The sequence below is a fragment of the Sphingomonas brevis genome, from assembly GCF_023516505.1.
GTDB lineage: Bacteria > Pseudomonadota > Alphaproteobacteria > Sphingomonadales > Sphingomonadaceae > Sphingomicrobium > Sphingomicrobium breve.
This window is the reverse complement of sequence record NZ_JAMGBB010000001.1, coordinates 2,212,382-2,269,395: the sequence shown is the minus strand read 5'-3', so window position 1 is coordinate 2,269,395 and position 57,014 is coordinate 2,212,382. Positions and strand designations below refer to the sequence as shown.

Genomic DNA, 57,014 nt, shown 5'->3' with positions numbered 1-57,014 from the left:
GACGCGGGCTCGCGGATCGCTGCTCGCGGCCAATTGACGGGCGACATCGCCACCGGCCCTGGCAAGGATTGGGACCACTGCCTTGACTGGCAGGGGCGCCCGACTGGCCAGGGTAACCGTGATTGCCGAGCCCATCGACTGCGCAAGCGGGGCAGTCAGGCGGGTTGCGCTGTCGGCCATCGACTCCGAAAGTGACTCGTCGATCGCGGGTACGCTTGCCGGTGCGTTCAGCTCTTCTTCGCTATCCGACTCTTCTTCGCCTTCAAGCGTGCGGGCGAGGGTGCCGAGCTTGCCGCCGAGTGCCGCACCAGCCGGCCCCCCAAGCGCACCGCCAATGACCGCGCCGATCTGCGGCGCGAATTTCTTGGCAAGCGGGGCAACCGTGGTGGCGACCTTCTTGATGCCCCGCCACAATCCTCCAAGGGAGAATTGGTCGCCTTCTTCCTCGAAGCTGTATTGATCGAAGCCGTTGCCCTCCAGCGAAAACTGATCCTCGTTTTCGAAGAACATTGCGCCGCTTTCATCCGCAAATGGTTCGTACTGATCACCGGAGAATTCCTCGAACGCGCCGGTCTCGTACATTCCAAGTGGTGTTTCGCCCGAAAACTCGTCCATATGGTCAGCTTCGAATAGGTAATTGTCCATCGCCGCCTCCTGAAACAGCGCCCGGCGGGGCCTGTACTTCGGGGCAATAGTCCTCTTCACGGCTATCTCGCGCAAGGTGTTGCGCTATGCTGATGCAGACGAACTAACATGTTTAAATTAGTTCATTTTGGAGTCACCCAAATTGACCTGGAAAGCAGCATGACTACACATGCTGTAGTAACAGCTGGCTGATGACACGGCTGCAGACTGCGCAAAACGGTTTGCCTGGCGTTCTCATCTTGCAGTCGAATTCCGCTCGATAGACTTTTGATGGCTGGTACTTGGCGCCTTCATAGGCTCCGATCGGCGTTCCGACGGGAACGGGCCCGCCTTTCGTTTGAGTCGGGACCGGCGTGCCCGCCTTCACCAGGTCCGCCCACTTGATCTGGCTGCTTGCCGGCGATCCGCAAACATTGGGCTCGATCGGCGACATGGTCGACGCCTGGCCGCCGGCGTCATACTCGTCAGCCAGGCCAAAAAGCGTGTGCCCGAGCTCGTGCATTGCAATTTCGGTTGCCCAGGTAGGCTCGCACGAAAACACGGTCGCCGCGCCTCCGGAACCGCCATAGTCGGTGGTGTTGGCGACGATCAGGCAGACAGCACTCCCACGGAAGCATGCATCCAGCATTTCACTGGCGATCCGCTGATCGGCGAGGATGACCCTCACAATATCCTTCTGGAAATGCGCCTTGAATACGGTGTCGCGTGGCGCGGTGCCGCTAATTCCGCTTACGTTCGAGACCGTTTCTATTTCGGCGACTTTCATGCTCGCGAGGTGACTCTTGAATGGCTCGCTATGCTCGAAGGCGGCGACGCAACGGTCGACCAGCTGGTGGAATCTGGGCATGTCGGCCGCGGTAAAACCCTCCGCGAAGAAGGCCAGTGTGAGCGCTTTGGGATTGGTGGAACCCCAGATCGGGCGGACACTAGGCAAAGGGGCGGTGGCGGCCAGCGACGGTGGTAGCGGCCTCGGTTTTAACGGCAGCGCGGCAACAAGGCTTGTTTTCGGAGCGGCTCCAAACTGCGGCTTCCGGCTCTTGCGGGCATGAATCTTCACCTGCGCGCCTTCGCCAGGCCAAGGTAGCTCCAGGGAAATGAATTGCTCATCCGGAACGTCGTGGCGCGCAACGTCACCATCTTTGCCAAATGCCTCCTGACCCGCGAATGGATCGGGCAGCACCTGTCGGTGCACGGTCTTTCCGCCGGCGTCGACAACCTCGATCCACGCGCCGCTGGTGCGATTGGTGATGGTTACATCGGCGCTGCGTGGCACAGCCTGAATCGGAATGCAGCGAATGACCTCCGCGAAGTCGCGCCCATATCTGATTGTTGCTCTGACCGTCCGTGACATCATCCTGCCCCCGAAGTGATTTGGGCGTCCGTTCCCAGCCACACCTCATAGGTACCGGCCTTGACGCCTGGCTCATGCTCGTACCGGCCGCTCAAGTTTGAGATGTCGAGGTCCAATTGCGGGAAAAACTGCTTGATCATCGCTTCCAGCCGGGGTGCCTGCGCGCAGTCCGCCTGCTTCAGGCACCGCAAGCTGGACCGGGATCCTCCCGGCACCAGTTCAATGCCGGGAACGACGATTTTTCGTCCATTCAGCAGTTGCTGCTCGAGATTTCCTTCAAGCAGCTTTGCGGCAGGTCGCTGTGACTCTTTTGAAATATGCAGGAAGACCCGCACAGCCCCTGCGTTGGACCCTCCGGCTCCAGAAGCCGCGGCGGGTACTGCGAGACTCTGGTCGGGCGCAGCCGATGCGTCCGCGCGCTTCGCGCTGGCGGCCAGGCTTTCACGGGTGCTTTCTTCTGGCGAATAGGCATAGAGCCGTTCAATCGCCGTTCGCACACCGGACGGAACTTCAACACCACCCCTGCGACAACTCTCGGTCAACAGCTCGAGCGCTATTGCCTGCCGGTCGGTGATATCTGCCTTGATCGTTTGGCCGGCATTGTCGAGTAGCTGAAGCTTGTCGAGCGCCCCCGTTGCCTCATCATAGAATTTCAACGTCTTGTCGCGACAGGTTTCGGCCGCTGATTGGCGCTGCTGATTGATGTTTATGGCAACTGTAGCGAGTGCAATGCACAGCGGGATGGCCAAACTGCCATAGGCCGCGAATATCTTTGCTCGCTGCTCCCTTGCCGCCCAGTCGGTCATACGGCTGATCCGGGGAATGGCAGGCCATTGGGCGGCGGCAGGTGGCTGAAATCGGGACTGGACCGCAGTCGGTCGTCAGCCAGGATGTAGCCCCAATTGATCAGCCGTTTGATGTGATTGTCATCCATGCTGCGAAGCGCGGTCTTGGTCGCGGCCATCATGTCGGCGCCACCCGAATTATAGGGAAGCGCGCCCGCCGGGCGGTCCTTCTTCATCTGGGTCCCGATCGACGCCAGGAAACCGGTTCGCTTCAGCGGCGAACCCGCCGGCGCATTGTACCCGGCGATCATCTGGCGCGCGCGCAGCATCCCGATCTGATCCTGCATCATGATGGTAACCCGCAGCGCCTGAAGGCTCAGCAAGGACGACGGATTATCCTGATAATCGAACCCGGCGCCGCCATCGCTTACGAACAGCGTTCGCTTCCGCTTCCATAGGGTTTCAAGGCCGAGATTATCATAGACACCGCCGTCGGTCAGGCGGAACGCCGCCGGGCATTTGCGGCCCTTTCCGCCGGCGGGATCGAAGACGAGTCCGGCAACTCCGGTTGTCACAGGCGAAAGGACCGGCGGAAAGGCCGAGGAGGCCGCCACCGCTTCCGACAGCCTGTTGTTCGGATTCATCCAGCGGCCGAAACTCCATTCCGCGAGATATGGCTTCGAGAAGCGAAACAGTTTCCCGCTATGCAGGCTGGTCGCGTTGAATATGAACCGCGGCTCGTCGGGAAGGTCCTGCAGCGTGGCTCCGTGGAATAAATGCTTGTCATAGCTGGAGCGCACATAGGTCCCTGACATACCTGGAATACGACCGATCAGGGCTCCCGGAATGTCGATCGTGACATGGGCAAGGGCGATGATCGGATCGACCACCTGCCGCCGGAAAGAGGCGCCATCATCGTTCCAGGCGATATTGGGCCAGGCGAGCGCTAGCGCGCCGGCGGTGATCGAGCCGCCGGACACGCTGGAGATGCGGTCGGCATCCTTCAGCAGGCGCGCATCGCGAAGCCTCCACAGGAAGCCCAGGTGGAACAGCATTGCACGATAGCCCCCACCTGACAGGGCAATGCCAATGCCATCGGTGAGCTCCTCATCGCCGTCATTCTCAACCGGGGCGACTGCAAATCCGGGATCTTCGGTGTCGCTCACCTTCGGTCCCCTCTATTCAAACGCCAACGGCAGCTCGGTCAGGAATTTGTTTCGATGTGCCTGGATCATAATCTTTAGCTGGTCCCGGAGACCTTCGAGAGCGTCCGCACCGATCGAGACCTTGGCCAGGCTTCGGCGCATCCTCGCTTCCGCGGAATGAAGCTTGAAGAACAATATTTGAGTGACGTTCTTTTTTGCCTTGATCCCGAAGCTCATGCCGTCGGCCAGGAAAGAGCTGCCCTCCTGGCGTACCAGCGTGAATTGGAACCGACCGACATTCGCCTTCTCGCTCTGCTTGTTGAAGAGCGTGATCAACGGCGAGTCATCCATCTTCGCCAGGCTGCCAAGCGCGATCTTGACCAGCTTCGCAGCGCCCGGGATCGGCCCAAGGAAGGCTTCGACCACCTCAAGCACGGCTTCATGGACTTCCAGTCCATCCTTCTTAAATTGATATTCGGCCGTTTCGCGCGATTGGGTGACCCATCCCATGCCGCCCAGGATGCTGTAATAATGGTCGAACCAGGCGATGGGATCCTGCTCGACCTTATATTTGGCGTTGGCGCCGAATTGAGCGACCAACGCTGAATCCGAAATAATCTCCCTGAACTCGGCTTCCACCGATTCAGTGAAAGAAACCACTTCCGATCCGGCTACCACCGCCTGGTCTTTCGCGCCGTCAAATACGACCTGTGGAAAGTCAGGAGCGTCGAGCCCGAACAGCCCGGCCTGCGGCTGAGCAAGTCGAAGGGAGCGAAGATATTCGGTGCCTGTGCTTGCAGTTTCGATCATTGCAATCCTCCTTCAAAATGGAGTGAAGTCGAACTCGGTTGTCAGGGATTCTGATGGCTGTAATCAGCCGGCCAATCGCCATAGGCGAGCACATCGACGTAGAGCTCGCCTTTGCCTTCCCTAACAATTGCAGCCAGCCGCTTTTGATCAGGCTTGGTCACCAAGTCGCCGCGAACCACCCGGCCGGGTGCATGCTTGTCGAGGGCTTTGCTGACGTTGGGGTTGGGCATCAGCCAGCCCTTTCCCTGCTTCAGGGCGAACTTCGCATCGGTGGAAATTAGCGCGACCAGATCGTCGCGGATCATCAGTTCCAGGCCGTCCTTCTTTAACGTGGCGTTGTGGCTGCCGTGGTGGCCAACCTTGTAAAGGCGCGCTCGTCCGACCAGGTCATGCCCCTTCGTCAGTCGTTCGTCGCCATTCGCGTCTTTCTCGCTGAAGCTGACGTTCTTCCATGACAGCCAATTGCCCACTTGCGCGTCGGCGGCGAAAATCATGGTCGACGCATCGGGCAGTTCGACCGCAAGCACCAAACTGCTGTTGTTGGTGTTGCTGTCCATCCGTATGGCCAGCCTGTTGAATTCAAGATCGTAACGATCGTCGATGCGGCGATCGAGCTCGCCATCGCCAGTCCCAAAATAGCGATCCCGGACCCATTTTTCGGAAGTGCCCGTGCGTTTGGCCTTGTTGATTTGCTTGACGGATCGCCACCGGTATCGCGGCGAAAACGGCGATTGGGCCTGTGCCTCTTTCAGTTCCTCATCGTCGGGTCTGGCGCCCAGATAGGTCTCCTTGTCACTGTTCGAGGGCAGCGCCTTGAACAGCAGCTTGGTGTCTCTCGGCGGCGCAAGCACATAGGTTTTCAAGTTGCCCGGGAGGGAGTCGATCATTCCGGGCGACAGATATTTGGGTTCTCCCTTGCTCCAATTCCGGAGGTTCTCGTAGATCGCCTTGCTGCCGCGAAGAGCGCCATTTCTCTTGGCCGCGGCCAGGGGACCGGCAAAGCCCATCAGCCCAACGGACTGTCCGTCGCTTTCGGCGCGCAATGGCCGCCCGGTGACTGCCGCCAACGCAGATAATTTCGAATGGCCCTTGGAGAATCTGGCCTGAAGGGCGAGGCCGTCAGGATCTTTGGGATCCTCCGTCCACGCCATCCACAAATTGCCGAACTTCTTCCTGCCGAACATGCCGGCGGCATGTTGGAAGCCGGAAATATGATCCCAATGTTCATGGGTCACGACCACGAGATCGAGGTTTTTTCCGAAACTACCATAGACGTTGCCGACGACGTCGCACATGCGCTGGTCGTCGCCGGGCGTGCCCTGCAATATGCCGCAATCGACTAAGGTCTTGGAATATTTCCCATCATTTTCGACAATGATCAGGAAGCAGTCGCCGAGCAGATGCCGGTACATGCGGACAATGACGGAAGTGACGCTCATGCTTCATCTCCGTGCATGAACGCGAACGGCTCCTGGGCGGCGCCGCAATCGTCAGTGACCATTGCCAGGGCAAGGTCGTCTCCCAGCAGGTACGCGCGTTGTTCGGCGAGCCGGTCGTCGTCGTCGATCCGTTTGCGGATGACCCTTTGAACCTGCGCGTTTCGCAGGTCGACGATGATGGTCGCGCCGCCGCGGAACCAGAAATCAGGGTCTTCCGTGCTTCCGTTCTGATCGACGCGCTTCTGCTCTTCTTCGTCGAAATAGCCGCGCCGGCGTTGTGTGATTTGGGCAATGAGCTGGTGCAGCTCGGTCCCGCTGGGCCCCGTACGTCGGGCTATTCTGGCCGAATGAACGTCGAATATCGGGATCGTATAAGAGGCGGCATTCCCAAACTCGGCCTTGTCCGCCCATCCCGGCGGGACGTCCCAATGACCAGGCTTGCTGTTGATCGACAAGGGCGCCGGCCTGGAATCCACGATCGGCAACATCCGGATTCCGAGCATCCTTTCCCACTTGGCGTCTTCGCTCGAATCCTTTGCTTCCGTGGTCGGTGTCGCCAGCCAGTTATGAAGAGAAGCCTGGTTGTAGCTCACCACGCGCATCGCCTCTTCCCGAAGGTTCAGTCGAACGTCCTCCAGCGAACTCGCGGCCGCACGATATGGCGAATTCTCCAACTCCTGCTCGACGGTGTTCATCTCTTTTTTTTGGGTTGCACTGTCGCTGCCAATGGATTTGGAACGAGACTCGATCGGCCTGAAGTCGATGCCTAGCTGCAATCTCGCCAGCGCATCGGCGAACAATCCGCGCCGGCCATTGTCTCCGACCGCCAATTCATCATCCTTCCCATCCGGGCCGTAGGTTGGATGTTCCCAGCACAGTGCTTCGGGTGCGTAGCTGATCACGCCGGGTACGGGGATGCCGCGTTTGCGGAACGCCTCTGCGAAAGCGACGCGATATTTCAGTGGATCGTCGGGAACGAGATCGGTGTCGGCAGTGATGATTGCGCGCAAATATTCCCCGAAAGTCGGGCCGACCGGCGGCAGATAGTCCAGTCCGCGGACGCACACTTGCAACACAGAGTCTGCTGTATGAGCGGCTTCCGCAGCCAATCTTTTTATCAAAAGGGGCGACAAGGGGCCGCGGCCCGGGGTCGCATCCGCAATCTGGAAAAGGTCGCGGGTCCTCCGCTCGAAAATGGTGACAAATGCGTCGAATACGGCCGCGACGAGCACGCTCCCGCGTTCATGGGCCTCGCTGGTCTCCGACAGCAATTTGATGGGAGCCTCGGCGTTGCCGGCTTCCTCGCTAAGCGTGTCCAGCGCCAATCGAAGGGCGCCATTGCGGCCCGTGGCCCGTCCGAACTGACTAGCCAGTCCGGTCAGCAAGTTGACCGAACGGAGCTTGCCGGAATTGCGGGCGAGCTCATGCTCCACAACTCCTCCAAGCGTGAAATGCTGGAGCAGCGCAATGATGTCGGCGAACCCCTCGTGAAGAGCCAGGGAGTCGGCATTGACTGGGTCGACCGAACGTTTGCGCAGGCCGTGCAGTATGGCGTGAGTTGTTTCGTGGGCGACGATGTCTTGCGACAGGCAGGTGAAGACCCATTGCCCATCGGGTATTCCGTCGTCGGGAGGGCTCTTGAAATAGCCGAACAGCAAAGCCGCCTTGTCGGGGCTATAGAAGGCATTCGCCTCACGCATTGCATGGGGATAGATGCGCAGTCGCTTTTCGTGGGCCGCATAGCCGCGCTGGCCCTTGGCCGTTTGTTCCAATTGTTTGGGGGCGGGCTTGGACCAGAAGACGTAACGGCCGAGCGCGCGCTCGAAATTGCGGATCGTGTACATGGCAACCGCAAACACCATCTGTTGGTGGAATTGCGGGCAGCCTTCGCTCGGCGGAAGACCGTCCTGGGCAAGCAGCAAAGGGTCGTTGAGGTCCAGCGGTTCGTAGAATGTGCGAGCTGGAAAGTCGTAATCGACTACTTCGAGATATTCGTTCGTCGGACCCAGAATGAGGGGATCCTCCCACGGCGGGTTCCAGGGCAGCGAAAGCACCGCGTCATTGATGACCGCCGTGTCGAGTGCGACGGATGCCGAGGGGTCGAACGCATAAACCCTCAACCTGCGCGTCGTTGGCGTCGGATAACTGCCGTTGGACATCAACCGCCTCCGTCACGGAAGCTTCATGACCTTCGTCACGAATTCTCGGCAGGCACACTGGTGGGCGCCAGCCTGGTTGATTCGGCAAGCCACAATATTGCGGCGATTAACTTATGTTATCAATAGCTGGTTGAATCAAAATATAACCACGCCTTCGCGTTTCAATACATATGTGTTACAAAGATTGCCGCTCGGTCCACATCCAGCCTTGAAGAGGAGGCATGTGATGTTGCGCAGCACGAGCTTTACTTCGTCATCGACTAAAACCGGCGTTCGCGCAGCAGCGATTTTTCTCGCTCTGGTTGCATTCACTTCTCCGGCAATTGGCGAGGAAGTCTCGGGAAGGGTCTACCTCGACAACCAGCCATTTAGCGGAAGGCTCAAGCTTCCGGACGGCAGTCAGGTCGATATCAAGGACGGCATCTACCGGATCTTCTTCCCGGCTGGCGATTATGCCGTGACATTCGAACATTCGCCCGACGGTCGATCGTATGCGGCGACAATTCAGAGCTCCACGGTGCCGGTCGCCCGGGACATTTATCTGTCGAGCAAGTGAGTCCGGATCGAATTTAGCTCCAATTTTTCAAGGGGAGGGCACCGATGACCACTGACGCGCCCGACACGGGCTCAAGCCCTGAAGGCCAGACGCGGAGCTCGCATGATGTTCGGGAATGGCTGGATGTTGCCGCCAAGCTGATTGGGGCGGTTGCGATCGCATGTGTCACCTACGTTGGGTATAATTATCAGTCCAAGGCTTCGCTCACGTCGGTCATGAACCAGCGGGAACAGGCCGAAAGCGAATTGCGCGCATCCATGCTGGGCGATCTTGTCCAGCCGATCATCGGTCAGAATGGGGCAACGAACCCAAATTCCGACATTCGTCGCCAGCTACTTCTGGCGGAGATGGTGACTCTGAATTTCCACGATCACTTTGAATTTAAACCGCTCCTGCTGGAAGTGGACTCCAGGCTCCTGCAAGCCAACGATCAGGAAGGCCATGACAAGATCGCATCGGATGCGCGCCGGGTCATCGATCGGCAGATCAACATGCTGACAAGCATCGATGGCACATCGCGGAGCGGAAACGGCTATGAAGCGAAAGTGACCAGGATAGATTTGTTGGATCTGGAAGGTAATAAAGCAACCATAAAAACCTATCCGAATTGTGTCGAAAACGGAAATATCAGTATTAAAAAACCGACGCTGGCTGAGGATTCCACGATCTGCTTGACGTCACCGGATAACAAAATTTGTTTGTTGCTCAGATTTCTGGCGCCAGATTATGACAAGAGGATAATGAGTATAGGATCAAGGGTAGTATTTTTAGAAAGGAACAAGGCACGAGAACGGATTTGGCCGTGGATAGTCGATACTGACAAGACCAGTAACGAAGAATGTCGGCCCAATATGGATTGGGCAAAGCAACCAATAGGCACTGTTCAACAGCTGGATGAGGCCCACATTTCCATCTTTGATTTTCCGCTTACCGACAATGCAAAAATAATGCGTGATAATAATCAGTATAGATATTCCATCTCCATTTACGACATGGGAGACAGGAAAAGCCCGATTTCCTTGAAGCTCGTCTGGTTCCCGGAGGGCTACATCACCGAACGGGAACGGCCGCCTCAGATCGCGAAGATTCTCAAATAGAAATCGCTCCAGTTGGGCTTCACCGCCCAAATGCGCCGCCAGCCACGATTCATGTCCGAGCCCACCCCGCGAAAGCGGCCATGGCCGGCGTCGAGACACCGGCCATGGGGCTTGATGATCGGCAACTTGATACCGGGTTGATTTAGGGGCTGGTCACGCGCCGGGCTTTGCAGCCAGCTGTTTGCGATGATCTGTGACAGGCATGCCGCCCCAGCCCCAATTCTCCAACTCAACTTCCTCGAAAACGACCCAGGTCCATTCGGGCGGCTTGCCAAGGACGTCATAGAGTAGCTGGCTGATGCCCTTGTAGATCGCGGCTTTCTCTTCGGCCGTGACATGGTCGACCCCGGGCTTGGTGCCTTCGCGAGTCACCTGGACGGTTACCATCGGCATGACCCGGCTCCTTCCTGGCTATGCGCTTAGTGGCCGGCGACCTGACCGCCATCAACATGTAGGATCTCGCCAGTCACGAAATTGGCGGAGTCGAGATACAGGACGGCATCGACGATGTCGCCGACCTCGCCCAATTTGCCGACCGGGTGCAGCGCCGCGAGGAAATCATAGGTTTCCGGCGCATGCATCGGCGTTTTGATGATCCCCGGCGAAATGGCATTCACGCGGATTCCGCGGGATGCATACTCGACAGCCAGGCTCCTGGTCGCCGCGGCAATCCCGCCCTTGGACAAGGATGCGAGAACCGAAGGCACCTTGGACGTCGGTTGATCCACCAAAGTCGTGGTTATGCTCACGACGTGACCGCTCCCCTGTTTTTCCATAGCGTCGATTGCGGCCTGGGTGATGTAGAAGAAGCCGTTGAGATTTGTTGCAACGACTGCGTCATACTGCTCGGCGGAATAGCCCGTGAAGGGACTGGCAAGGAAGATGCCGGCGTTGTTGACCAAAGTGTCGACGCGGCCAAAGGCCTTCAGCGCCTCGGCGATGACGCGGGGACCGGTGGAAGGATCGCCAATGTCGCCGGCCACCGTCAGCACGCCGGGCTTGTTCGACGGCTTGATCGAGCGGGACGTGGCGACCACACGGTAACCGCGCTCTAGAAAGGCCTCGGCGATACCGGCGCCGATCCCTTGCGATGCGCCGGTAACGACGGCGACTTTGCGTGTATCACTCATGATTGCACCTCAGGATTGGATAAATCCGGCGCTCGATTGCGCCGCTGACAACCATTTAGATTGCGCCTCAACACGAGCGAATAGATGCTATTCGATTGACACTGTTGCGTGAAACGAACGAATACCGCCACGCGAGTTGGAGGTGATCATGGACCGGATCGACGCGATGAAGGTGTTTATTGCGACCCTCGACGAAGGCAGCCTTGCAGGCGCAAGTCGGCGCCTTCTAAGGTCGCCAGCAGCCATCAGCCGAGCCATTGCTTTCCTTGAAGCGCATGTGGGCGTCGAACTTCTGCACCGCACCACCAGGACCATCAGGCTCAGCGAGCCAGGAGAACGCTATGCCGTCGCCTGCCGCCGCATCCTGACCGAGCTGGAGGAAGCCGACATTCTGGCTGTCGGCGAAAAGTCGGCTCCGCGCGGCGTGCTCACAATTTCCGCGCCGCCGATAAGTGGAGAGGATATCCTCCGGCCGATCATTGACGATTTTCTTGATGCATATCCGAGCGTGTCGATCAGGCTGTTGTTGCTCGATCGAACCGTCAATCTGGTCGAAGAAGGCGTCGACGTTACCCTGCGGGTCGCCCAGCTTCCCGATTCATCGCTCATCGCGACAAAGGTCGGCAGTGAAGTGCGGCGCGTGGTTGCAGCGTCGCCCGAATATCTAAGGAGCCGCGGCAAGATTGAGCAACCGTCGGATCTTGCCGCGCATGACATTGTGGCTTTCACCAATTTCGGCCTGGATAGCTGGGTCTTCGCGCCCGCGCCGGGATCGTCAATTTCTCGAACGGTTCATTTCACTCCGCGGCTGACGGTTAACTCCGTCCGCGCAGCGAAGGGGTCGGCAATCCGGGGTCGCGGCCTGACGCGACTTTATTCATACCACGTCGCGGAAGAGGTTCGCGACGGCAAGTTGAAGGTAGTGCTGGCCGATGCGGAGTATCCTGCCCTGCCTGTCCACCTGCTTACTCCGCCCGGACGTGTGTCGATGCCAAAGGTGCGTGCGTTCCTTGACTTCGCCGCGCCGCGACTAAGAGCGGAATTCGGGCGCTTGGCCAATGAGGCCCGAGGCTTAAGCTCATTCGAATATTCGGAGCAATGATTGCGCAGACCGATCAGGCTTGGCCCGTTGCCCGCAGTGACGTTCCGCCGGCCAGCTGCTACTGCGCTGGCCTGGTAATTGGGGGAGCATATGACCCGTCCGAACCGTTGGCTTGCGTTTCTCGCCGTTCTGCTTTTCGCTCCTGCCCCGGCATTGGCCGAGATTGAGACCTTCCCTCCAAGCTTCAGCGCACGCGATATCCCCGTCAACGGGGCGACGATCCACACCCGGATCGGCGGGCATGGACCGGTTGTCCTGTTGCTGCACGGGTTTGGCGATACCGGGGATATGTGGGCGCCGCTCGCGGGTCGCCTGGCCGCCGATCATACGGTCGTCGTACCCGACCTTCGGGGCATGGGCCTCTCGTCGCATCCAGAGACCGGCTATGACAAGAAGAGCGAAGCAGGTGACATTGCGGCCGTGCTTCATGCACTCGGGCTCGACGGATCGCTGGCTCTGGTCACGCACGACATCGGCAACATGGTCGGCTATGCCTTCGCCGCCCAGAATCGCGACCGGGTTACCCGCTGGGTGGTGATGGACGCGCCGCTGCCGGGGCTCGGCAATTGGGACAGCGTGGTCAAGGACCAGCGAACCTGGCACTTCGATTTCTTCGGGCCCGACGAGGAACGGCTCGTTGCAGGTCGTGAGCGGATCTATCTCGATCGCTTTTACAACGAGCTATCCGCCGACCCGAAGCACATCGGCGAAGAAACGCGCGCCCATTACGCCGCGCTTTATGCCCGTCCTCAGGCGATCCATGACGCGTTCGCCCAGTTTGCGGCCTTCCGCCAGGATGCCGTGGACAACCAGAAATTCCTGGCCGAGGGCAAACTTGCCATGCCGGTCCTGGCCATCGGCGGGGAGAAATCGTTCGGACTGGGATTTGCAAACGAAATCGCCTTCGCCGCAACCGATGTGCGCGCCCTTAGCATAGCAGATTCCGGTCACTGGTTGATGGAAGAGCAGCCCAAGGTGACGATGGATGCGATCATGGCTTTCATCGCGGAACCGGCCACGCGATAGCAACGTGATGCCGCCGGCTTTCGTCCAATCGCTGGAATGGGTGGGAAGCGAACGTCAGCCCATCCGTCAGTCGGTTGGCGGTTTCGGGTCCAGAAACTTGGCCACCCCAATATCGTACCTGCTGTCGACCCTGAATGTGGCGCGACGATAGGCTTGAATTCGTTCATCCGGGGTTCGTGGCGTCAGTTCCGCCCACGCGTGTCGCAGATGCAGGTCAAATGCCGCGGCTCGTTCTTTGCCACAGCTTTGCCGATAGCTCCTATATTTTTCCAACCAACTTGAGGTCGAAGGCCGCAGGCTTTCCGCCGTCCCCATCAAGCATTCGTCTAACTGCTTCGTTGCGCGCATGGCCTCTTCCAACAACGCGGTCGCCGGATCCTGGGGAGGCGATTGAACCATCGCGATAAGCGTCAATACCGTCAGCATTTGGCAAGCGTCGCAAACTCTGGCGGTGTCCGCAATGGGTCGACAGCGGACATTAAAGAGCGTCGAGCGCGGCAGCGCTTGCCGTATCCTGTCGAAAAGTGGATGTACCTGCCGCTATCCGGAGGGGGTACATTCGATGAATCATAGCCGTTCGCTCACGGCGCTTGCGCTGATGCTGTTCGCCACTTCGCTTCCCGCGCCCGCGCTATCTGCGCCAGCCGAGAGTGCAAATCCCCTGTTTTCTGGCCGAGACCTGTTCAACTTGAGCGCGGCGTCTGACGCGCAAATCAGCCCGGATGGACGGACAGTCGCTTATGTGCGGCGGTCCGCGGACATCATGACCGACAAGATTCGCTCGTCGATATGGCTGATAAATATCGGATCCGGTGAACAGCGGCCGATCGCAGCCGGCACGGGCGATCATTTCAGTCCGCGCTGGTCCCCCGACGGAGGGAGGCTTGCCTATGTTTCAACGGGAGAAGGCGGTTCGCCGCAGCTTTTCGTCCATTGGATGGACAGCGGGCAGTCGGTCCGTGTTACCGGCCTGCCTGACAGCCCTCAGGGCATCTCCTGGTCTCCGGACGGGCGTCGCATCGCCTATTTGATGAGCGTTCCGGATGAAGGATCCAAACTTGGCGCCGCTCCCGAAAAGCCGGAGGGCGCCCAATGGGCCAAGCCACTCGAGATATTGGACAAGGTAACCTATCGCACCGACGATGCAGGCTATTTGAAGCCCGGCTTCGATAAGATCTTCATGGTTGACGCTAACGGCGGGGCGCCTCGCCAGCTCACTTTTGGTGCCTACCATGACGGCGTCCCGGAATGGATGCCGGACGGACGGGCAATCCTCTTCAGTGCGATCCGCAAACCCGACTGGGAGATGACGGTCCTCGATAGCGAAATTTACCGGCTGGACCTCGATACGGGCGACGTGGCCGCGCTGACGAGCCGGAATGGCCCTGATGCCGCTCCAGTTGCTTCGCCGGATGGCAGGAGCATCGCCTATCTAGGTTACAACGACCACAAGAAAGGCTTCGAGCAGGCCGACCTCTATGTGATGGATGCGAATGGCGCCAACCCGAGGCTGGTTGCTCCGAACCTGGATCGTGGAATCAACCAAATCAGTTGGTCAGCCGATGGGCGGGCGATCATCGCCGGCTACGAGGAAGATGGCTCGGTCACGGTTTCTCGCATCGGGTTGGATGGAAGCGTGCGCTCCCTCACCCATGAAGCCGCCGATCCCGGATATGACCGCCCTTACGGAGGCGGCTCGTTCAGCGTGGCAAAAAATGGCACCATTGCCTTCACGACCAGCCCATTTAACCGCCCGACCGACGTTGCGATTTCGACCGGCGGGACAAAGCGCCAGCTGACACAGCTTAACGACCTCAGTCTCGGTGCCAAGAATCTGGGCAGCCTAAGGTCGTTCGTGGCGACCGCGCCCGATGGCGGACGAGTTCCGTCCTGGCTGTTGCTTCCCCCCACCTACAAGGAAGGTCAGCGAGTCCCCGTCATCCTGGAAATCCATGGTGGACCTTACGCCGCCTACGGCCCTCACTTCTCGACTGATTATCAGCAATATGCAGCGGCCGGTTATGCGGTGCTTTATACCAATCCGCGCGGGTCGACCGGCTATGGCCAGGGCTTCGCGGACGGCATCGAGAAGACCTATCCGGCCAGCAATTTCGATGATCTGATGGCGGCCGTGGATGCTGCGATCGCAAGCGGTGTGGCCGACCCCGATAATCTTTTCGTCACCGGAGGATCGGGCGGCGGAATTCTTACCGCCTGGATTGTCGGGAAGACCAATCGTTTCAAGGCGGCCGCATCGCAAAAGCCGGTGACGAACTGGGCCAGCATGTCCCTCACCTCCGACGGAGCGCCCTTCTACGGTCCTTATTGGATGGGATCGCTGCCATGGGAAAATTATCAGGCTTATTGGTCGCGTTCGCCGCTCAGCCTGATGGCAAATGTCAAAACGCCCACATTAGTGGTTGTCGGCGGCTCGGATTACCGCACCCCGGTCAGCGAAGCCGAACAGCTATACTCGGCGCTCAAGCTCCAGCGCGTTCCGACCGCACTTGTTAAAGTGCCGGATGCCAGCCACGGTGGAATTGCGTCGCGGCCAAGTCAGTCCGCCGCGAAGGCGAGCGCAATAATCGCCTGGTTCGATCGCTACCGAAAGAAGTAACCTCGCTTGGCAGCGAAATCGGCTAACGGCTCCCGGCACGTCCCAATGGCCGCAATGGGTCGAACGCGGCCATTCGCCCCTTAAAGCTGGATTGGCAGGAGGGTTCGGCTTCGCCTAACGTGATGTGGGGGGAAGCACGGATGATCCTCAGACGGCTACGGGCGGAGGGGGCGCGCCAGAACTGGTTCGGGGTCGCCTTGGACCTCGTCATCCTCATTCTGGGCGTGTTCCTGGGTATTCAGGTCAATAACTGGAACCAGGCGAGGCTCGACCGGGCCGAAGGCCGGGAATATCGCGATCGGCTTTATTTTGATCTGGAATCGGATCAGCGCGACGTTTCATTCCGCATCCAATATTATGGTCAAGTCCTGGCGCATGCGCAGGCCGCGCTTGCCGCCCTGGACAGGCCCGTTAGCGAGCGTCCTGGCGAATTCATCATCGATGCGTACGAGGCCAGCAACCACATCCCTCAGGCGATCCGTCATTTCACCTATGACGAGGTCGTCGCCTCCGGGAAGGCGGAGTTCCTCGGCAGCCGCATGCTTCGGGAGCGCATTGCAAATTATTATGTCGGCCTGGCGACCATGCAGCGCCTGTTCGACAACGTTCCACCTTATCGGGAAACCATCCGGTCCGTGCTTCCGTTCGCCGCCCAGGCGCAGGTGCTCAAAGACTGTCCGGAGGTTCTTCAGGCAGACAAGTATGGCAGTGTTACGCCGAGGCTTTCCAATTTTTGCAAGTCGACCATGGAGCCGCGATCCGCCGAACGCGTCGCTGTAGAGGTACGTGCGATCCCCAACCTGAGGTGGGCCCTCAACCGTGTGATTGCCGACCTAGACCAAAAGATCTGGAATGCGCGCCAACTGGCGAAAGAGGCCGAGCGGCTAAAAGGTCAAATTCGCGAGGCTGGCTGAGACAAAACTGCCTAATGACCGCAATGGGTCGAAAGCGGCCATTAGGCCTGCAATGGCATATCTTCCGAAAATGATGGCGGAGCGGGAGTCCGTCTGACTATATGACTTAAGTATCTAATATATAATAGCTAATTGCGATACGTTGGTTGCGCTTCCCACATTTCTACCCACACGAGCCGCGCGTCATCGACGGAAAAATCACTCGAAGCCCGTCGAGCTGGGATCAAACTTTAGTTGGCGCGCATTGTCGCGCACAACGCCGACGTCAGCATCAGAAAAGCCGCTTGCGGACACGGCCTCCACATCCAGCGTCAGCGTCACCTTGGTGCCGGAGGTGTGCTGAAGCTGCGCGACCACGGCCTCCACAATCTGTTCGAGCGAGCGAATGGGACGGGTCGCATCAAGCTCCACCGTGCCATAGAACCTTTTCGGGGCGATCTGCCCATCTGGACTGGCCACAGGGCCGCCAGGCGTTGCGGCACCAGTCTGATCGGCTGCGTCCTCAGGGGGCGTCGGCTGCTCCGATGGTCCCTGCGCTTCCCGCGCAACGGCTTCGCGGACAAGCACTGCCGTGTCTGGAATGAACTCGGGTAACCCCTTTGAGATGCGTAAGCCGGTGTAAGTGCTGCCCTCAACTGCGTCGGCGTAGCCGAACGACGCGTCGAACTTCGCGACCGCGTCACGGATCGCAAGATCGAGCACGGTGCGATTTTTAATCCGCGGTAGATGAACGTAGGAAGCGAACCAACCCGCGATCTCGGCGATCGGCAAGTGATCTCGGTCTTCCGGCCACAGATCCTTCAACTTCAGCCAAAGCGTGTCTGCCCCAAGCTTCTCGCGGGCGATTCCATCTGCGACAACCTTTGTGAAAGTAGAGATAGGAACGCTCAGCTTATCTCCGCCGCCGATCGAAGCATGCTCCAGATCAAAGGGTTTGCCTGGGCTGACGGTCTCGACGGGATAGAGGATGTGGCTCCACGCGTTCCGGATGGCCTTGCTGGCGGACTCCTTGTTAGTGCTGGCCTTGTCTCTAGCATCGGCCGCTTGGGCTTGAGTCAACTGCCCCTGGAGCCGCTTATCATCGGCGATTGATTGCCAAGCTATAGCCTTCCGGACCACGTCTCGCGCAGTTGCAAGCTGTGCTTCATCAGCGGCGACAAAAATCAGCGTGTTGCGATGACGCCGCTGCGAATTACGACAGCGAAGCAGTGCATCCGAGACTGCCTCGGTTGCGGCGCTTTGCCCCGCGCTTCGTCCGCTGTGCGCCGTGGCGGGCGATAGGATCACCAGTGCCAGCGCCTCGGCCTCGTCTACTGTGGAGGCATCGTCAGGAACAGCATGGACCTTTGCAAACCCAGCCTTGTGCCCCCCGTCCTCGCGGAGATTCTTGCGGACATATTCGTCCACCTCATGTTCCGGCAACGAACGCCCGCGCTCGTCAGCAAGCCGGTTGAGGGTCGGTTGGGTTGAGAACCAGTAGCGGCCGGCCTCCTCGTAGAGATAGGTCGCCTGCTCGCTCAGTTCGCGGAGGGCCTCGCCAAAGATCGCGAGTTGATCGCCTGGCTCGGCGCAAGCGAGCCTCACGCCTGGTCCAGTCACGCCAGCGTTGGGTTGCCCGACGAGAGGCGCCGAACACAGGAACACTGATCGTGCAGTCCTGGTCGCAGCGCGGGCTTGCGAAATGCGACGTTGCGGATTGGCTTCCTTCTGCGCGGGAAGCGAACTCGGCCCGTCAACTTCCTTGTCGACAACGGCGCCAAAGGCGGGATCGAGCGGATAGAGGATGCTGGCGCGCACCTTTTCATGTGACACAGGGACACGAGCTGGTGTTATCAACGGATCGCCGGAGCGCTCCTGCCAAAGCACGCCGATCACGTTGGCCATAAACTGAAGCACGCCACGGGTTCGCTGAAACTTTTCGAGGCTCGCCCAGTCCTTAGAAAGCCGATCAAAAAGTTCCGGATGGATTGGGTAGGACAGCCTCAGTAGTTCCAGATAGCGCGTCTCACGGGCCTCCGGTGGAAACTCAGCAGCATTATCGCGGTAAAGCTTGTGGAATGCCTTGCAGGTCTCCTCGCGCGCCCTCTCGCCGTCACTATCGAGCGGCTGGAACAGGCGCCGCCGAATAATCTCATAGGTTTCGTCACCGGTAGCAGGCAGCCAAGGCGACTGGACGCGTCCGAACACGCGCTCCAATCGTAGCAATGCTGCCTTGCCTTTTTCCCCGCCAACCTCGGCATCACTCTCCGGTAATGATCCGATGACAAGCACATCGGGCACCATCTTTGCCGCCTCGGTCAGCGACTGAATGAAGGAGAGGAATGCTTCAAAGCGGTCGTCCGGCAACTGTCGGGCATAAGCAACAAGCTCGTCGAGCAGGATCAGGCTAGGCCCGGCAAGCTTGAAGACCTCAACCATCAGCTCAGAGCCGGGATTGGTTCGCGCGGCTTCGGCTTCCTTGACCAGTTCCAATCCGGCATCGCCCGCGAGCCTCCAAGCGATATACCCCCAGAGCGTGCGCACCTTGGGACCGCCATGCAGAACCAGCGAGTCGTCGGTTGCCTTTGACGTTCCGACGAAGACGGCGGTCTTCGGTCGTTTCCAGTCGGCGCTGTCGACCGCAAGATCCGCCAAGCCTTCCAATGGTGCCGGATCGTCCACCCCGCATAGGTGGTAGGCAGCGAGCATGGTGTGCGTCTTGCCGCCGCCAAAGGCGGTCTGAAGACCGATGACCGGATCGCCACCGGTCCCGCCCAGCCGTTGCAAGGCGGTGCTGAGGACGCGCTTCAGCCCTTCCGTAAGAAAGGTGATGCGGAAGAAGTCGCGAGGATCGGCATACTCGCCAGCGGCGTTGCCGGAATCCACCGCAAATAGGTCGGCTGCGAATTCGGATTGTCGGAAGCGATTTTCCAGCACGTCTGCATGAGGCAACGCAACTTCGATCCAAGGGCGCAGCGCTTTATCTGGCTTTCCCTCCTCGCGCGGAGTGAGCGGTAGCGACAGCGTGCCGCGCGGCTCGGCCGGCGGCTTCTCCGTGACCTTGTCGGCAAGTCCCGAGCGGCGCTGAGCCTCGTATAGCCCTTTAATCGCGGAGGTTTCGGTCTCGGGCGCCTTAACGACCCTCAGCAGCTCGTGGATGGCGTCGAGATAACGCAGCGCTTCGGTGTCCTGGAGCGGCAGGGTAAGATGCGAGGTCGCGTTGCGCGCCTCCAGAGAGGTTGAGACGAAGTTGCGCACGCGATGTCGCTCGCGTTGCTGAAACGCCTCCTCAAAAGTGAATCGCCAGTTGTCGAGAATAGTCTTCAGCAGCCCGTAGGCGTCCAGAGGTCCGCTTGAATCACTACCGTGCGCCCTGCTGGCTACCCTACCCCAGTCCGCACCGTGCTTCTTCTTCATCCAAGCTTCGACGAAGGGCGACAGACCGGGCCGCAGATGATCGAGCGCCTTGCGGACACGATCGGTCGCTGAATGGTCAGCAGTCACGCGGCGAACCACTGGGCCGGATTGCAGCCACACAAATGCTCGACTTGGATATGCTCTGCCGCCAGGGTCTCTGCGTGTTCGATCCAGTCGCTGTCGGTAGCATTATACACAGGCACTCCTTCACGCCGCGCCAGCGCGGCGAACTTGCGATCGCTAGGGTCGAATCCGGCATCAATTAGCGATTGCGGGAAATCGGCATATTCCCCGCTTGCCGCCTTGGGCAACTCCACACGCTCGACGCGTTCAGGTGCACTTTGCAACACGGCCTGGTAAAAGCGATCTCCCACGCCGGGTTGACCTCTCGGATTGAGATAGGTCCGATACTCCGTCTGAATAGCGCTATCGAGATCGAGAAGGATTTTGCCGTCGCTCAACAACTCCATCAGGAAAGTGACGGTGGCGAGCCTACATTCGATCGACGGAGGATTGGGATCATCGGGATCCGACCTTGCATTCGCGACGATAGCTACGTTCGTGTCCACCACACAGCGGCTCATTCAGCCGCTTTCATTCGCTCAAGGCGCGCCACCTCCGCTTTGGCAGTCTCATCGAATGCGTCGCCCATAAATTTATCTGGCCAATTGATGATGTTGCCATAGAGATCAATTTCTAATGGAGTTAGGGTGGAAACCCCCCGTGGGGCGTCGCAAAAATAGAGTTTCACGTCGTTTGCCGAGATTGCCTCTTCGGCAATGCGCCTTTGCAGGCGGAGCAAGAGATGTTCCGAGTGACTTTCGAGGATGACCTGGACGTTTCGATGCAATGCAGCTTGGATGATTACATCGGCGAGTGCTGCTTGAGCGAGAGGGTGAAGGTGTATTTCCGGCTGTTCGAGCACAACTGTTGACCCCTCCGGAACGTATTGAAGGAGCGTGATTACCGGGAGCACCTGCGAGACACCGAAGCCAACGTCGGTGAGCATGACCTCGCTGGCGCCCTTTCGTGTTCGAACGCGCGCGCGCCATAAGTTGGACCCGTCAGCAATTTCTTCCACGCTAAAGCTGTCGATCATGCCCATTGCGCGCAGCCAATAGGCAATCATCTCCTGAAACGGGACGTGGTGCGCCTTGGGCTTCAGATTGCGAGTTTCCCCCGCTTCGGTTGCTGCCAGGATCGCATCGATTGCCTTTTCTCCACTTGTTCCGACATCTGTCGGTCGCGATCGCGCCCAGAGGTAATCCCGCTCAGGTGGATTACGCAGAGGTCCAAGGTAGTAGATGCGATCGAGAGCCTCCTCATAGATGGACTCCAAATCTGCTAGAAAACCGGAGTTCTGGAAGAATGTCCTCGTTTGATCTGGGAAGGCATAGGATTTGACGGGACCGGGCAACTGCCATGGACGCCCCTGAGTTCGAACGAAGCGAAATGTCGATTTCTCGCCTCCGACTGCCTCTGCTCGAAGTTCAAAGGACGTTGATTCCTCTTCTCGCCGCGCGAGACTGAAAGTCACGTTCCCGAGGGTATAGGCAATCCATTCGGTGGCTGGGGCACGCTTGGACACACTGACGAAGGCGCCAAAATCGAGAACATTTCCGCGTGTGATTGCCGAAGTCCGCTTGCCCGAAGGGTCGACCAGCGAATAATCGCCATCTAGCTGAAACGATAAACCAAAATCGATCGAGCGCTCTTCGTCGTGCTTGTAAATTGCATCTCGGATCGTGCCGAGTTCGACAAATTCACCATTCAATTCCAGCGCGATTGCTCGATCGGTGGTGTCCTTCGTTTGTTTGAGAAGAAGAAGAAACTGGAGCAGGCTAGTCTTGCCCGAAGAGTTGGTGCCGAACACGCCCGTTATCCGAGCGCAATTAAGCTCGACCTTTTCCCAGGATTTGAAGTTGGTGAAGCGCAGAGATCTCAGCATCGCGCCGGCCTATAGCAGGGCTGCTTGCGCCGGGCCACGTGGCGCGGCGTCGGCAAGTTTTCCTGCCAATTCGCTTAGCTGCGGCCACTCCGCTGCAAGTTCATTGTAGACGAGCGCCTCAGCCGACCAGCCCTTGTCGGTGGCGACCCGGAAAAGCCGATATGCAAGCGCGCGGGCATCGGCTGCAATCTGCGGCGGCATTTCAGTGATCAGTCGCGCCGCGGCCTCCTCGCCGCCATCCTCGGCACGCAGGGTGCGTGCGGCGTGCTGAACGCATTCCCACACCGTGAGCGATTTGTCTCCAGCCGGCGTCCAATCGGAAGGCAAATGCTCGCGCGGCGTTAACTGGGCGCGACCCCTCAGGTCAGTGAACACACCCGAGGCGAACAGCGCCGCCTGGGGCACATTCTTGGCGTTGGCGAGCGTGATCAGCTCACCCGAGGGCTTAGCGTCGAAGCCGTAGGAGGCGAACCAGGCAAGCGCCACCTGCGTTTCGGCGTCTAGCGCGGCATCGGCCTCGTTCTCGATCTCGCCCCAAACACGGTTGATAATCGCCAACGCGGTTTTCACGCTCATCGCGCTGTCGTCATCCTCCAACACCCGCGCATGACGGGAGAATACACCCATGCCGGGACCGATCACCGATTGCTGCATGTCCACCGGACCCACGCCAGCCTTGCGGATGTCATCGATCGCCTCCGGTAACTCGCGCTTTAATAGGCGGATGAAGTCGGCTCGGGTAATGATGCCCGCGTCGCTGTGTCGCTTGCGGCAGACGAGCACGATAGAGGAAGCGAGGGCGTTCGTGCCGCTACCGATCATGCGGTTGCTCATCTCAGTTCGCATTGGCCATGTGCCATCAACGACCAGTCCTGAATCGACCACTGCTTGCAGGAATGACGACCAGCCTGCAGATGTTATTCCATCCTGTGCGGCTTCCGCCTGCTTAAAGGCGTAATAGATAGTCAGCGGTTCGCTGTCGGTCGCTGCGTTACGCATGGCCGTCAGGGCCTGCCCCATACCGTCCATAAAGAAAGCTTCGGCCTCGTTCTTGCCTCCATGTCGATAGGGCGTGGCAACCAGTTCTTCGGTTTTCGGGGTGGCGAGACGCCGGAACAGCTCGGGCCATACCTTAGCAAGCGTTCTGCGATGCCAAACATAGAAGTAGTCGGAGAGATCGGCGTAGCCGATGTTGTCGTAATAGGGCGGATCGGTTGAGACTACGATGGGCTTGATCGGAAATGAGTTGGCAGGTGCGCTGATATTACCGATTCCTCCCACCCCCACAGCGGGCACTCGCGACAAGGCACTGGCAGTCCATTCGACGTTGAAGAGAAAGTTACCACTCGACGAGGAAAAAGGGCTTCCTTCGGCATAGTCCCAATTCATCGGGATCGCTTGCCGCGCGAACGTGTTGCGAAGGGCCTCCATCTTGGGGCTGCTGTCCCAACTGCAAACCGTCGAACCCCGATCGGCACTGCGGGCAATCGCAAAGGCCAAATAAGTCGCCACAGCGTCAGCGTAGGCGGTGGCACCATGGCCGCCCTGGTGGACAGGTGTAGGGTCTGCGTCCATCCTGGCGGCGCGGGCATCGGCGAGCGCACGCTCGCGTGCTTCCGCCACCAGATCAGAAAACGTCGTCAGCGCCAGCAGTTGCCGCGGGGTGAAGAGCGACGCAAATGTCGAAAGACCATACTGCACCGTCCAAAAGTTGCGCGGATCATCGGGCAATTCGCCGTCGGGCACCCAGGGCGGGTTAGCCTCGGCAGCGATAGCCTCGTGATCCGCCGTGGGCGACAAGTAGGTGCGCGAACGGTCGCCCTCGGCGACGATGGCCATGAGTCGAGCGCCCATCCGTCCGGCGATGCCCTCGGCTTTCACATAATCGGGAGAGATCGCCGACCCGGTCAGAACGCATGTGAAGTTGGAACCGCGTCCGGTCTTGGTTCCATTCTTCAGCCGGGCCTCTTCTTCCTTCGCCAATTTGCCTCTGTGGACCTCGAACTTCCACCCGTCCGGTGCGCTTGCATCGATCACGGGCACAATCCACGTCTTCTTCCCTTCCTTGGTTGAAAGCATGAAGGAAGAAACCAGCGGAACCATTGCACCTTTTGCCGCAGGGTCTGGTGAGCGAACTGTGCGCGCCCAGAGCCAGGCGATCACCGTCGCTTCAGTGCCCTCCGGCAGCTTCGCTGCGGGATAGAGATGGCCGATGCGCTTCTCGGCCTCATCGCGCATCCACTGACCATAGAAACGCACATCTTCGGCAAGCCCCTGCGCGCCTTTACCGTTCCAACGGCCGCCATGCTTCGACTCCGCCTGTGCCTTTGGATTGACCGGCGGTAGGCCGGCGAACTTAGGTGGAACCTCCACCAGAGCCTTGCCAATCAGCACGGCCACCGGATTGAGATCAGATCCATAAGCGCGCAATCCCAGCCTCTGCGCTTCCAATGGAATCGACCCGCCACCTGAGAAGGGGTCATAGACGGGCGGCGCCTTGGTCTGGAGAAAGCCGAGAATCGCCTTGGCATCGCCTCGTGGCGGCGGCTCCTCGCCCAGACCCCAAGCGACCGACCGGGCTATCTCCCAGCGGGCGTTGTTGAGGATGCGTTCGTCGTTGGAAGCCTCCCACGGCACCATGTCCGCGATCACCTTATGCAGCCGCTCGCGCTCCGCGTCCTGCTCGGCTTCAGTGGGGAAGCGATCAGGCCAGGACGAGGGATCGTCTACAAGTTGCGCAAACAGCACTGCCCGACAGGCCGCCAACGGGCGCCTAGCCCACCAAAGATGTAGCGTCGAAGGATGCCCATGCCGGATCGACTTCTCACGCGCCGAAGCCTTGTTGATGGCTTCAAGCGGGATCGAGACCTCGATCAGCTTCTTACGGGGGGTGACTGACATTCTTTTCCTGAATTTTTTAGTTGGGTGCCGCGCCGAGGGTAAGCAGGTCGGCGATGCTGAAGACGACCGCCGTCTCCCCGAATCCCGGCTCGCGGTCGAAGAAATTTCGAACATAAACGGGTTCGCCCGCAAATCCACCGTCCACACGGACAATCGCCAGCGCGAACTGCTCGGGAGAGTTGAGCGCAGCAAGGATTTCATTCTTGGTGAGGATAAGGTCGCGCCCATCGGCGTGCCGACCCTTGACTTCGATGAAGCGCAAGTGGCCGGTCTTGCCGTCGCGGCTCTCGATGTCCCAGCCCTTCTTCTCCGCTGCCACATCACGCGGGACGTGGCCGAGCGCACGCTCGGCGGCAATGACCGATTCCATCGCCAGCCGTTCAGTTTCCGCGCGAATGAATGGGTCAGACTCGAACAGCCGTGGTGGTATTGCTTGCTCGTCTGCGCCTTTGCGCAGCATTCCGCCCGGAATGATCAAAGCCGCGCCCTTGAGGACGGGAGCCATCGCTGCGACCTGCCGCTCGGCATCTAGCTCGGCTTGGCGCTTGTGTAGTCGCTCAACCATCCTTGCGGCTGTGGCCTCAGCGTTCTGTGCGTTAATGCGCTGTTCCTTGCCCGCGCGTTCTTCCTCGCGCAGGCGCGCTGCTCGGGCATCCCAGTAGGTTATTTCGCGGGTCAGCCGCGCCCGGACCTCGCGCTCGACCTTGTCGACCTCGGCGAGACGACGCGTGCGGACTTCCTCCAGGTGCTGCGGCACCAGCTCGGAAATCGCATAGCCAAGCGCACGCCGCTCCACGTCATCCGATAGCCAGGGCGCCTGAATCGCATCAGCGACCTTTGCTCGCTCTTCCGGAATGATCGGACGGCAATCCAGATAGGGCGCCGGGCCGCCGTCCTCCGCCGAGCCATCTTCGCCGAGCAGTATGAACTGAAGCCGCTGCGAAATCGCGCGCGGCTCGCCGTGGCGCGACTGACGCCCATCTCGGATGGCATGTTCCAGGTAGACGAGCAGGCGAGGCTGATTGCTCTCGTCGGCATCGTCCACGAGAACTCCGCCTTGCGACAACAAGGGCTGGAAGCGTTCGAGAACGACGTCGACAAGGGCTTCGAGTAAAGGATGACCGGGCGCGAGCAGCTCGGCCTGTGGCTGCCCGACGATGAAGGCCTTGTCGAAGGTAACGCGGGCATAGCGATCGAGCACCGGGTCGGCGCGGCCGATCAATCGATCGCGCTCCTTGAGGATCGGCGGCACGCGGGTAATTTCGTAGCGCCCCTTTTCCCGCGCCGGGATGCGCCCTCCAAGCATTGTGAATGCTTCACGGAAGAACGCACCAATGAAATGCGGCTGAAGACGCCGGGCCTGTGCTCGCTCCATCTGCTCGCGGATTTCAGCAACCGAGGCAGCGCTCATGCCCTCAGTCGTCAGCTTGCGCTCAGCGACCAGCGTCTCAATTGCCGCTACGTCGACCGCGCCCTCGACCTTGCGGAACAACTCGGCCTTGGTCTCTGGGCGGTCGCCGTAGCGAATGGCGTCAACTAGCAAGTCGCGCAGAGCGTGGCCCTCGAACAGCTCGCCGAGCACGTCGTAGACCTTGCCGCCGAGCGCTGCGCGCGCCTCCTCCAGCTTTTCCAGGAGGCGGCGGTAAACTTCACCTTCGCGGGTGTTGGCTGCGCATAGGTTCCATAGGTGACAGACTTCAGTCTGACCGATGCGGTGGATGCGCCCGAAGCGTTGCTCTAACCGGTTCGGGTTCCAGGGCAGGTCATAGTTGACCATCAGATGCGCCCCGCGCTGCAGATTAACGCCTTCGCCCGCTGCATCGTTTGCGATCATCACGCGCACAGTGGGGTCCGAGTTGAAGGCGGCAATGGCCGCACGTCTCGCCTCACGCGCAATTCCGCCGTGGATGACCGTAACGGCGGCGGGATCTCCGATACGCGCAGCAATCTTGTCGCGCAGATACTCGAGCGTGTCCTTTGGCTCGGTAAAGATCAGCACTTTCCGCCGTGCGCCAGTCGCAGGGTCAAGCATCAGTGGTTCGTCAAGGATCGATTCGAGTTCGCGCCACTTTGCGTCTTCGCCCGACAGCTTGAGTGCGAGCGCCTGGCCGTCAAGGTGTCGCAGCGTGACGATCTCGGCTTCCAGTTCGGCGATTGAGGTCGCCGCAGTTGCGCGATCGACGATCTCTTCCTCTGCCTGCTCGGCCTCTTCGCCGGGCACCTCGTCGTAGTCGTCGGGATCGTAAACGGGTAGAGCCGGAGGGCGTCCGAGGCCGGCGCCGCCTCCCGACCGGAACACCAGTTCCTCGCGGAGGCGTTCTTCCAGCCGCTTGCGCCTCCGTTCGAGCGAACGGTGAATAGCGGCCGGCGAAGACGCCAAGCGGCGTTGCAGGATTTGCAGTGCGAAGCCAACGTTGGAGCGGCGCTTGTCATCGCCGCTGCGGTCGGCGCGGTTCATCTCCTCACGGACGTAGGTCGTAACCGCCTGATAGAGTTCAGCCTCGCGCGGCGAGAGATCGTAGCTGGCGGTGTAGGCGCAGCGCTCCGGGAACAGCTTGGTCCCGTCGAAGCGGTATAATTCCTCCTTGGTGAGGCGCCGCATCATGTCCGACACGTCGGCCTTGTGTACGCCCTCGCGGAAGCGGCCTTCGAAGCGGTCGGCATCGAGCAGGCCCATGAACAACTGGAAATCGGCTTCCTTGCCGTTGTGCGGCGTCGCCGACATGAGCAAGAAATTGCGCGTGCGACTGCCAAGCAGCTTGCCGAGCTTGTGGCGTTGCGTCTCCTTGACCTCGCCTCCCCAATAGGAGGCAGCCATGCGGTGCGCTTCGTCGCAGATAATCAGATCCCAGTCGGGCGCAGCTTCTAGCTTGGCTTTCAACTCATCCGAGCGCGACGCCATGTCGAGGCGCGCGATCAGCCGCGATTTCTCGATGAATGGATTGCCAGTGAGCGAGGCTTCGATCTGGTCGCGGGTGAGAATGTCGAAGGCGAGCGAGAACTTGTCGGCCAGTTCCTCCTGCCATTGCTCGACGAGGCTGCCGGGAGCGACAATGAGGCAGCGATCAAGGTCGCCACGGATCAGCAACTCCTTGATGAGCAGGCCCGCCATGATCGTCTTGCCCGCGCCGGGGTCGTCTGCGAGCAGAAAGCGAAGTGGTTGGCGCGGCAGCATTTCACCGTAGACTGCGGTAATCTGGTGCGGCAGCGCCTCGATCTGCGATGAGGTTACGGCGAGATAGGGGTCGAACAGGTGTGCCAGCCGGATGCGGTAAGCCTCAGATGCGAGCCGCAGGAGTCCGCCATCAGCGTCGAACAAGTAGCTGTGACCTGCCTCTTCAATCGAAAAACCTGCGTCTTCACCGCGGTAAACTAGCCGCTCGTGGACCCGGCCTTCGGCACGGAAAACAAGATTGACCGCATCGGCGCCAAACTTCGAAACCGATACGACCTCGGCGACTGCCGATGCGAATAGTCCGCGAATGCGTGCGCCAGGCTTGAGTTGGTCAAACAGGTTCATGTCACCCCGTTAAGAAGGAAAGCAGACACCGGTAGTGCCTCACTTTGGAATCAGGAAGACACGACTTTCTAACCGCCGGACCTACCAGTAAGAAACTCGCCGCTTCCTTCGCGATCGGTCAACCGGACCCATAGCCAGAACCGAGTGCCAACAGGATAGTTTTCGCTAAGCCCCTTTGGACACTGAACTGCTAGGGTCGTCGCGAAGCCCAAGCCAGCGACCGGGCGGATGTGGACCCTGCCGTGCTTTCCCCCGTGTGATCGGGAGCATAACTCTCGACCATAATTCGGCGCCCAGGCCCTTCTGGCTTCGCCATGACCCCCTCGTCCGTTAGCTTCGATCCGCCAAGACGATCGCAAGCCGCTGTTCGATAATCGAACGATCTTCCGACCGTCTGAGCAATCGCTTCGCACCATCGTGGCCAAACTCGCCATAACTTAGCACCATCAGAGCAATGCCGTTTCGGGGTAGGATGTCCTTCCTACGTTGGTCGTAAATCGCCCGTTGCTCTCCTCTCCCCACGCCAGAAACCGTCTCGCGCCGGTCAAAAAACGGCACTGACTCGCTATGCTGGCGCTCACAGTATTCGATTACGAGGCTTAGGGCTGGGTAGTATGCGTCAACAGGCAGCGACCTGGCGATCCCATTGCGATCCGCATCCCCACGCAAGAAGTCAAACTTGTGCCCTCGATGCGCGCGCTGGCCAAGAACCTCGTCACACAGATCGATGATGTAATGCTCATCGCTTCCGTCCCTGCTTCCAAGCCGCGCTGGGCGCGCTCCGCTCACTGCGGACCGGCGTAGACCGGCCCTAAGGCCATCCAGAACTTCGGCCAATTGCCGGTGCTCGGAGCTGCCTTGTTCAACAGACCACGGCTGATCTCGTCCGTGCCAAGGGAAATTCGCCGCTCGTAGGGCACTGCGGAACCGCTTCGGATCGATGCCCACCGCACGAGCCATCTCTGCTGCCGTGACGATCAAGTTTCGCTCCTCGCCAGGGAAGCCTCCGAACTTATCAGGCAGCTCGTTCCTTGTCAGTGGATCCGATGGCCGCCCTAGTGCCAACCTGAGGGGCTACTTAGCAAGCGCGGTAGCCAGGAAGACTATGACAACTGCATAAAAGAAGACCAGTAAGAGAGGTTCATCCTGCTTGAACACGACGGCGTTTCCGCGTCTGAAAACAGCAACCAGGTGGCAACCCACCACGATCGTGCTGATTACCAGACTCAATGCTCCTACCGAGACCAGCGCCTCCGGAGCAATGGCGGTATCTAACACCCTGGCTCCGGCGCAGTGAAATCGATAGCTTGATCGAGTGCAACCCGCGCCGCTTCGTTGCGCGCCTGATTGATTTCTGAGACCACTTCCTGATCTGACAGGTTCCGGCTTAGCTGCAACGCCCGCTCGCTCGCCGTCGACAGCGCAATCTCGAACGACTGCTGCGTCACTGCCGCCCTGCTTTCCAGCGCGTCGGCCAATTCGCCCTTCGCCTTCAAATGCTGATACATTTTTGGAGCGCGCTCTCGCATGGCCTGTTCGATCATGGCTTTCAGCCTGTTCGGTGGCGGCAAGCGTGGCATGCAAAGCAAACATATCGCGCCTGACTTGGGTCGTAAATACCGTGGCCTGATAGGCGCCAACTCGCGACCCTGTCTCGGTGGCTCGTGTTTCAGGAAAAACCGACGCAGACCGGCAGCTTCGGCAGCTCGGCGAGGAAATCCGGGTTCGTCGAAAGAGTGTTGGATTGTCGCAGGAAGCCCTCGCGGCCGATGCAGGCATCGACCGCTCGCATATGGGAAAGATTGAGCGAGGTGAGCGAAACGTAACCCTGCTCAATGTGATCAAAATTGCCGCCGCTCTTCAGTGCAAGGCGTCAGAGATACTGGCCGAAGCTGGAATGTGACTGACTGTCCTCAGGCTGCCTGCAAGCCGGCCACGGAAGCCTGGACTGATTGATCGGCACTTAGGCTTTGCAACTTCTCCGCCAACGCTTTGGCGATCTCGGCCATCTTTGCGGTCTGGTCGGCGGAAACCTGACCGAACCTCCGACCCTCAAAATTTGCAGCCGATTCTGCAGGTCCGCGTCCAACTTCCCTAGCGGCCTGCCGCAGGATCGACGCTGCCAGGACGTAGTTGCCATGCGCCATGGTGGCTTCGAGCATGCGCTGCAGCATGTTCAGGCGATACGCCTTGTGCGCGATGGGCACGGCTTCGATAGAGGACAAATACGCGGCTCGAGCTGCCTCGAAGATCGGCCGCCACTTGGTCCCTCCCTCATATCGAAGGTTCGTAGGATCATAGGCCCGGACCTGGAATCGGTCGATTTCAATGCCGAACTCGTTACGCATGTGAACCACCACATCGGCAGGCCGCGCGAATTGCGCCAAAAGCGTGACAATTGCGTGCTTCTCGCGGTCCGAAAGTGCTGCCATTGACCTTCCATTCGTGGGGGTCAGGTGGGGGAATGGCTGTCATAGCCCCCTTATGCCGCGCCGTCACGGCTCAGGACGCCTTAGCGCGATAACTTGTTATGGGTTCGAAGCTATTGGCGGCCAAAAGCTGCGCGATGTTGCATCATGGCGATCGAGGCTCCATCTCCCTCCCAGCAAGAACCACAAGTACACCAGATCGCGAACGATTTGACCGTCTACGTCACCGGAGGGGGCGGCACCCACCTAGAGCCGCGAGTTACCACCCACTACCTCGCCGCGATGATCGCGGAAGCGGGCGCGCGTGGCATGCTCGGAACGGTAACGGCGGTTAAGACCCAGCAGTCAGAACTCGGCGCGCCGCTTGATGACCTGGTCATTGACGGACGGCTGCCAGACGGCACCCCGACCCGGCTGGACCTTCAGATCACGACCTCCCTGTCGTTCACGGAGAGCGACGACAAATGGCAGGACATTATCCCCAGGGCCTGGGATACATTTCGGCGCACGGGGTTCAACGCGGCCACCGACCGCATTGGCGTGGCGGTCAGTCAAACGACCACCAAGCTTGAGCGCAGCATTCAGCCGCTTCTCGCCCGCGCACGGCACGCCGCGGACGCTTCCCAGTTTCGCCAGCGACTGGCTGCACCGACGGGATCAAACAACGACCAGCGCGAATTTCAGCGCGTCCTCGAAATTCTGGTGAAGGCCAAGGACCCCAACGCGACCGACGACGAAATCATCGCTTTCTTACGCTGCTTCACCATCGTGGCATTTGACCTCGACCAGGAAGAAGCATCGCGAGATCGCCTCGGATCCCTTGACCGATTAGCGCCCGTCGCAGGGGGGCCGGCCGAGGCGAAGCAGGTCCTGAGCAGCCTGACCGCGATGGCCAGCCGGATCATTCCGAGCGGCGGCGGCGTCGATCGTGCCACCGTGGTGCGCGAACTCCAAGCCGAGGGCCATACGATCGGCTCAGACCGCGCTCATGTCGAATTGATTAATGCGCTCGACATTGAGTCGCGTCTGGCCGTTGCCAGCATCCGCGACACCATCGGCGGCAAGAAGATTAGCCGTGATGCGCTACTCTCGACAGTGGCGGACGCACGCGTCGATGCCCGACTCCTGCGCATCGTGGGCCAACACGGAACCGGCAAGTCAGCTTTACTAAAGCTGCTCGCGCTCGACGAGCCTGCCGGGGCGCCAATCCTCGTCCTGCGCGATCTGCGCGTAACCGGCGGCGGCTGGCCAGCCCATGTCCAGAAGTTCGGGAAGGTTACTTCGCTCGAAACGGTCCTGCGCGAGTTCGGCCTTTGCGGTTCGCGGACGTTGTTCATCGACGGGGCCGATAAGATGGACCCGGCCGTTCAGATCACCATCAACGACCTGCTGAAGGCAATCGCCGACACCCCGGATCTCGACGACTGGCGGGTGGTCATGACGATGCGGGAGGAGAATGCGCAGCGGGTGGACGGCTGGCTTGATCCCGAAGCAAACTCGAAGTTGCTCTCGACGACGATCCGCGTCGAAGCTTTCGACGATGGGGAAGCAGGCGAGGCCGCGAAGGCGCTTCCCCTGCTGCGTCCGCTTCTCGCCGATCCACGCAACTATGACACTGTGCTTCGGCGCCCCTTCTTCCTCGACGCTCTATCGAAGTTGCCGGTGGCGGCGGGCAGGGAGGTGCGTTCGGAGGTCGATTTGGTCGAACTATGGTGGGAGCACGGAGGAGTCGATGACGTCGACTTCGCACCCGCCCAGGGCAGGCGCAACGTGCTGCTGGCGCTAGGTGAGCAACTGCTAGTCCGGGCCGGACAGCCGATGGCAATCCGCAGCCTCGATCCGGTGGCTGTAGACGAACTGCTTCAGGCGAACGTGTTGCGCAACGTTGACCTGGGCGTCACCGTCGCCTTCGCCCACGACATCTACGAGGAGTGGATTCTGGAGCGCTTGTTGCGGACGCGACAGGGCGAAATCGCCCAGGCGCTCCGGGACGGCGGCGAAGATCTCCAGTTGGCGCGCCCGCTTCAGCTCCTGGCGGCCGTCCTTCTCGAACGTTCGGACCGAGGTGACGACTGGGCGCACCTGCTCGGCGCCGTCGGCGTCAGCGACCTACGCGCGACTTGGAGTCGGGTCGTCCTTGCTGCACCTGTCCGGTCGGTCCACAGCCAAGCAATGCTCGACAAAATCGAGCCAGTGCTCCTCCGTGACGACGCTCAACTTCTTGGACGCCTAATCCTCTCGGTGCGCACGACCGAGACCGTCCGCGACCTGCGCTTCTTGGACGAAAAGCTTATTCCCGATCTGACCAGGGACGAGCGCGAGCAATACGCGTCTGAAGGCGCAGGTCCAGAGATCATTAGCTGGATGCGTCTGATCTCTTGGCTGGCGCCTCGCTTCCGATGCCTGCCGGCGGCCCTCAACGGCGAATTGCTTCCGCTGCTTGATGCTTGGGTGACTGCCATTCCAGCCGCGTTGGCAACCTATGCCCACGTGCCGGAAATCGCCGCATGGGCTTTGGAACTGCTTGGGGATGGGGATAGTTCGGACGAGCGCGACGCTGGTTCGGGAGGGGAGCAAGCCCGCGCGCTACTGCTCAAATGCACTTCAGGAGCACCGGCAGTCGTTCGCGATTATTTGTCCGGCATTTCCGACCGTGCCATCAAACGCGTGCGCAAGCAGATCGTCGGTGCAAGCGCCAGCGTCGCCGATGCGCTTGCACCCGAGATGACGGACTTTATCGAGCGCGCCTACTTCCTCGACCACGACCGCAGGCGCGATAACCGCTATTCCTCTATGCGAGAGCAGTCGGAGACGCTGGGCTTCGATGACACGCAGGACTTCTATCCCGCCTCCCCCTTACGACCCCCATTCCTCCAGTTGCTGCGCGCCGATCCCGAAATCGGTCTTGGGTTAATTCGCAGGGTCTGCAACCATGCTATGGAGGGCTGGCGGCGCTCGTGGCGGGAGACTGGCGAAACACCGATCCCTATCGCCATCGACCTTGGCGAGGGACCTTGGGAGTTCTGGGGCGACGACGGGACCTACCGCTGGTTCCGCGGTGGTTCGCACGTCCATATGCTAGATACAGCGCTCCTTGCACTCGATGCTTGGGCGCATGAGCGTGCAAGCGCAGGCGACGCTATCGAGCAACTATGCCTTCGGATCGCAAGCGGCAACGAGTGCAACGCCGTCCTGGGAATCTGTGCCGGCCTCTGCTTCGCGGGCAACGCGTCGGTGTCGAGTCATGTCTCACTTGCCATCGGGACACATCCCGCGCTTTGGCAGTGGGATCTCAGCCGGCAGGTCGGCGACACGCAATCTCCATCGAACGAGATCGGCTATTGGGGCGGCGCAACCGTGTTCGCCAGCGCGCTGCGTGCGCTTAACCGGCTCCCTCACCGCGAGCGCACGGTGCGAGATCTGGCAGTGATCTTTGCCGGGCTTGCGCCGGACGAAGTGAGGGCGAAATACGCGGCCGAAATTGCCGCCTTCCTCGACCGTATTCCTTATGCCACCGCTGAAGAGCGGGACGACCCATCGCGCGCACAGGCCCTTCGCGATGCCTACGAGCCACTACGTCAACAGGCGGATCCTGCGAATCTTGTGACCGAAGAGATCGACGGCAAGACCTACATCTCCATGAAGCCGCCATACACCTCGTCCGAAAAGCACCAGGCGATGCTGGCGGATCATGCGGCGCTCGGTCGCGTGCTCAGATTATACCTCTGGGCTGTCAAGGCCGTGGAGGATGGCAAGCCCGGAGCCGACATCGGGCTGGAGGAAGCGTATGACGAGATGGTCTCGCTGGATGCCGACGACCTCTTCGACGATGTGGCGCCGATCGCTGACATGAGATTGCACAACGCCCAATCCGCCGTGTCCGCCACGGCTGCCGTGCTCGCTCGCCACGCCAAAGACGACCTCTGGGCCAAGGCCGAGGCGAAGGTGGTCGACGTCACCCGGCGAGCCGCGACCATAGCCGAAAGTCGGGACGAGTTCTCATATCGCGGCTCGCATGTCAGCGGCCATCCGCCTGCCATGGCAGCTAACGCCTTTGCAGCGCTGCTCCAGCGCGACCCGTCCCGCACGGAGTGGCGGGCAGCGCTGCTGCAACTTGCTGTCGATCCCATCGATAAGGTCGTGGAAGCCGTCTACGACGCGGCACCGCTTTTCGCTGAGGTCGCGCCAGACATGGTCTGGAGACTGTTCTGCCTCGCTACACAGAGGGCAGCAAGAACCCAAGAAATCGAGCATGGGCTTCACTGGTCGCTGGCCGAGGCGAAGGAACAGTCAGGATTCTCCGATGAAGCTGAGTCCATTATGGCCGAAGGCGTCCTGCCAAGCCCTCATTCGACGCCTGCAACGGCCGGTGTTAGCAATCGGAGCGAAATCTACTACTGGAACTTCCACGCCAACGCGCTGAAATTGCAGATCGAGCCAATGCTCGATCCGACCACCCGAGACGCTCTGATCGAGCACGCCGCCGGCGCGCTCGAATGGGGCCTTGCCTCGTTAGGCAAGAGGGGCGAACGCGGTGACACGCCTTATGAGTGGCTACATGCCTTCGGCAGGTGGCTCGGTCGTCTCATCGCCCTGCTCCCCACCGCTGAGGTCCGAACACTGCTCATCGCGCGACTCAATGCAGCCGAAGGCTCAGCTCCCGTCGAAGTCATGGACATCGTAATGAGCAACTTCATGATCGACCGTATGCTCCGTCAGGATGTTCTCGACGCGGGGACGCTGGAAACATGGGAATTGCTCGTCGACTGGGCGATCGCTCGCCCGGGCTGGAGCGGTGCCCCCCTCGACGCCCGCCAGCACGACCGTGGCATGGCAATCTCTTCTTTTTACTGCGCGATTGCCAACGGGATGGTGTGCGGTATCGACAAGGAATGGCCGAACCTCGACGCCGCCATCCCGGCGCTGGACCGTGCGGCCACAGCCTTCTCGACCGAACAAACGGCCTTCACCGCCTTGCTGGCGCTGCTGCGCGCCCGCTCGGACCGGCTGCTGCCGCAGCCCGGGCTAGACTGGATCCAGCGCGTCGTGAGTGCGCGAAAGACGGAACGGAAGTTCTGGAGCCATGCCTCCAATGGAGAACGGCTCGTCCTGCTTCTGCGCGAACTGGTCGCCGCCAAACCCCTCGCCGCTGGCGAGCGCGAGATTGTGGTCGAAGCGGCCGACACGCTGATCGAGATGGGCGTCAAGGGCGCCGCCTTCCTGCAACAGGACCTGGTCAGGCCGAAACAATGAACTGCTTCGCCAGCGGGCATGATGGTTAATCATCATTTTTTGAAGACCGGTTTAGGTATGCCCCGCAAGAATTCTAACTCGGCTTTTCGCATCGGCGACAAGAGATTCCATTCATTGTCTTCCATTCCTATTCCATTCTTTCCCCATTCATCCTGTTGTGTGCCTGCGATGTGCCGTCCATGCGCCCGACGAATGCCCTGTGATGTGCCCTCGGCTGTGCCGTTCCCGGATCCTGCAAATTGATATTCGTTGTAATTACAAACTGTTAGTATAGTTGGAGACTGCGCCCCCGATTGAGCCGTGCGCCGCGCCCACTTTTGGACTCTGCACATACGCTCCATGAACGTGCGGACGCGCTTTTCCGTCCACGAGAAGCGCTGGGCCATCATGCGAATAGAGGTTGCGAACTCCCCACGTTCGACAAAGATCTTGAGGCCATTGAACCATTGGAAATGCGGCGAGTGAGCCGCGTTCTCGATTGACCAGATGAATACCTCTCGTTCGCTAAATGGCTCGGGACGAAAATCGTCCGAAGACATCCAGCCACGATACATGATGAACCAGCCGCGGCCCGCCATCGCCGGTCTCAACCCTCATCATTTTGATTTGGCTCACCCGCGAGCGCCCGAATGGACGCGATCGTGATGAGGGTCCTGCGTCCGATCTTGATAGTCTCCAGCCGGCCATTTTGGATGAGCCGGTAGGCCGTCGAACGGCCGATACCGAGAGCACGCTGAGCCTCGGGAATTGATGCGAGCAACACGTTCATTTCGATTTCTCCGCAAACCGACGACACCGAGTCGTCGACAGGCGGCAGGACATAACTACGGCCTTCGGCAGTAAGGCAAAGACGCTCGACACTAATCAAACGCCGGAATGTTGGCTGACCTGCTTCCGATAGGCCGTCCAGTAGGACGCAACCATCCGCCTAGTGATTCTGACGCCATAGAAGCGACTGGCCTTTTCGGCGTGGTGATCAATAATGCTATCCCGGATGCCCCAATTATTGACCCCATGGCCGCGCGACTGACCCTGCCAATCCCTCTCGCAAGCCGCTCCGATTTGAAGTCGGTTTTTCAACGGAATAACGCCCGGGCGTCCTGCTCCGGGTCTGCGACCACCGCGCTTTGAGGCTGGGTTGCCGATCATTGATGGTCGGCGATGCGAATGACCTTCGCGCCGGCGTTTCCGCAGTAGCTACTCCATGCATCCATAAGCTTCCGCCGCTTCTCCAAAAGATTGCCGCGACGGTAGGCAGCTTCCACCTTGTTCTCGATCGTGTGGGCCAGTGCTGCTTCGGCCAACTCTCCTTGGAAGGTCGTTTCCTCGGAGACCCAATCGCGGAAGCTAGATCGAAACCCGTGCGCCGTGACGGTCTCGTCCATGTCACGCAGGACTTTAACAAGTGTGTTGTCGCTCATGCCCTTGTTCCGGCGCGACCCCGGAAAAACGAATGGTGAGCCTTCTGTTCTAAGCGCCGCAGCGCGCTGGAATACTCTTTTAGCGGCCGGGGACAGCGGCACGACGTGCTCTCTCCCCGCCTTCATGCGTTTGGCAGGGACGGTCCAAAGTGCCTTCTCAAGGTCGACTTCGCTCCACGTCGCGCCGCGGATCTCGCCTGAGCGGGCTGCTGTGAGGATGGCAGCCTCCAGCGCCATTCTGCCGAACGTCTCCTTCTCTCGGAGGCGTGTCATGAAGGCCGGAACGTCAGTAAACGGCATGGCGGCAAGATGGCCCGCCCTTTTCGGCTGGCGCGGTAGGCCCTTTGATAGCGAGCGCATCGGCGCCTCCTCCGACCGATGCCCTTTCGAGAAGGCCCAATCGAGCACGGCGCCTACCCTCTGCCGCACCCTTCGAGCGGTCTCCGGTTTGTCGAGCCATATCTCGCCGAGCAGGTCGCGGACTGTGGGTCCGTCAATCTCGCTTACTAGCCGGTCACCGATCGCTGGGAATGCGTAAACTTCTAGCGTGCGCAGCCATTGCGCCTGATGCTTTCCGTTGCGCCATGTCTTCTTGTGTTCAGCGTGAACTAGAGCGGCAGCCTGGCGGAACGTAGGAATGCCCGCCGCCTTGCGCCGCTGCACAACCGGGTCGAGACCAGCCTCAACCTGAGATCGAACTTCCGCCGCTCTGGTGCGAGCAAGAGAAAGGCCAACCTTGCGAGCTGACCCCAAGCCGAAGTCGCGGCGGCGGCCGCCCTTTTGCACCCGGACAACCCATGAAGCGGAGCCGCGGGCGCCGACGACTAGGAACAGGCCATCACCGTCCATATGGCGGCCAGGCTTACTAAGAGCGGCCCTAACACCGGTAGCGGTCAGCTTGCCCATCTGCCTTTCCCCACATTATTTCCCACACAATATCGGGGCTGCTGAGATATTTCAACAACTGACCGGAGGCGTCTAGACACAATTCTTCTCTGGAAACTGGGCCTTTTGTGGGGAGTCAGGGGCTGCCAGAAAACAAGCAAGTGGCGGAGCGGGAGGGATTCGAACCCTCGATACGGTTTTGCCGTATACTCACTTTCCAGGCGAGCGCCTTCGACCACTCGGCCACCGCTCCGCATCGCATCCGATCGGTCGATGCGAAGCATCGGGCGTGAATCGGGTGCGCAATCCAATGCGCCTGGAGAGAGCGGTCGTTTAGAGGCGAGTTCGCCGGGGAGCAAGCTTGCCGCGTGGGCAAATAAGCCCCTATGCGGCTGCCATGGCGCGGCGCTTCGACCAACCCCCTTCGGCTAACGAGATCGAGACGATCGCACGTTACGCGATGAACCGCCTGGCCGAGCCATTCGCGGCCCATCTCAAGCATGTCGTACTTCAGGTCGACGAATATGCCGATGACGCACTGCTGGCCGAAATGGGGATCGAGCACCCGCTCGACCTGACCGGCGTCTATGAAGGAATCCCGGTCGGTCAGCGCAGCGTCGACACGTCAGGAACCCTGCCGGACCGAATCCGCCTGTTTCGCCAGGCGATCCTCGCCGAATGGTGCGAAGAGGGCGAGCCGTTCGAACATCTCGTCCGACACATATTGATCCACGAAGTCGGTCATCATTTCGGCCTCAGCGACGAGGATATGCATGTCCTGGAGGAGCAGGAATGAGGCCTCTCCTGAAGGGCGATGGGCTGGCACTGGTGCGCGGCGGCCGGCTGCTGTTCGAGGGCCTCGACCTGGAGCTGCGCCCCGGAGAGGCGCTGCACGTCATCGGGCCGAACGGCAGCGGAAAGTCTAGCCTGATACGCCTCGTCGCCGGCTTGTTGCGGCCCGACGCGGGCAAGATCGAGCGTGCCAATGCGTCGCTGGCCGATGAGGGACTGGCGCTCGACCGCGAACTGCCACTTGGCCAGGCCCTGGCCTTTTGGAAAGGGCCGCGGCTTGGCGAGGCCATTACCGCCTTCGAGCTCGGAGATCTGGTGCATGTGCCGGTGCGCCTCCTGTCCACCGGCCAGGCCAAACGGGCGCGGCTGGCGCGGGCAGTCGCCAGGGGTGCGCCGCTATGGCTGCTCGACGAGCCGATGAATGGGCTGGATCGCAAGGGCGTCGGCGAGCTCGATCGCGCCATCATTGCGCACCGGGCGAGCGGCGGAGCAGTCTTGGCGGCCAGCCATCTGCCGCTGGCAGGGGAATGGCACAGCCTGGAGCTTGGCGGGTGACCGGCCGGCTGATCATGCGCGAGGTGCGGCGCGGGCTACACGGCGCGGCGTGGCTGCCCCTGGCCTTCTTCCTGCTGGTTGCGGCCATCGTTCCATTCGCGGTCGGTCCGGACGCCAGGCTGCTTGCGCGTATCGGGAGTGGCGCGCTGTGGATCGCGGCGCTGACCGCGGCGCTGCTGCCGGTCGAACGGCTGGTCGAGCCGGATCGGGCGGATGGCGTGCTTGACCAGCTCGCGCTGGCCGGCACGACCGAAGAAGCGGTTGGCGCTGCCAAGATGATCGGCCATTGGCTGACATTCGGTCCGTTGCTGCTGGTCGCGGCTGTGCCGGGCAGCTTTCTGGTCGGCCTGGACGGACCGGCATTGGCTCGAACCCTCATTTCATTGGCAATCGGAACGCCGGCCCTGGCCGCCTTGGCGGTGGCGGTGGCGGGCCTGACCGCCGGCCTTCCCCGCGCGGGGCAATTGGCTGGCTTGCTGATAGTGCCGCTGGCGGTGCCCTTGGTGATCTTCGGGGCGGCTGCGACAGGAGACGGCGAAAGCTCTGCACTGAAGCTTGAAGCGGCGATTTCGCTTTTGCTGTTGGCCGGAGCGCCGTTTGTGACCGGCGCTGCCATACGCGCTTCTAGGACTTAGACCATCTCGCAAAAATTGCCGTCGGAAGCAGCAAGCCTCGCGCTTCCTCGCGGATCGCCATTTCCCCATACTCGACCGTTCCGCCAAGATCGGCCGTGACCTGGCGCATCAGCTCGCCGATCGCCAACGCCGACATTCGCACCGCGTAAACGGTCAGCACCAGGAACCGGCTGTCGGCGTCAAGCAGCTTGCGGCAATCGGCCAGCAGCGGCGCCAGATCTTCTTCCAGCCGCCATACTTCGCCCTCCGGCCCGCGACCGAACTTTGGCGGGTCGAGCAGAATTCCGTCATAGCGGCGTCCGCGCCGAACCTCGCGCGCGGTGAACTTGGCAGCGTCGTCGACGATCCACCGGATTGGACGTTCGGCCAGGCCCGACAGGGCGGCATTGGCGCGCCCGCCCTCAACCGACTTCTTCGAGGCGTCGACGTGAACGAGCTTTGCGCCGGCCTCGCTAAGCAGCAGAGTACCGACACCCGTGTAGCCGAACAGGTTCATGATTTCCGCGCCATCGGCGCGTTCCCGCATCCAGTCCCATTGCGGCGCCATATCGGGGAAAAAGGCTAGATGGCGGAACGGGGTAAGGCTGGCGTGGAAGCGCACACCATCGCGGGCGAGCGGCCAGTCCCGCGGCAAGTCGTTATGGCGGACCCAGCGACCCCCACCCTCTTCGTCGGATGCGGGAACGAAAGTGGCGTCGGGTGACCAATCATCCAGGGCAGGAGCCCACAGCGCCTGTGGCTCCGGGCGGACCACGGTCATTGGCCCGTAGCGCTCCCACTTCTGGCCGTTGCCGCTGTCGATCAGGCCCCAGTCATTCCAAGGCTCGGCGATAATTGTCTTGAGATCGCTCATGCCGGAGCCATCAGGCAGCGAGGGCGAGCTTGCCGCCGATCGACGCGATGGCGCGCGGCCCCGCCAGCATCGCCGCCCCAGCCTCCCGTGCCGCTGACGCATCGACGGCGCGAAGCTCGGCAAGCATCTCTTCGACGGTCATGATTCGGCCAAAAATCTCGATCGAGCGGGCCATGGCATCGGCCCGGCCCTGCGGCGTCTCAAGCGCCATCAGGATCGCCGCTTCGACCTGGGCCCTGGCGCGCTTCAACTCCGCGTCGCTGAGGTCGACCGCGGCCTGGTTGACGGCAGCCAGAGCGAGATTGAGCGCCTCGGTCGCCCGGGCCTTGTCGGCGGCCAGGTTGATGGCGAACAGGCCAGTGTCGGCGAAGCCCTGGGTCCAGGCATAGATGGAGTAGGCCAGCCCGCGCTCCTCGCGCAGCTCCTGGAACAGCCGCGACGACATGCCGCCGCCGACCGCCTGGGCGAACAGCGACAGAGCCGGCGCCCCGGGATCGGACGCAGGCAGGCCAGGGAAGGCCAGGGCAAGGTGGGTTTGTTCGGCCGGGCGCCGGTCTGATCGAGTGCCGCCGAGAAATGACGCCGGCGCGATTTTGGGCGCTGCCCTGGTTTCCAGATCGCCGAACAGCGCTTCGGCGAGGAGCAGGACATGGCCCGCGTCGACCTTCCCGGCGGCGGAGATGACGAGGCGGTCGGGCCGGTACTGCTCAGCCAGCCATTGGACACAATCGGCGCGGCCAAGCCCTTGGATCGTGCCCTCATTCCCGAGGACCGAGCGGGCTAACGGCTGGTCTCCGAATGCCGCTTCGAACAGCCGGTCGTGGATCAGGTCGTCGGGCGCGTCGAGGCATTCGCCAAGCTCCGACAGGATGACCAATTTCTCCCGCTCCAACTCGGACTCGTCGAGTTTCGGTGCGCGGACAAGATCGGCGATCAGCTCGAGCGCAAGGCCGACATCGGGAGCCAACGTCCGCGCGTGGAAGCTGGTCTGGTCGCGCGAAGTCCAGGCGTTGAGCGTCCCGCCGACATCCTCGATCGCCTCGGCGATGGCGCGGGCATCGCGGCCCCGCGCGCCCTTGAACACCATATGTTCGACCAGATGGGCGAGCCCGCCCTTGCCGTCGGCTTCCGAACGCGAGCCAACGAAGGCGTGAAGTCCGATCGCCGCGGACTGTGCACCGGGCATCGGGTCGATCGCTACGGTGAGGCCGTTGGAAAGGCGGGTCAGCTCAGCCATTGGCTGCTTCCTTACGCCAGCGCTGGCGCAAGGCCAGCAGGTAGATGACGACCGCGATCCCGGCGAACAGGAACCATTGGATGGCGTAGTTCAAATGGTTGTTGGGAATGATCGCGGGTGACGGCACCGCGCTGGCCATCAGGCCGGGGCCCGGCACGGCGGCAACCAGCCGCATCCGGCTAAGCTTGTCCGGCGCGATCGCCCCGCTGACCAGCCCGCCCTGGAAGTTGCGGCCGGCATTGGGGTCCTTGGACCAGCCGAGCTCGACCGACAGGCCCGGTCCTTCCGCGCCGGTTCGGCAATCGGCAATGACCAGGTAACCCGGCTCGCCATTGCGGTTCTGTCCGGCAGCGGTCCGGTATCCGACGACCGAAAGGCAATTGCCGGTGGCCGAGCGGAACAAGGGCAGCGGCTCCCTGGGCGGGATCGAGGGCCAGCCGATCGGCGGCAGGTTAGCGGCTGCCGCATAGCTTGCGAGCAGCGCTTCCTTCTCCTTGCGCCGTTCGAGCTGCCAGGCGCCTAGCCCGATCATCGTCAGGACGGCCAGCGCGACGAGGATCGTCGGGATCAAGGGAAGCTTGCGGCTCATTCGACCAGCCTGCCTTCGCGGGCGCGGTGCTTACGCTCCTGGAACAGCAGCGCCGCCTTGCCGATGCGAAGGCCGCCCACGGTCAGGGCCGCCCCGACCGGCAGCCAGACGAGATGCACCCACCAGGGCGGGCCCACGACCTGATCAAGCAGGATGGCCGCGGTGGCGACGATTGCGCCGACGATCAGGATCAGGAACGCCGCCGGCCCGTCGCCGACATTGTAGCCGGCGAAATCCAGGCCGCAGGCGCGGCAGGCCGGCGCGAACCGAACCAGTCCGTCGAACAGGGTCTTCGCTCCGCACCGAGGGCAAAGCCCCTCCAAGCTGGCCGCCGCCAGCGATGGCGCGGTTACGCTCATCCGCCGTGGGTCGGCGCCCCCCAGCCGCCCCAGACGTAGATGGAGACGAACAGGAACAGCCACACGACGTCGACGAAGTGCCAGTACCAGGCGGCAGCTTCGAACCCGAAGTGGTGCTTCGGCGTGAAGTCGCCCTTATATGCTCTGATCAGGCAGACGATCAGGAAGATGGTGCCGATGATGACATGGGCGCCGTGGAAGCCGGTCGCCATGAAGAATGTCGCACCGTAAATATTGCCCTTAAAGCCGAACGGCGCGTGGATATACTCATAGGCCTGGATCGAGGTGAACAGCAGGCCCAGCGCGATGGTCAGCCACAGGCCTTTCTTGAGGCCGTCATTCTCGCCAACGCCCAGCGCTCCCCACAGGCCCTTCAGCTCGCCGCCCCGATGGCCGTGGATCATCGCGTGATGTGCCCAGGTCACGGTAGTGCCCGAACAGAGCAGTATGAAGGTATTGAGCAGCGGGAAGCCGAACGGATCGAGCACCTCGATACCCTTCATCGGCCAATGGGCGGCGGCGGCGGCGTCTGCGATGTGCTGGACCGCCCCGTCGACGAATTCGACCGGGGCCGGGAATAATGCCGAGGAGAAGAAGGCCCAGAACCAGGCGACGAAGAACATCACCTCCGAGGCGATGAACATGATCATGCCGTAGCGCAGGTGAAGCTGGACCACCGGAGTATGATCGCCCGCCTTGCCCTCGCGGATGACGTTGGCCCACCAGCTGAACATGGTCACGGCGATGCCGATGACCCCCAGCAGGATGAGGAACTTGCCGTAGGGATTGTCGTGCATCCACATAACCATCCCGCCGAAGAAGGACAGGGCCGCGGTGGCGCCGATGATCGGCCACTGATCGGGCGGAAGGATGTGATAATCGTGGTTCTTGGTGCCAGCCATGATGTACGGATTCCCTGTGGTTGCTTGCGGCTCTAGCGGGCCGATTCCGGATTTTCCACCGGATAAAATGTATAGCTCAAAGTGATCTCGTCGATGTTGCTGGTATCCGGGTCCTGGCGGAGCTTGGGGTCGACGAAAAACACCACCGGCATGCGCGCGCTCTGGCCCGGCTTCAGCGTCTGCTCGGTGAAGCAGAAGCATTCGATCTTGCTGAAATATTTGCCCGCCGACTCCGGAGTGACGTTGAAGATCGCCTGGCCGGTCGTACTCCGCGCCGTATAGTTGGTGGCGTCATAGAAAATGGTCGTCCGGGCGCCGGGATGGATGCGGACCGTTTCCTGTTCCGGAACGAACTTCCACGGCAGGCGCGGGTCGATATTGGCATCGAACCGGACCCCGATCTGCCCAGCAACGGCGCCGGGGGCCGAATCCGCTTTCATGGTGGTCCCGCCAAAGCCGGTCACCTGGCAGAAGACGCGGTAAAGCGGCACCGAGGCGAAGGCGAGGGCGAGCATCGCCAGGCCGAAGATCGCGGCGCGGAAGCCAACCGACTTATTCTTCTGAGCCAGGCTGTTCATTGATTGACGCTCAGCTTGGCGATGGTGATGGCGAACATCAGGACGACGAACAGGCCAAGCAGGATCGCCAGCACGCGCGACCTGTCGCGCTGGCGCTTGCGGATGAGTTCATCCTCTTCCTGCATCAGATCAGCCACCGGTCGACGACCAACGCCGCGAACAGTCCGAACAGATAGACGATCGAAAAAGCGAACAGCCGCTTTTCGGGACCCATCGCCTTGGGCTCGCTGGCCTTGTTGGCGAACACCCGGACAGCCAGCACGAAGAAGATGACGCTGAGGATGACGGAAACGATGCCGTAAACCCAGCCGGTCAAATCGAGCAGCCAGGGCGCGACCGCCGCGGCGGCCATCGGCAAGGTATAGAACAGGATCTGGCGGCGAGTGCTCTCGATCCCGGCGACGACCGGCAACATCGGCACGCCGGCATTGGCATAGTCGGTCCTGACGAACAGCGACAGCGCCCAGAAGTGCGGCGGTGTCCACAGGAAAATGATCGCGAACAGAAGGATCGGCAGGGTGGTGACATCGCCGGTCACCGCGGCCCAGCCGATCAGCGGCGGGAAGGCGCCGGCGGCGCCACCGATGACAATGTTCTGCGCGGTCCGGCGCTTCAGCCAGACGGTATATACCAGCACGTAAAAGAGGATCGAAATTGCCAGCACCGCAGCGGCCAGATGGTTGGCGGCGAGGTCCATCAAAATGACCGAGAACACTCCGAGCCCGACCCCGAAATGGAGCGCGGTCTGCCGGCTCATCCGCCCAGCGGGAAGCGGCCGGCTGGCGGTCCGCTTCATCTTGGCGTCGAGGTCTGCCTCATACCATTGATTGAGCGCGCCTGCCGCGCCGGCGCCAAGCGCGATGCACAGCACGGCGGTGAAGCCGAGCACCGGGTGAACCGGTCCCGGCGCCGCCAGCAGGCCACAAAGGCCGGTGAACACCACCAGGCTCATTACGCGCGGCTTGGTCAGCGCGAGCAGGTCGCGCCAGTCGGCCGGCAAACGATCGGCTTGGGTCAGGGGGACGCTGGTCACGCGCGTGCCTATAGGGACTCCCCCGCGGAGAGGAAAGCCCGCCAGCGCAGGCGCCTGGAAGTGCTTGCCGGCCTTGCGGAACAGGCCGTCGACGCCAGCTTCCGACGCCTCCCCGCCCAAGCCGGCGCGAAGTAACTTTGCGCCGTCGCTCGGCCCAGCCGTTGGCTGGCCGGCGGCCGGACTACGGCATCTCTGCGCGCTGCCTCCGTTTCGCACTGCAAAACGGAGGCTACGCTCGGTGCCTTAGTCGATCCGGGGCAAAGTCTCGAACTGGTGGTAAGGCGGCGGGCTCGACAGCGTCCATTCGAGCGTCGTCGCGCCTTCGCCCCAATAATTGTCGGGCGCCTTCTTACCGGCCGCCAGCGACCAGATCATGTTGATGAAGAAGATGCCCATGCCGGCGGCCATCACCATATATCCGTAGGTCGACACCTCGTTCCACTTCTCGAACGCCGGGGTGTAGTCCGGGATACGCCGCGGCATGCCGTCGAGGCCGAGGAAATGCTGCGGGAAGAAGATCAGGTTCACGCCGATGAACATGGTGAAGAAGTGGAGCTTGCCGAGCAGCTCGTTGTACATCTTCCCGGTCATCTTGCCGAACCAATAGTACCAGCCGGCGAAGATGGCGAAGACCGCTCCAAGGCTCAGAACATAGTGGAAGTGAGCGACGACATAATAGGTGTCATGCATGTAATTATCGACGCCGCCATTGGCGAGCACGACGCCGGTGACGCCGCCGACGGTGAACAGGAAGATGAAGCCGATCGCCCACAGCATCGGCGTCTCGAACGACAGCGAGCCGCCCCACATGGTGGCGATCCACGAGAAGATCTTCACGCCGGTCGGAACCGCGATGATCATCGTCGCGGCGGTGAAGTACATCTTGGTATTCACGTCCATGCCGATGGTGAACATGTGGTGGGCCCAAACCACGAAGCCGACCACGCCGATCGCGACCATCGCATAAGCCATGCCGAGGTAGCCGAATACCGGCTTGCGGCTGAAGGTGGCAATGATCTGGCTGACCATGCCGAAGCCCGGCAGGATCATGATGTAGACTTCCGGGTGGCCGAAGAACCAGAACAGGTGCTGGTAGAGCACCGGATCGCCGCCTCCGCTAGCGTCGAAGAAGGTCGTTCCGAAATTGCGGTCGGTCAGCAGCATGGTGATGGCACCGGCCAGGACCGGCAGCGCCAGCAGCAGCAGGAAGGCGGTGATCAGCACCGACCAGACGAACAGCGGCATTTTGTGCAGGGTCATGCCCGGGGCGCGCATGTTGAAGATGGTGGTGATGAAGTTGATCGCGCCGAGGATCGACGATGCACCGGCAAGGTGCAGCGAGAAGATCGCCATGTCGACCGCCGGCCCGGATGAGCCCGAGGTGGAGAGCGGCGCATAGACCGTCCAGCCGGTGCCGGCGCCAAGGCCGGTGCCGCCGGAAACGAACGACGACCCCAAGAGCAGGATGAAGGCCGGGACGAGCAACCAGAAGGAGATGTTGTTCATCCGCGGGAAGGCCATGTCCGGGGCGCCGATCATCAGCGGCACGAACCAGTTGCCGAAGCCGCCGATCATCGCCGGCATGACCATGAAAAAGACCATGATGAGGCCGTGGGCGGTAATCAGCACGTTCCAGTGGTGGAGGGCCTCGTCGAAGCTGGCGCCGGCGCCGGCGCCGATCGGCCAGGCCTGGGTCAGGATCTGGATGCCGGGATGCATCAGCTCCGCACGCATGATGCCGGATACGGCGCCGCCGATGATGCCCGCGACGATTGCGAACAGCAGGTACAGCGTGCCGATATCCTTGTGGTTGGTCGACATGAACCAGCGGGCGAAGAAGCCCGGCTTATGGTCAGCATCATGATGCGCATGATGGTCGTCGTGAGCCTTCAGCGGAAGCGCGTCGGCGGGAATGGTGCTCATGTGTCTCTCGTTTCCGCTTGTGAATTAATTCTGGGCCGTGGCGGCCTGGTTTTCGACCGGCTGCTCGGCCGCGGGCGCGGCAGCGGGCGCGGCTGCCTGGGCCGCGGCGGCAACCTTGGCGGCCTCCGCGGCGGCGGCGTCAGCCTTGGCCTTCGCCTCGATCGCGGCCCTGGGCTGGCCGCCCTTGCTGGCGAGCCAGGCATTGAAGGTCGCCTCCGGAACCACCTCTACCGCGATCGGCATGAAGCCGTGGCGCGCGCCGCACAGCTCGCTGCACTGGCCGAAATAGACGCCCGGACGGTCGACCTTGACCCAGGTCTCGTTAAGGCGGCCGGGGTTGGCGTCGATCTTGGTCCAGAAGGCGGGGACGGCGAAGGCGTGGATGACGTCGTTGGAGGTGACGATGAACTTCACCACCTTGCCGGCCGGGATCACCAGCCGTTCGTCGGCGGCGAGCAGCGGCGGGCCGTCGGCATCGGTGCGATAACGCTCGCCAGCCTTCACGTCCTTCTGCTCCTTGAGCATGTTGGACACGATCTCGATCCCGCCATTGTCGGGATATTGGTAGGTCCAATACCATTGGTTGCCGATCACCTTGACGGTCACGTCGGCCGGGGGCGGGCTGTACTGGGCGCGGATCAGCCGGATCGAGGGAATCGCGATCGCCACCAGGATCAGTACCGGGACCAATGTCCAGACCACCTCGATGGCGGTGTTATGGCTGGTCCGCGACGGGGTCGGGTTGGCCCCGCGGCGATAGCGGAACATGGTCCAGCCGAGCAGGATCAGGACGAATATGCTGATCAGCGCGCACATCCACAGCAGCGGGCCGTTATGGAAGGCTTCGGCCCGTTCGCCGAGCTCGGTCACCTGGGTCTGGATGCCCTTGCTGCCCGGAACCGGCACGCCGACTTCCGGGGTCGGTGCGGCATAGTCGATCGACGGAGCGGGCGCCGCGGGGGCGGCGGCATCGGCCGGCGCCGGCGTCGCTGCCGCGGGTGCGGATGCGGGGGCTGCGCTGGCCGCCTGCGGCTGGGCCGCGGGAGCCTGAGCGTTTGCCACTGCCGGTGTAAGCCCCATTGCCGCCAGGGCGACCGCCCATCCCAATAGTTTCATCATCACCCCGATTGATTGGGTTGCCAAGGAAGGCCCGCCGATGGACGGCGGGACCGAATTTGGCGGCCTTATAGGCGGGACATTCCTGTCCCTCAAGCGGCGGTTGCGAGGGAGGCGGCAGGCGCCTATTTCGGGCCCCGAAATCAAGGGAGACGAGCGTGACCGACGAGGAGATTTTGGCGGAATTCCGGGCCGCGGACGCGCTACTGGAAGGCCACTTCATCCTGTCCTCGGGCCTCCGCAGCCCCCGTTACCTGCAATGCGCCCGGGTGTTGATGGACGGCGCGAGGGCCGAACGGCTGGCCCGGGCGCTGGCCGCCAGGCTCCCCGCCGGGCTTCGCGAATCCATCGACGCGGTGGTGTCACCGGCGATGGGGGGGGTGATCATCGGCCATGAGATGGGCCGCGCGCTGGCAAGGCCGGCGATGTTCGTCGAGCGGCCGGACGGCGTGTTTCATTTGCGCCGCGGCTTCGCCCTTGCGCCCGGCGCGAAGGTGCTGATGGTCGAGGATGTGGTGACCACCGGCCTGTCGTCGAAGGAAGCGATCGCCGCCATCCAGGAAGCCGGCGGCACGGTGGTGGCCGAAGCGGCGCTGGTCGACCGGTCGGGCGGCAATGCCGACCTTGGCGTGCCATTTTATCCGCTAATCCGGATCGACGTTCCGACCTATGACGCCAATGATTTGCCGGAAGAGTTGGCCGCCATTCCGGCGATCAAGCCTGGAAGCCGCGCCGCCGCATGAGCCAGCGCCTGCGTCTTGGCGTCAACATCGACCATGTCGCGACGATCAGGAACGCGCGCGGCGGCTCGCATCCCGATCCGGTGCGGGCGGCGCATGAGGCGGCGCGCGCCGGTGCCGACGGAATCACGGCCCATTTGCGTGAGGACCGGCGCCACATCACCGACCGGGACATCGACCGGCTGATGGCCGAGATCGACCTGCCGCTGAACCTGGAGATGGCGGCGACGGAAGAGATGCTGGGCATCGCGCTGGCGCATAAGCCGCACGCCGCCTGCATCGTCCCGGAAAAGCGCGAGGAGCGGACCACCGAGGGGGGGCTGGATGCGGCCGGCCAGTTTGACGCGTTGAAGCCGTTCGTCGAGCGGCTGGCCGGCGCAGGCATTCGCGTGTCGCTGTTCATCGAGCCGAGCGAGGAGCAGGTCGCCGCCGCGGTCCGGCTCGGCGCGCCTGTGGTCGAGTTCCACACCGGCCGCTATGCCCATGTGGAGGGTGAGGAGCGGTCGGTGGAGTTGAAGCGGATCGCCGATGCCGCCGCCCTGGCGGCAAAGAACGGGATCGAGCCTCACGCCGGCCATGGCCTGACCTTCGACAATGTCATCCCCGTCGCGGCCATCCCGCAACTGGCCGAACTCAACATCGGCCATTTCCTGGTCGGCGAGGCAATCTTCACCGGGCTTGAAGCCAGCGTCCGGCGGATGCGTGAACTAATGGATCAGGCACGGTGACTCACGCTTCTCGTCATGCCAGCGCAGGCTGGCATCCATGTCTCGGTGCTCGATCGCGGCGCGCTGACATCGGCCCCGGCCTTCGCCGGGGTGACCGCCGGAGGGTGCGGTCATGATCCTCGGCATCGGCTCCGACCTGTGCAACATCGAGCGGATCCAGGGATCGGTCGATCGCTTCGGCGAGCGCTTCTTGAATCGCGTGTTCACCGAGACCGAGCGGGCCAAGGCGGCCCGGCGCCCGCACACCATGGCGGGAACGTTGGCCAAGCGCTTTGCCGCCAAGGAGGCTTTCTCCAAGGCGGTCGGAACCGGCTTCAAGCGCGGCGTCTATATGAAGGATATCGGCGTGGTGAATGCGCCGTCGGGCGCCCCCACTCTGCGGCTGACCGGCGGCGCCAAGGCGCGGCTTGACGCCATGGTCCCGGAAGGCCACGCCGTCGAAGTGCATCTGACGTTGACCGACGACCATCCGTGGGCACAGGCCTTCGTCATTCTTTATGCCCGCAAGATGGAGCCCTGATTGTCCGAGCGTACCGAGCCCGCCGCCGACCTGGCGCCGGTCGAGCCAACCAAGGTGAAAAACGAAAGCCGCGGCCAGATGATCTGGCGCGAGGTGAAGGGCCTGTTCTGGGTGCTGGTAGCGGTGCTCGCCTTCCACAGCTTCATCGCCAAGCCCTTCTACATCCCGTCGGAATCGATGATGCCCAACCTGCTGACGGGCGACCGACTGGTGGTCACCAAATATCCCTATGGCTGGTCCTATGTGTCGCCGACCATTCCCAATCCGGCGGCGATCCTCAGGAACGTGCTGCTGGGGCATTCGGAGCCGTGGACGATCACCCTGCCCTTCACCAAGGGGCGGATCATGGGCGGCCTGCCGGAACGCGGCGATGTCGTCATCGTCACCCCGCCGGGCGGCAACCAGGATTATATCAAGCGCGTCATCGGCCTGCCCGGCGACACGATCGAGGTCCGCAGCGGCCGGCTGATCATCAACGGCACTCCGGTGAAGGCTGCCTCACGGCCACCGGCGATGATCCCGGTCGATGCCAATGCGCCATGCGGGATCAACCAGTTCTGGGACCGCAAGGTCTCAACCGCAAACGGCAGCTTCTGCCGGTTGCCGGTCGTCCATGAGACACTGCCAAACGGCGTCGGCTATGACACGATCGACGACGGCAACAGCCAGGGTGACGACTATGCCGAGGTGCGCATTCCGCCCGGCCACGTCTTTCTGATGGGCGACAATCGCGACCATAGCGCCGACAGCCGCTTCGGGCTTGAGGACATGGGCCTTGGCGGCCCGGTGCCGATCGAGAATATCGGCGGCCGCGCCGAATTCATCACCTTCAGCCTGGACGGCACGACTGTGCTGACCAACCCGGCAAGCTGGTTTACCGCCTTCCGCGATGGCCGCGCCGGGACGTCGTTGCGGCCGGGCAAGGACTAGAGGATGGCCGGCAAGCTGGAACCCGATCGTCCGCCGGAAAGCCCGGGACCGGCCGATCTTTCCAGCAGGTCGGTCCGGGACGAGGCCCGCAGGGCGGCGGTATGGCTGGGCATGGCGCTGGCGATTGCCGGCGTCATCGTGCTGGCCCAGCCAATCCTGCTGATCGTCGCCGGCTTCGTCTTTTCGGTCGTGCTCGATGGCGGTGCGCGGCTGCTAGGCCGGGTCCTGCCGCTAGGCCGCGGCTGGCGGCTGGCCATCGTCGCGCTCGCCGGTTTCGGATTCATCGGCTGGGTCTTCTGGTTCGCCGGAACGACCTTCGCCGCCCAGTTCGAGGCGTTGCGCATCGTCCTCGACCTGCAAATAGACCGGGTGATGCTGTGGGCCCACGACATGGGCCTGGTGACCGACAGTACCAGGGCGAGCCTCGGCCCCCAGCTAATGGGATCGGTTGGACGTTTGACGACCGCGGTCGGAACGGCGCTTGGCGCGCTGGCCAGCGGGCTGATGATCATCGTCATCGGCATCTTCATCGCGATGGAGCCGCATCTCTACGATCGCGGCATCGCCTGGATGCTCCCGGTCGAAAATCGCGCCCGATTCTACCAGATCAGCGAAAGGGTCGGCTTCACCCTCCGGCGCCTGCTGTTCGGCCGCATCATCGGAATGCTGTTCGAAGGCGTGTTCACGTTCGTCATGCTGGCGATCGGCGGCGTGCCGATGGCGGCGCTGCTGGGGCTAATTACCGGGCTGCTGGCCTTCATCCCCAACATCGGGGCGATTATTTCCGGGATATTGATGGTGCTGGTCGGCTTTTCCGCCGGCACCGGCACCGGCCTCTGGGCGATTTTCGTCTATTTCTTCGTCCAGAATGTCGATGGCTATCTGGTCGTGCCCTTCATCGCGCGGAAGACAGTCGACCTGGCGCCGGCACTGGTGCTTGCGGCACAGCTGGTGTTCAGCGCGCTGTTCGGGCTGCTTGGCCTGTTGCTCGCCGATCCGCTGCTGGCAATGCTCAAGGTCACCTTGCAGGAAGTGAGCAAGGGCTCGCCGGCGGCGGCGGTACCGAAAAAACGAAAGTAGGGCTTACTGCTGCGGTGGCTGCGCGGCGCCCGCGCTCAACGCGGCGTTGGGGACGACCTGTTTGACGTAGACGTCGAAGGCCAGGTCCTCATTGGGCTTGATCGGGCTGCCGGCAGGCGGGTTCTTGCCATAGGCGAGGCGGCCGGGGACGACGATCTTGTAACGGCCGCCCTGTTGCATCTGGGCCAGCGCCTGCTTGAAGCCCGGGAACAGCTGCATCACCAGGAATGGAGCCGGGCCGCGGCCCTCGGTGCTGTCGAACACCGTTCCGTCTTCGGTGCGGCCGGTATATTCGATGATCACGCCGTCAAGCTCGCCAATGAGAGGGCCGTTGCCGGCGACGACGGTTTCGACCGTGACCGCCTTGAACTGGCCGGCGCCGAAATAGGCGATTCCATAGGCCAGCGCGATCAGCGCCGCGACAGCCAGCCACAATTTGACGAGCGTTCCCTTGGCGACGGGACGAAGCGGAACTTGGGTAACCGACATGTCAGCCCTCGCGATGCGGCCAGGGGAAGAGAAAAAGGCGCCCGAACGGGAGCCTTAGCGGGCGCCTTCGCGCTCCATCCGCTTGCGCTCCAGCTTGCGGGCGCGGCGAATCGCGGCGGCACGCTCACGGGCGCGCTTTTCCGACGGCTTCTCGTAGTGACGGCGCAGCTTCATCTCGCGGTAGACGCCCTCACGCTGCAGCTTCTTCTTGAGCGCGCGCAGCGCCTGGTCGACATTGTTGTCGCGAACGATGATTTGCATAAAAGCCGTCCAACTCCCTTCGAATAGATGCCCAAAACCTAGCGGGCGAACCCGGCGCTTGGGGCCGGTCGTCCGGCCTCACATTCGCTAGGCAATGAATATGGTTCACAAGCGCCCGGGGCGCGTGCGGAGGCGGCCCCTTAGCAGCGGCGCCCCTTCCTGACAAGGCGTAGACAAGTTCCGCATTGCACGACGAACCGTTGGTCAAGCGGGACGGAAGCCGCGAAAGCGCCAAAAGGGTTATCGGCGGTTAACCGTTTGATCCGTATAAGCGTTCGGATGCAAAGTGCGGGTATTAGTTCGTTGAATCGTCGGGAAATGTTGCGTCTCGGTGCGGCCGGCGCGGGTGGCTTGTTGCTGTCCAGCGCGGCGAGTTCGCAGGGCCTGGCTCCATCCATCCTGACACAGCCGATGGCTCCTATCGAGCCGGCAAAGCCGATTGCGACCGCACCCGCCGCGCCGACCACTCCAGTCGGGATCGACCCGGCGCTTTACCAGCGGGCCAAGGCGGCACTCGATTCGCACCGCATCGCGGCCCGCGATTCGATCGGCATCGTCGATTTCTCGCTGGCGTCGCGCGACCCGCGCTTCCACCTGGTCGACCTTGCCAGCGGCACGGTCGAAAGCTTCCGCGTCGCCCATGGCCGCGGCTCCGATCCCGATCACAGTGGCTTCGTCGAGCGGTTTTCGAACCGGCCCGGGTCGGAAGCGACATCGAACGGGACCTATACGACTGGCGATTACTATCACGGCAAATATGGCCTCTCGATGAAGGTCCACGGTCTCGACTGGACCAACAACAATGCCGAAAATCGGGCGATCGTCATCCACAATGCCTGGTATGCCGAGCCGGAAATGATCGACATCCACGGCAAGCTGGGCCGATCTGAGGGCTGCTTTGCCTTCAGCCGCGCTGACCAGTGGAAAGTGATGAGCAAGCTCGCCGGCGGCCGGATGGTCTTCGCCGATCGGCTGGATATCGCCTGAGCTGACAGATCTGGGGGCAGACAAGGGCGGTTCCTTCGGGAGCCGCCCTTTCCTTATTTGGCGGCTACTTTCTCCGCCGGCTTCTTGTCGACCGGCGCCTTGCCGTCATTGTCGAGCAGCGCGGAGATTACCTTGCCGTCTCGCTTGTACATGTCCTCATAGCTGACGATCGACCCATCGGTGTTCGCCGCGATGCTGAAATAGACAATGTAGATCGGCAGCGGCTTCACGAAGTTGGCTTGCTTCGATTTCTTGGACGCCAGCGTTTCCGTAATCTTGTCTGGAGTCCATTCGCCGCCGTCATCGCCGAGCAACATGGTCGCAAGATCGAGGACGTCCTTGGTACGAATGCAGCCATGGCTGGCCGCGCGGACCTCGCTGTTGAAGCGGCTCTTTGCGTTGGTGTCGTGCAGATAGATATTCTGTTCGTTGTACATCACGAACTTCAATTGTCCGAGGGCGTTGGTCGGTCCGGGCGGCTGGCGCCAGCGCTGGACCTTTCCGTCCTTGCCCTTGACCGCGACATAGCCCGGCTTGCCGGCGACTTCCTTGGAGATGCTCGGCGGCACTTCCCACCAGGGATTGAGGATCACACCGACCGCCGTGGCATTGAGCTGCGGCGTGGGAGTCTTGATCGCGCCCGCAACCGCACGGGTCTTCCACCGCGTCGCCCCATTTTCAACCAGCGTCGCGTAATAGCTCGGCACGTTGACGATGATGTACTTCTGGCCAAGTTCGCGGGGCAGCCAGCGCCAGCGGTCCATGTTCAGCCGGATCTTGTTGATCTTCTGGGTGTCGGTCTTGGGCGTGATCGACAGCGCAGTGCGGAGCGCTCCATATTGCGGATGCGTCGGAAGCAGCGAATTGAGCACCTCCGGAATCCGGTTGGTGACCAGGGCCGCATCGAGCATTTGCCGCTGCCGGGCCTCATCGAGGTCCTTGTCGACCACGTGCCAATCGATTCGGGCGTCGCCGCGGACATGGCCCAGCGCCAGGTCCGAAGAGAGCTTGTTGAAACGGTCGGTGGCGGCCTGTGCAAGCAGCTGCGGATCGTTAGAGCGCATCGCTTCGATCAGCCCTGCCGGGTCATAGTCCGTAGGTGACAGGCCTTCGCTACCGACATTATTGATGTAGCCAGCCAGCGCGCTTGCCTGCTGCAAGGTCCAGATCGGTGGTGGCGGGGGCAGCGGCGGAGGTTCCGGCGCGGCCTGTGGCGGCTCGGTCACGCCCTCCGGCAGCGGGCCGATGGGATCGGCGGGCTTGGGTTGGGCAACGGGTTTCGAGGCGGGCGCGGCAGGCGCTGCGACAGGCTGCTGAGCCGCCAGGGCCACCGGAACGATAGCCATGGCTGTAAACGTCACCAACTGGTTCCAACGCGCCTTCGTCACAGTCCGTAACCCCTCGCTCGACACCAACGGCGCGCACGCGCCAACCGACATCCATCCTAGCGTCATCGAACATACACAGGATGAACCGAACGGACTAGGGGCCGCCGCGCGCCCCTGCCGCTTATTTGACCCATGCCAACCAATCCTTAAACAGTTGGGAAGCATAAGGTTTGCGGGATATTAAGCTCGGATGAGGAAACGCCGAATGTCATCGCGATTCCACTTGCATGGCGGCATGATCCCAAGAACCGTCAAGCGGATGTTCGACGAGCGCGTCGAACAGCGGATCGAGGCCGATTCCCAGACGGCGGTACTGTCGATCCGCGGCCGCAATCACATCGTTTCGGTGGTAAATCTGTCGCGTTCGGGGGCCATGCTGCGCTTTTCGGGCGATGCGCACATCGGAGAAAGCGTTTCGCTCCAACTGCTTGACCGTGGCACGAACCCGGCTCAAGTGCGTTGGCTGCGCGACGGACGGATGGGCGTATATTTCGCCAATCCGCTAGAGTAGCCTCGCCGGTGGAGATGAGCTTTCGGATGATCAAGGCGCGGATCGAAGAGGCCAGGGACTCGAGCGATCGCCGACGCACGGCGCGCCACCCTGTCGACATCGGCGCCAAGGTCCGCGAGCTTGGGGCGGAAGGCTTCGAGGCGAAGGTGCTCAACATCTCCGAAACCGGGTTCATGGCCGAAGCCGAAGGCGATTTTGAAGTGGGCTGCCGGATCTGGCTGATTTTGCCGGGCCGCGAGCGGGCCAATGCCCTGGTACGCTGGATTGCCGGAAACCGCA

At 61.6% G+C, this 57,014-nt stretch carries 53 protein-coding genes and 1 tRNA gene (2 of these 54 running past the window's edge); 19 read left to right on the top strand and 35 right to left on the bottom strand.

What is annotated here, in order from left to right:
• From LZ518_RS11710 to LZ518_RS11680, 7 genes are all read right to left on the bottom strand, one after another.
• Positions 1-645 carry the 5' portion of a hypothetical protein gene (locus LZ518_RS11710; RefSeq protein ID WP_249916159.1) on the bottom strand. 228 nt of this gene lie to the left of the window's left edge, so 645 of the gene's 873 nt are visible here — the first part of the coding sequence; the start codon lies at positions 643-645; the stop codon falls past the left edge of the window.
• A gap of 163 nt (positions 646-808) precedes the next feature.
• Positions 809-1,918, bottom strand: a complete 1,110-nt coding sequence (locus LZ518_RS11705) for a M64 family metallopeptidase (protein WP_249916158.1) — start codon at positions 1,916-1,918, stop codon at positions 809-811.
• A 77-nt stretch (positions 1,919-1,995) separates the two neighbouring features.
• Entirely contained in the window at positions 1,996-2,802 is an 807-nt protein-coding gene (locus tag LZ518_RS11700) for a hypothetical protein (RefSeq protein WP_249916157.1), read from the bottom strand.
• A complete protein-coding gene (locus LZ518_RS11695; RefSeq protein ID WP_249916156.1) occupies positions 2,799-3,947 on the bottom strand; it encodes a patatin-like phospholipase family protein in 1,149 nt (382 codons plus the stop codon). Before LZ518_RS11695 ends, LZ518_RS11700 begins: the two co-directional genes overlap by 4 nt.
• Before the next feature lie 12 nt (positions 3,948-3,959).
• On the bottom strand, positions 3,960-4,736 hold the full coding sequence (locus LZ518_RS11690) for a hypothetical protein (RefSeq protein ID WP_249916155.1): 777 nt from the start codon (positions 4,734-4,736) through the stop codon (positions 3,960-3,962).
• Positions 4,737-4,777: 41 nt separating this feature from the next.
• Positions 4,778-6,175, bottom strand: a complete 1,398-nt coding sequence (locus LZ518_RS11685) for a hypothetical protein (RefSeq protein ID WP_249916154.1) — start codon at positions 6,173-6,175, stop codon at positions 4,778-4,780.
• On the bottom strand, positions 6,172-8,334 hold the full coding sequence (locus LZ518_RS11680) for a gluzincin family metallopeptidase (protein WP_249916153.1): 2,163 nt from the start codon (positions 8,332-8,334) through the stop codon (positions 6,172-6,174). Before LZ518_RS11680 ends, LZ518_RS11685 begins: the two co-directional genes overlap by 4 nt.
• Before the next feature lie 226 nt (positions 8,335-8,560).
• Here LZ518_RS11680 and LZ518_RS11675 point away from each other — a divergent pair, with 226 nt between their 5' ends.
• Together LZ518_RS11675 and LZ518_RS11670 are read left to right on the top strand one after the other, a co-directional pair.
• Positions 8,561-8,890: a hypothetical protein gene (locus LZ518_RS11675; protein ID WP_249916152.1), complete on the top strand. Its 330-nt coding sequence runs from the start codon at positions 8,561-8,563 to the stop codon at positions 8,888-8,890.
• A gap of 44 nt (positions 8,891-8,934) precedes the next feature.
• Entirely contained in the window at positions 8,935-9,987 is a 1,053-nt protein-coding gene (locus tag LZ518_RS11670) for a hypothetical protein (RefSeq protein WP_249916151.1), read from the top strand.
• A 153-nt stretch (positions 9,988-10,140) separates the two neighbouring features.
• Here LZ518_RS11670 and LZ518_RS11665 read toward each other — a convergent pair whose 3' ends face one another.
• Together LZ518_RS11665 and LZ518_RS11660 are read right to left on the bottom strand one after the other, a co-directional pair.
• Complete coding sequence (locus LZ518_RS11665) at positions 10,141-10,380, bottom strand: tautomerase family protein (RefSeq protein WP_249916150.1); 240 nt, start codon at positions 10,378-10,380, stop codon at positions 10,141-10,143.
• Positions 10,381-10,406: 26 nt separating this feature from the next.
• Positions 10,407-11,117, bottom strand: a complete 711-nt coding sequence (locus tag LZ518_RS11660; protein WP_249916149.1) for an SDR family NAD(P)-dependent oxidoreductase — start codon at positions 11,115-11,117, stop codon at positions 10,407-10,409.
• Positions 11,118-11,265: 148 nt separating this feature from the next.
• Between LZ518_RS11660 and LZ518_RS11655 the strand changes: the two genes are divergently transcribed.
• The gene (locus LZ518_RS11655) at positions 11,266-12,219 is read left to right on the top strand and encodes a LysR family transcriptional regulator (protein ID WP_249916148.1); all 954 of its coding nucleotides are present in this window, start codon (positions 11,266-11,268) and stop codon (positions 12,217-12,219) included.
• 90 nt (positions 12,220-12,309) lie between these two features.
• Positions 12,310-13,245, top strand: coding sequence for an alpha/beta fold hydrolase (locus LZ518_RS11650; RefSeq protein ID WP_249916147.1), 936 nt, complete (start codon positions 12,310-12,312; stop codon positions 13,243-13,245).
• A gap of 66 nt (positions 13,246-13,311) precedes the next feature.
• On the opposite strand, the gene LZ518_RS11645 is transcribed toward LZ518_RS11650, so the two are convergent.
• Positions 13,312-13,671: a hypothetical protein gene (locus LZ518_RS11645; protein ID WP_249916146.1), complete on the bottom strand. Its 360-nt coding sequence runs from the start codon at positions 13,669-13,671 to the stop codon at positions 13,312-13,314.
• Between the two features lie 136 nt (positions 13,672-13,807).
• Between LZ518_RS11645 and LZ518_RS11640 the strand changes: the two genes are divergently transcribed.
• Both LZ518_RS11640 and LZ518_RS11635 read left to right on the top strand, forming a co-directional pair.
• The gene (locus tag LZ518_RS11640; RefSeq protein ID WP_249916145.1) at positions 13,808-15,862 is read left to right on the top strand and encodes an alpha/beta hydrolase family protein; all 2,055 of its coding nucleotides are present in this window, start codon (positions 13,808-13,810) and stop codon (positions 15,860-15,862) included.
• Positions 15,863-16,059: 197 nt separating this feature from the next.
• Positions 16,060-16,776: a hypothetical protein gene (locus LZ518_RS11635; RefSeq protein WP_249916144.1), complete on the top strand. Its 717-nt coding sequence runs from the start codon at positions 16,060-16,062 to the stop codon at positions 16,774-16,776.
• Between the two features lie 198 nt (positions 16,777-16,974).
• Here the strand turns inward: LZ518_RS11635 and LZ518_RS11630 are convergent, their stop codons facing one another.
• The 7 genes from LZ518_RS11630 to LZ518_RS11600 all read right to left on the bottom strand — a co-directional run bounded on the left by LZ518_RS11630 (position 16,975) and on the right by LZ518_RS11600 (position 30,085).
• Complete coding sequence (locus LZ518_RS11630; RefSeq protein WP_249916143.1) at positions 16,975-20,259, bottom strand: DUF499 family protein; 3,285 nt, start codon at positions 20,257-20,259, stop codon at positions 16,975-16,977.
• Positions 20,256-20,741 carry an alginate O-acetyltransferase AlgX-related protein gene (locus LZ518_RS11625; RefSeq protein WP_249916142.1) on the bottom strand — a complete coding sequence of 162 codons (486 nt, stop codon included), beginning with the start codon at positions 20,739-20,741 and terminating at the stop codon, positions 20,256-20,258. The genes LZ518_RS11630 and LZ518_RS11625 overlap by 4 nt, the downstream gene beginning before the upstream one ends.
• A gap of 11 nt (positions 20,742-20,752) precedes the next feature.
• Complete coding sequence (locus LZ518_RS11620; protein ID WP_249916141.1) at positions 20,753-22,120, bottom strand: AAA family ATPase; 1,368 nt, start codon at positions 22,118-22,120, stop codon at positions 20,753-20,755.
• Between the two features lie 9 nt (positions 22,121-22,129).
• A complete protein-coding gene (locus LZ518_RS11615; protein WP_249916140.1) occupies positions 22,130-25,021 on the bottom strand; it encodes a DUF1156 domain-containing protein in 2,892 nt (963 codons plus the stop codon).
• Positions 25,022-25,037: 16 nt separating this feature from the next.
• Positions 25,038-28,541, bottom strand: coding sequence for a helicase-related protein (locus LZ518_RS11610; RefSeq protein ID WP_249916139.1), 3,504 nt, complete (start codon positions 28,539-28,541; stop codon positions 25,038-25,040).
• A gap of 330 nt (positions 28,542-28,871) precedes the next feature.
• Positions 28,872-29,522: a hypothetical protein gene (locus LZ518_RS11605; RefSeq protein ID WP_249916138.1), complete on the bottom strand. Its 651-nt coding sequence runs from the start codon at positions 29,520-29,522 to the stop codon at positions 28,872-28,874.
• A gap of 290 nt (positions 29,523-29,812) precedes the next feature.
• Entirely contained in the window at positions 29,813-30,085 is a 273-nt protein-coding gene (locus tag LZ518_RS11600; RefSeq protein ID WP_249916137.1) for a hypothetical protein, read from the bottom strand.
• 113 nt (positions 30,086-30,198) lie between these two features.
• On the opposite strand from LZ518_RS11600, the gene LZ518_RS11595 reads away from it, so the two are divergent.
• A complete protein-coding gene (locus tag LZ518_RS11595) occupies positions 30,199-30,444 on the top strand; it encodes a helix-turn-helix domain-containing protein (RefSeq protein WP_249916136.1) in 246 nt (81 codons plus the stop codon).
• Between the two features lie 10 nt (positions 30,445-30,454).
• On the opposite strand, the gene LZ518_RS11590 is transcribed toward LZ518_RS11595, so the two are convergent.
• Positions 30,455-30,973: a DUF2280 domain-containing protein gene (locus LZ518_RS11590; protein ID WP_249916135.1), complete on the bottom strand. Its 519-nt coding sequence runs from the start codon at positions 30,971-30,973 to the stop codon at positions 30,455-30,457.
• Positions 30,974-31,117: 144 nt separating this feature from the next.
• Here LZ518_RS11590 and LZ518_RS11585 point away from each other — a divergent pair, with 144 nt between their 5' ends.
• Positions 31,118-36,223 carry a hypothetical protein gene (locus LZ518_RS11585; RefSeq protein ID WP_249916134.1) on the top strand — a complete coding sequence of 1,702 codons (5,106 nt, stop codon included), beginning with the start codon at positions 31,118-31,120 and terminating at the stop codon, positions 36,221-36,223.
• 32 nt (positions 36,224-36,255) lie between these two features.
• Here the strand turns inward: LZ518_RS11585 and LZ518_RS11580 are convergent, their stop codons facing one another.
• The 4 genes from LZ518_RS11580 to LZ518_RS11565 all read right to left on the bottom strand — a co-directional run bounded on the left by LZ518_RS11580 (position 36,256) and on the right by LZ518_RS11565 (position 38,782).
• On the bottom strand, positions 36,256-36,801 hold the full coding sequence (locus LZ518_RS11580; protein ID WP_249916133.1) for a hypothetical protein: 546 nt from the start codon (positions 36,799-36,801) through the stop codon (positions 36,256-36,258).
• 8 nt (positions 36,802-36,809) lie between these two features.
• Positions 36,810-36,992, bottom strand: coding sequence for a helix-turn-helix domain-containing protein (locus LZ518_RS11575; RefSeq protein ID WP_249916132.1), 183 nt, complete (start codon positions 36,990-36,992; stop codon positions 36,810-36,812).
• 376 nt (positions 36,993-37,368) lie between these two features.
• Entirely contained in the window at positions 37,369-38,550 is a 1,182-nt protein-coding gene (locus LZ518_RS11570) for a tyrosine-type recombinase/integrase (protein WP_249916131.1), read from the bottom strand.
• 141 nt (positions 38,551-38,691) lie between these two features.
• Positions 38,692-38,782: transfer RNA gene (locus LZ518_RS11565), tRNA-Ser, on the bottom strand.
• Between the two features lie 144 nt (positions 38,783-38,926).
• On the opposite strand from LZ518_RS11565, the gene LZ518_RS11560 reads away from it, so the two are divergent.
• The 3 genes from LZ518_RS11560 to LZ518_RS11550 are packed head-to-tail and all read left to right on the top strand — an operon-like array spanning position 38,927 to position 40,511.
• On the top strand, positions 38,927-39,325 hold the full coding sequence (locus tag LZ518_RS11560) for a metallopeptidase family protein (protein WP_249916130.1): 399 nt from the start codon (positions 38,927-38,929) through the stop codon (positions 39,323-39,325).
• Entirely contained in the window at positions 39,322-39,876 is a 555-nt protein-coding gene (locus LZ518_RS11555; protein WP_249916129.1) for an ABC transporter ATP-binding protein, read from the top strand. Before LZ518_RS11560 ends, LZ518_RS11555 begins: the two co-directional genes overlap by 4 nt.
• Before the next feature lie 14 nt (positions 39,877-39,890).
• Entirely contained in the window at positions 39,891-40,511 is a 621-nt protein-coding gene (locus LZ518_RS11550; protein ID WP_249916561.1) for a heme exporter protein CcmB, read from the top strand.
• On the opposite strand, the gene LZ518_RS11545 is transcribed toward LZ518_RS11550, so the two are convergent.
• The 10 genes from LZ518_RS11545 to coxB all read right to left on the bottom strand — a co-directional run bounded on the left by LZ518_RS11545 (position 40,501) and on the right by coxB (position 49,128).
• Complete coding sequence (locus LZ518_RS11545; protein ID WP_249916128.1) at positions 40,501-41,364, bottom strand: class I SAM-dependent methyltransferase; 864 nt, start codon at positions 41,362-41,364, stop codon at positions 40,501-40,503. The two genes, LZ518_RS11550 and LZ518_RS11545, sit on opposite strands and share 11 nt — an antisense overlap.
• Before the next feature lie 10 nt (positions 41,365-41,374).
• Complete coding sequence (locus tag LZ518_RS11540; protein ID WP_249916127.1) at positions 41,375-42,601, bottom strand: M16 family metallopeptidase; 1,227 nt, start codon at positions 42,599-42,601, stop codon at positions 41,375-41,377.
• On the bottom strand, positions 42,594-43,190 hold the full coding sequence (locus tag LZ518_RS11535) for an SURF1 family cytochrome oxidase biogenesis protein (protein ID WP_249916126.1): 597 nt from the start codon (positions 43,188-43,190) through the stop codon (positions 42,594-42,596). Before LZ518_RS11535 ends, LZ518_RS11540 begins: the two co-directional genes overlap by 8 nt.
• Positions 43,187-43,549 carry a DUF983 domain-containing protein gene (locus tag LZ518_RS11530; RefSeq protein ID WP_249916125.1) on the bottom strand — a complete coding sequence of 121 codons (363 nt, stop codon included), beginning with the start codon at positions 43,547-43,549 and terminating at the stop codon, positions 43,187-43,189. The genes LZ518_RS11535 and LZ518_RS11530 overlap by 4 nt, the downstream gene beginning before the upstream one ends.
• Positions 43,546-44,451, bottom strand: coding sequence for a cytochrome c oxidase subunit 3 (locus LZ518_RS11525; RefSeq protein WP_249916124.1), 906 nt, complete (start codon positions 44,449-44,451; stop codon positions 43,546-43,548). Before LZ518_RS11525 ends, LZ518_RS11530 begins: the two co-directional genes overlap by 4 nt.
• A gap of 32 nt (positions 44,452-44,483) precedes the next feature.
• A complete protein-coding gene (locus LZ518_RS11520) occupies positions 44,484-45,029 on the bottom strand; it encodes a cytochrome c oxidase assembly protein (protein ID WP_249916123.1) in 546 nt (181 codons plus the stop codon).
• Positions 45,026-45,166: a hypothetical protein gene (locus LZ518_RS11515; protein WP_249916581.1), complete on the bottom strand. Its 141-nt coding sequence runs from the start codon at positions 45,164-45,166 to the stop codon at positions 45,026-45,028. Before LZ518_RS11515 ends, LZ518_RS11520 begins: the two co-directional genes overlap by 4 nt.
• A complete protein-coding gene (locus tag LZ518_RS11510) occupies positions 45,154-46,062 on the bottom strand; it encodes a heme o synthase (RefSeq protein ID WP_249916122.1) in 909 nt (302 codons plus the stop codon). The genes LZ518_RS11515 and LZ518_RS11510 overlap by 13 nt, the downstream gene beginning before the upstream one ends.
• A 243-nt stretch (positions 46,063-46,305) precedes the next feature.
• Entirely contained in the window at positions 46,306-47,985 is a 1,680-nt protein-coding gene (gene ctaD / locus LZ518_RS11505) for a cytochrome c oxidase subunit I (RefSeq protein WP_249916121.1), read from the bottom strand.
• A 24-nt stretch (positions 47,986-48,009) separates the two neighbouring features.
• A complete protein-coding gene (gene coxB, locus LZ518_RS11500; protein WP_249916120.1) occupies positions 48,010-49,128 on the bottom strand; it encodes a cytochrome c oxidase subunit II in 1,119 nt (372 codons plus the stop codon).
• A gap of 131 nt (positions 49,129-49,259) precedes the next feature.
• Here coxB and pyrE point away from each other — a divergent pair, with 131 nt between their 5' ends.
• From pyrE to LZ518_RS11475, 5 genes are all read left to right on the top strand, one after another.
• The gene (pyrE, locus tag LZ518_RS11495; protein ID WP_249916119.1) at positions 49,260-49,844 is read left to right on the top strand and encodes an orotate phosphoribosyltransferase; all 585 of its coding nucleotides are present in this window, start codon (positions 49,260-49,262) and stop codon (positions 49,842-49,844) included.
• Positions 49,841-50,569 carry a pyridoxine 5'-phosphate synthase gene (locus tag LZ518_RS11490; RefSeq protein ID WP_249916118.1) on the top strand — a complete coding sequence of 243 codons (729 nt, stop codon included), beginning with the start codon at positions 49,841-49,843 and terminating at the stop codon, positions 50,567-50,569. Before pyrE ends, LZ518_RS11490 begins: the two co-directional genes overlap by 4 nt.
• A 112-nt stretch (positions 50,570-50,681) precedes the next feature.
• On the top strand, positions 50,682-51,089 hold the full coding sequence (gene acpS / locus LZ518_RS11485; protein WP_249916117.1) for a holo-ACP synthase: 408 nt from the start codon (positions 50,682-50,684) through the stop codon (positions 51,087-51,089).
• Positions 51,090-51,167: 78 nt separating this feature from the next.
• Entirely contained in the window at positions 51,168-52,019 is an 852-nt protein-coding gene (gene lepB / locus LZ518_RS11480; RefSeq protein ID WP_249916560.1) for a signal peptidase I, read from the top strand.
• Positions 52,020-52,022: 3 nt separating this feature from the next.
• Positions 52,023-53,099, top strand: coding sequence for an AI-2E family transporter (locus LZ518_RS11475; RefSeq protein WP_249916116.1), 1,077 nt, complete (start codon positions 52,023-52,025; stop codon positions 53,097-53,099).
• 3 nt (positions 53,100-53,102) lie between these two features.
• Here LZ518_RS11475 and LZ518_RS11470 read toward each other — a convergent pair whose 3' ends face one another.
• Positions 53,103-53,588, bottom strand: coding sequence for an FKBP-type peptidyl-prolyl cis-trans isomerase (locus LZ518_RS11470; RefSeq protein ID WP_249916115.1), 486 nt, complete (start codon positions 53,586-53,588; stop codon positions 53,103-53,105).
• A 54-nt stretch (positions 53,589-53,642) separates the two neighbouring features.
• Positions 53,643-53,849, bottom strand: coding sequence for a 30S ribosomal protein S21 (rpsU, locus tag LZ518_RS11465; RefSeq protein WP_119533862.1), 207 nt, complete (start codon positions 53,847-53,849; stop codon positions 53,643-53,645).
• A 411-nt stretch (positions 53,850-54,260) separates the two neighbouring features.
• Between rpsU and LZ518_RS11460 the strand changes: the two genes are divergently transcribed.
• Complete coding sequence (locus LZ518_RS11460) at positions 54,261-54,836, top strand: murein L,D-transpeptidase catalytic domain family protein (RefSeq protein WP_249916114.1); 576 nt, start codon at positions 54,261-54,263, stop codon at positions 54,834-54,836.
• Positions 54,837-54,889: 53 nt separating this feature from the next.
• Here the strand turns inward: LZ518_RS11460 and LZ518_RS11455 are convergent, their stop codons facing one another.
• Positions 54,890-56,182: a L,D-transpeptidase family protein gene (locus tag LZ518_RS11455; RefSeq protein WP_249916113.1), complete on the bottom strand. Its 1,293-nt coding sequence runs from the start codon at positions 56,180-56,182 to the stop codon at positions 54,890-54,892.
• A 277-nt stretch (positions 56,183-56,459) separates the two neighbouring features.
• Between LZ518_RS11455 and LZ518_RS11450 the strand changes: the two genes are divergently transcribed.
• Together LZ518_RS11450 and LZ518_RS11445 are read left to right on the top strand one after the other, a co-directional pair.
• Positions 56,460-56,735 carry a PilZ domain-containing protein gene (locus LZ518_RS11450; RefSeq protein WP_249916112.1) on the top strand — a complete coding sequence of 92 codons (276 nt, stop codon included), beginning with the start codon at positions 56,460-56,462 and terminating at the stop codon, positions 56,733-56,735.
• Positions 56,736-56,749: 14 nt separating this feature from the next.
• A protein-coding gene (locus LZ518_RS11445) for a PilZ domain-containing protein (RefSeq protein ID WP_249916111.1) crosses the window boundary here: on the top strand, positions 56,750-57,014 show its 5' portion. The gene runs 50 nt beyond the window's last position; only the first 265 of its 315 coding nucleotides appear in the window; it begins with the start codon at positions 56,750-56,752; its stop codon lies off the right edge, out of view.

What these genes read in the sequence shown, in the direction of transcription:
- LZ518_RS11640 (WP_249916145.1), top strand. Translation starts at nt 13,808, where the DNA reads ATGAATCATAGCCGTTCGCTCACGGCGCTTGCGCTGATGCTGTTCGCC.
- LZ518_RS11570 (WP_249916131.1), bottom strand. Translation starts at nt 38,550, where the DNA reads ATGGGCAAGCTGACCGCTACCGGTGTTAGGGCCGCTCTTAGTAAGCCT.
- ctaD (WP_249916121.1), bottom strand. Translation starts at nt 47,985, where the DNA reads ATGAGCACCATTCCCGCCGACGCGCTTCCGCTGAAGGCTCACGACGAC.
- LZ518_RS11475 (WP_249916116.1), top strand. Translation starts at nt 52,023, where the DNA reads ATGGCCGGCAAGCTGGAACCCGATCGTCCGCCGGAAAGCCCGGGACCG.
- LZ518_RS11680 (WP_249916153.1), bottom strand. Translation starts at nt 8,334, where the DNA reads ATGTCCAACGGCAGTTATCCGACGCCAACGACGCGCAGGTTGAGGGTT.
- LZ518_RS11530 (WP_249916125.1), bottom strand. Translation starts at nt 43,549, where the DNA reads ATGAGCGTAACCGCGCCATCGCTGGCGGCGGCCAGCTTGGAGGGGCTT.
- LZ518_RS11675 (WP_249916152.1), top strand. Translation starts at nt 8,561, where the DNA reads ATGTTGCGCAGCACGAGCTTTACTTCGTCATCGACTAAAACCGGCGTT.
- LZ518_RS11520 (WP_249916123.1), bottom strand. Translation starts at nt 45,029, where the DNA reads ATGAACAGCCTGGCTCAGAAGAATAAGTCGGTTGGCTTCCGCGCCGCG.
- LZ518_RS11460 (WP_249916114.1), top strand. Translation starts at nt 54,261, where the DNA reads ATGGCTCCTATCGAGCCGGCAAAGCCGATTGCGACCGCACCCGCCGCG.
- LZ518_RS11450 (WP_249916112.1), top strand. Translation starts at nt 56,460, where the DNA reads ATGATCCCAAGAACCGTCAAGCGGATGTTCGACGAGCGCGTCGAACAG.
- lepB (WP_249916560.1), top strand. Translation starts at nt 51,168, where the DNA reads ATGATCTGGCGCGAGGTGAAGGGCCTGTTCTGGGTGCTGGTAGCGGTG.
- LZ518_RS11650 (WP_249916147.1), top strand. Translation starts at nt 12,310, where the DNA reads ATGACCCGTCCGAACCGTTGGCTTGCGTTTCTCGCCGTTCTGCTTTTC.
- LZ518_RS11670 (WP_249916151.1), top strand. Translation starts at nt 8,935, where the DNA reads ATGACCACTGACGCGCCCGACACGGGCTCAAGCCCTGAAGGCCAGACG.
- LZ518_RS11700 (WP_249916157.1), bottom strand. Translation starts at nt 2,802, where the DNA reads ATGACCGACTGGGCGGCAAGGGAGCAGCGAGCAAAGATATTCGCGGCC.
- LZ518_RS11645 (WP_249916146.1), bottom strand. Translation starts at nt 13,671, where the DNA reads ATGCTGACGGTATTGACGCTTATCGCGATGGTTCAATCGCCTCCCCAG.
- LZ518_RS11660 (WP_249916149.1), bottom strand. Translation starts at nt 11,117, where the DNA reads ATGAGTGATACACGCAAAGTCGCCGTCGTTACCGGCGCATCGCAAGGG.
- LZ518_RS11575 (WP_249916132.1), bottom strand. Translation starts at nt 36,992, where the DNA reads ATGAACGTGTTGCTCGCATCAATTCCCGAGGCTCAGCGTGCTCTCGGT.
- rpsU (WP_119533862.1), bottom strand. Translation starts at nt 53,849, where the DNA reads ATGCAAATCATCGTTCGCGACAACAATGTCGACCAGGCGCTGCGCGCG.
- LZ518_RS11585 (WP_249916134.1), top strand. Translation starts at nt 31,118, where the DNA reads ATGGCGATCGAGGCTCCATCTCCCTCCCAGCAAGAACCACAAGTACAC.
- LZ518_RS11540 (WP_249916127.1), bottom strand. Translation starts at nt 42,601, where the DNA reads ATGGCTGAGCTGACCCGCCTTTCCAACGGCCTCACCGTAGCGATCGAC.
- LZ518_RS11535 (WP_249916126.1), bottom strand. Translation starts at nt 43,190, where the DNA reads ATGAGCCGCAAGCTTCCCTTGATCCCGACGATCCTCGTCGCGCTGGCC.
- LZ518_RS11600 (WP_249916137.1), bottom strand. Translation starts at nt 30,085, where the DNA reads ATGATCGAACAGGCCATGCGAGAGCGCGCTCCAAAAATGTATCAGCAT.
- LZ518_RS11690 (WP_249916155.1), bottom strand. Translation starts at nt 4,736, where the DNA reads ATGATCGAAACTGCAAGCACAGGCACCGAATATCTTCGCTCCCTTCGA.
- LZ518_RS11490 (WP_249916118.1), top strand. Translation starts at nt 49,841, where the DNA reads ATGAGCCAGCGCCTGCGTCTTGGCGTCAACATCGACCATGTCGCGACG.
- LZ518_RS11590 (WP_249916135.1), bottom strand. Translation starts at nt 30,973, where the DNA reads ATGGCAGCACTTTCGGACCGCGAGAAGCACGCAATTGTCACGCTTTTG.
- LZ518_RS11685 (WP_249916154.1), bottom strand. Translation starts at nt 6,175, where the DNA reads ATGAGCGTCACTTCCGTCATTGTCCGCATGTACCGGCATCTGCTCGGC.
- LZ518_RS11610 (WP_249916139.1), bottom strand. Translation starts at nt 28,541, where the DNA reads ATGAACCTGTTTGACCAACTCAAGCCTGGCGCACGCATTCGCGGACTA.
- LZ518_RS11545 (WP_249916128.1), bottom strand. Translation starts at nt 41,364, where the DNA reads ATGAGCGATCTCAAGACAATTATCGCCGAGCCTTGGAATGACTGGGGC.
- LZ518_RS11580 (WP_249916133.1), bottom strand. Translation starts at nt 36,801, where the DNA reads ATGGCGGGCCGCGGCTGGTTCATCATGTATCGTGGCTGGATGTCTTCG.
- LZ518_RS11555 (WP_249916129.1), top strand. Translation starts at nt 39,322, where the DNA reads ATGAGGCCTCTCCTGAAGGGCGATGGGCTGGCACTGGTGCGCGGCGGC.
- acpS (WP_249916117.1), top strand. Translation starts at nt 50,682, where the DNA reads ATGATCCTCGGCATCGGCTCCGACCTGTGCAACATCGAGCGGATCCAG.
- LZ518_RS11620 (WP_249916141.1), bottom strand. Translation starts at nt 22,120, where the DNA reads ATGCTGAGATCTCTGCGCTTCACCAACTTCAAATCCTGGGAAAAGGTC.
- LZ518_RS11525 (WP_249916124.1), bottom strand. Translation starts at nt 44,451, where the DNA reads ATGGCTGGCACCAAGAACCACGATTATCACATCCTTCCGCCCGATCAG.
- LZ518_RS11560 (WP_249916130.1), top strand. Translation starts at nt 38,927, where the DNA reads ATGGCGCGGCGCTTCGACCAACCCCCTTCGGCTAACGAGATCGAGACG.
- LZ518_RS11665 (WP_249916150.1), bottom strand. Translation starts at nt 10,380, where the DNA reads ATGCCGATGGTAACCGTCCAGGTGACTCGCGAAGGCACCAAGCCCGGG.
- LZ518_RS11470 (WP_249916115.1), bottom strand. Translation starts at nt 53,588, where the DNA reads ATGTCGGTTACCCAAGTTCCGCTTCGTCCCGTCGCCAAGGGAACGCTC.
- LZ518_RS11550 (WP_249916561.1), top strand. Translation starts at nt 39,891, where the DNA reads ATGCGCGAGGTGCGGCGCGGGCTACACGGCGCGGCGTGGCTGCCCCTG.
- LZ518_RS11655 (WP_249916148.1), top strand. Translation starts at nt 11,266, where the DNA reads ATGGACCGGATCGACGCGATGAAGGTGTTTATTGCGACCCTCGACGAA.
- LZ518_RS11455 (WP_249916113.1), bottom strand. Translation starts at nt 56,182, where the DNA reads ATGGCTATCGTTCCGGTGGCCCTGGCGGCTCAGCAGCCTGTCGCAGCG.
- LZ518_RS11615 (WP_249916140.1), bottom strand. Translation starts at nt 25,021, where the DNA reads ATGTCAGTCACCCCCCGTAAGAAGCTGATCGAGGTCTCGATCCCGCTT.